Origin of the sequence: Labrys sedimenti, assembly GCF_034424805.1 — a bacterium.
GTDB classification, from domain to species: Bacteria; Pseudomonadota; Alphaproteobacteria; order Rhizobiales; family Labraceae; genus Labrys; species Labrys sedimenti.
The window spans coordinates 168609-225800 of the sequence record NZ_JAXOUF010000008.1 but is presented as its reverse complement, the minus strand read 5'-3'; the positions used below and the strand labels follow the sequence as shown (position 1 = coordinate 225800).

The following is a 57192-nucleotide window of genomic DNA, read 5'->3' as shown; positions in this document are numbered from 1 at the left end:
TCGACGGAGCGACCCAGGACGAGATCGCCGCCCAATTCGATATTTCGCGCCAGAGCGTGCAGCGCCTGGTCGCGCTGGCCGTTTCGGAACGCGTGATCGAGTTTCGCATCCAGAGCCCCGTCGCCGAATGCACGGCCCTGGCCAAGCAGTTGCGCGAACGCTACGGCCTGACCATCTGCGAGGTGGTGCCGAATGGCCTGCACGACCCCTTGGCAGCGGTCGGGCTGGCCGCCGCGCAGATCCTGGAAACCCAGTTCGGCCAGCGCGGCTCGGGCGTATTCGGCTTTTCGACCGGACGTACCTTGCTGCGTATGGTCCGCGAGATCTCGGCCAAGCCACGCCCCGACCTCAAGATGGTCTCGATCGTCGGCAATGCCGCGCGCGACGGCTGCGTCAGCCCCTTCGAGATTGCCATGCGCCTGGCCGACAAGCTCGACGCTAAATGTTACCCGCTGCAGATGCCGGTGCTTGCCGACACCATCGAGCATTGCCAGGCCCTGAGAAGCCAGCCGGTGCACACTTTGCTGCAGGATCTGGTGGAGACGGCGCGGGCCGTCTATGTCGGCGTCAGCGACGTCAGCTACGGTTCTCCGATCCACCAGGACGGCTTCGTGCTGGAATCGGAAATGCACTATCTGATCGAGAACGGTGCCATCGGCGAGATCGCCGCCTGGCCCTTCGACCGCAACGGCCGCATCCTGCGAAACGATTATACCGAGCGCCTGCCCGGCTTCCGTCCCGATCGGCTGGCGCGCCTCGTGCCGGTGGTCGGCGTCGCCGCCGGCCAGCGCAAGATCGCGCCCATCCGCGCCGCCCTGAAGGGCGACCTGCTTTCCGGCCTGATCACCGACGAACAGACTGCCACAGCTCTGCTCGAACAGACCTAGAGCAAAAACGCGTTCAGGTGTGAACGCTTGCTTGCTCTAGCTCTTTGGTTCGACGCGTCTTTGCGATTCTAGGCGATTCCCTGAGATTGCAAAACGCTTCGCCCCTGCCCAAAACCGAAAATCGACCGACGCGCGGTTCTTTTCCGCGCATGCTGGCGCCTGCCTGCCTCTCAGGCGCAATCCCGGCGCATGAGACAACTTGACATTAAGCCGCACCGCTGAGAATATGCTCTAGTATTGGGCGTCTGCCCACGCCCACAAGCCGTGACAAGCGGTGCGCATTTTTAACGGGAGGTTCTGGTGCAAACGGCAAAATCACTGATTTCGCTTGCAGGCGCGCTTGCCTGCGGCGTTTCTCTCGCCTGGTCCTCGATGGCCGGCGCTGCCGAGACGTTGACGATCGCCACGGTGAACAATGGCGACATGGTCCGGATGCAGAAGCTTTCGGAGGATTTCACCAAGGCCAATCCGGACATCACGCTGAACTGGGTCACCCTCGAGGAGAATGCCCTGCGCGAGAAGGTGACGACCGACATCGCCACCAAGGCCGGCCAGTTCGACATCCTCACCATCGGCACCTATGAAGTGCCGATCTGGGCCAAGAAGGGTTGGTTGGTTGCGCTCGACAAGCTCGGCGACAACTATGACACCAATGATCTGATCAAGCCGATCCGCGACGGTCTGACCTATGAAGGCAAGCTCTACGCCGCTCCGTTCTACGGCGAGTCCTCGATGATCATGTATCGCAAAGACCTGTTCGAGAAGGCCGGGCTGAAGATGCCCGACAGTCCGACCTGGGACTTCGTGGCCGATGCCGCCAAGAAGCTGAAGACCGCCGACACCTACGGCATCTGCCTGCGCGGCAAGGCCGGCTGGGGAGAGAACATGGCCTTCCTCACCGCCATGTCGAACTCCTTCGGTGCTCGCTGGTTCGACGAAAGCTGGAAGCCCCAGTTCGACCAGCCCGAATGGAAGGCGACCCTCACCTTCTATGTGAACCTGCTCAAGGAAGCCGGCCCGCCGGACGCTTCCTCCAACGGCTTCAACGAGAACCTCACCCTGTTCAACCAGGGCAAATGCGCGATGTGGATCGACGCCACGGTGGCCGCCGGCTTCGTGACCGATCCCAAGCAATCGACCGTGTCCGACAAGGTCGGCTTCGCCCTCGCCCCGAATACGGGCCTGGGCAAGAACGCCAATTGGCTGTGGGCCTGGTCGCTCGCCGTCCCCGCCGGCTCGCAGAAAGTGGAAGCCGCCGAGAAGTTCATCGCCTGGGCGACCAGCAAGGACTACTCGGCCTTGGTGGCCAAGACCGAAGGCAACTGGGCTGCGGCACCTCCCGGGACCCGCGCCTCGCTCTACAACAATCCCGACTACCAGAAGGCTGCACCCTTCGCCAAGCTGACGCTGGATTCGATCATGTCGGCCGATCCGACCCATCCCACCGTCAAGCCAGTGCCCTATGTCGGCGTGCAGTTTGTGGCCATTCCCGAGTTCCAGGGCATGGGCACCTCGGTGGGCCAGCAGTTCTCCTCGGCGCTGGCCGGTTCTGCCTCGATCGATGACGCCCTTGCGGCATCGCAGAAGCTGGTGACCCGGACCATGACCAAGGCCGGCTACATCAAATGACCCCTTCCTCCCGGGACGGGGCTCATCGCCCCTCCTGAAACTTGGCTGTCCCGGCCCTTCATCACCGGGACAGCCCCCTTTCAAAGACTTGAACGAAAGCGTTTTGCGCTTCGTGGAGATCGCCGGGACCGTGCGGGATCACCAGAAATGCCGGGACGCATCAAAGCAAAGAACCAGATCAAATAGGCGTTCGAGCCTGAACGCGCTTTGCTCGGGAACATTCAAGATTTGGTCTGTGGGGAGGACCTCAAGATGGCAACGCAGCAGACGCGTGTGCTCGCCAGGGTGGCCGTCGCGCCCTCGGTCATCATGCTCTTCATCTGGATGATCGTTCCGCTCGTCCTGACGATCTATTATTCTCTGAACAACTATACGCTCGACGATCCGACGAATTTCTACTGGAACAGCTTCGGGAACTACACTTACTTCCTGACGGACCCCACCTTCTTCAAATCGCTGGGCGTCTCGCTGCTGATCGTCGGCTCCGTGCTTGCCATCACCATTGTCGGCGGCATCCTGATCGCCCTCCTGATGGATCAGCCCTTCGCCGGCCAGGGCATCGTGCGCCTGATGGTGCTGGCGCCGTTCTTCGTGATGCCGACGGTGGCCGCGCTGATCTGGAAGAACCTGTTCATGAATGCCGACGGCGGCATGCTGACCTGGGTGTCGCAGGTGCTCCACCTGCCTGTCGTCATCTGGTTCACCAACTGGCCGCTCCTGTCGATCATCATCATCGTGGCCTGGCAGTGGTTGCCCTTCGCCACCCTGATCCTGCTCACCGCCATCCAGTCACTGGACGAGGAGCAGAAGGAAGCCTCACAGCTCGACGGCGCCAAGCCGCTTTCCTACTTCTTCTACATCGTGCTGCCGCATCTCTCGCGCGCGATCACGGTGGTGATCCTGATCGAGACCATCTTTCTCCTCAACATCTTCGCCGAGATCAAGGTCACGACCAATGGCAGCCTGAACACGGCCAACCTGCCCTTCCTGGTCTATCTCACCGAAGCGGGCGACCACGATATCGGAGCGGCCTCGGCCGGCGCATTGGTCGCCGTGGTCCTGGCCAATATCGTCGCCTTCTTCCTCGTCCGCATGATCGGCAAGAATCTGGAGGCCTGAGCCATGGCACGCGCAGTTTCCACCCGGCGCAAGGTCGTCGTGACAACCGCCGCCTGGATCGTCGGCTTCCTGATCTTCTTCCCGATCCTGTGGATGGTGATCACCAGCTTCAAGACGGAAGGCGAGGCCGGCATCCTGCCGCCCAAATTCCTGTTCTTCAGCTGGACGCTGGAGAATTACCAAAACATCTTCACCCAATCGAACTATGGCAGGGCCGCGCTCAACTCGATCTTCCTGTCGGTCGGCTCCACCCTGCTCGGCCTGATCTTCGCGGTCCCGGCCGCCTGGGCCATGGCCTTCGCACCCGGCAAGCGCACCAAGGACCTCTTGATGTGGATGCTCTCCACCAAGATGATGCCAGCCGTCGGCGCCCTGATGCCGCTCTTCCTGCTCTTCAACCGCTGGGGCCTGCTCGACAGCCGCTGGGCAGTCATGGTCGTCCTGTTCCTGATCAACCTGCCGATCGTGGTGTGGATGCTCTATACCTATTTCAAGGAGATTCCCGGCGAGATCCTGGAAGCGGCACGCATGGACGGCGCCTCGCTCTGGCGCGAAATCGTCTATGTGCTGACGCCGATGGCCGTCCCCGGCATCGCCTCCACGCTCTTGCTCAACACCATCCTGGCCTGGAACGAGGCGTTCTGGACCCTGAACCTGACCACTTTCGACGCCGCGCCGCTGCCGCAGTTCATCGCGGGCTACTCGGCCAAGATGGGGCTGTTCTGGGCCACGCTGTCGGCCGCCTCGACCCTCGCCATCCTGCCGATCGTGGTGCTCGGCTGGTTCTCGCAAAAACAACTCGTCCGCGGCCTCACCTTCGGCGCCGTGAAATGACGAACAACAACATGTCAGAATGGGGAGCTGCGTAAATGGGCCGCTTCAATCTTCGCAATGTGCGCAAGGCCTTCGGTGAAGTCGTGATCATTCCCGATCTCGACCTCGACATCGAGGATGGCGAGTTCGTGGTCTTCGTCGGTCCGTCCGGCTGCGGCAAGTCCACTTTGCTGCGGCTGATCGCCGGCCTGGAGGATACCACCTCGGGCGAGATCAAGATCGACGGCGTCGACATGGCGCAAGCCCCGCCCTCCAAGCGAGGGCTGGCCATGGTGTTCCAGTCCTACGCGCTCTACCCGCATATGAGCGTGCGCAACAACATCGCCTTCGCCTTGAAGATGGCGGGCGAGAGCAAGGACGTCATCGACCAGAAGGTCGCCAAGGCCGCCGCCTCACTCAACCTCACCAATTATCTCGACCGCAAGCCGCGCCAGCTCTCCGGCGGCCAGCGCCAGCGCGTCGCCATCGGCCGCGCCATCGTGCGCTCGCCCAAGGCTTTCCTGTTCGACGAGCCCTTGTCAAATCTCGACGCGGCGCTGCGCGTCAACATGCGCATCGAGATCTCTCAGCTTCACAAGGACCTGAAGACCACGATGATCTATGTCACCCACGACCAGGTCGAGGCCATGACCATGGCCGACAAGATCGTGGTGCTCAATGCCGGCAATGTCGAGCAGGTCGGCTCGCCGCTCCAGCTCTACAACAAGCCGAGGAACCTGTTCGTCGCCGGCTTCATCGGCTCGCCCAAGATGAACTTCCTCAAGGATGGTGCAGCGGCCAACTACAACGCCACCACCATCGGCATCCGCCCCGAGCATCTCAACCTGTCCCCGACCGAGGGGCAATGGAAAGGCAAGATCTCGATTTCCGAACATCTGGGCTCGGATACCTTCTTCTATATCGACCTCGACGAGGGCACCCGCGTCACTGCGCGGGCACCCGGCGAGTTCGGCCTTACCACTGGCGATACCATCTATCTCACGCCCCAGCCGGACCGCCTGCATCGCTTCGACGACAAGGGGCTCTCCCTGGCCTGAAAACGGGTTCGGCGAGGGGGAGAAGGCGACCAGACCAGCCATCCTCGGCTTCAGGCTCGCCTTCTCCTCATCCGTTCACCTGCCAGCACCGGCATCTCGGACGCTTTGGCACCCCAAGCGCAACTATGCCCGTACTATTGGGGCATCGAATGCGAATATCGCGCCGAGACCCTCGTTGCTGGACAGGTTGCCAATTAGTAACATGTTGGGATGGCGGTGTGCTGGGGAGATAGCAGGTGCTAGTCAGCAGCCTTTTCCGAGACGACCCGAACTTGCAGGCCTGCCTTGTCAACGACACCGCGCATTTGACGGTCGGCGCGCGCGGAAGACATGTGGCAAGAGTGCAGATGGCACTTCTCGCTCTTGATTGGCTTCGGATCGAGGATGGCGAGATCCGTTCGCAAAGCTACGGCCCCTCCACCGCCGCGGCCGTGCTGAGCTTCAAAACCCGACGCAGCATCATCAATTTCAGCTATCAGCGAACGGCGGACAACATCGTCGGCAAAATGACCATCGGCGCCTTGGATCGGGAAATGGCCGCATGGGAGCGATCCAGCCGGCGTTTGGACATTTGCTCGTGCTGTCCGCCCGGGCAACTTGGCGCCGAACCTCGCCCAGATCCTCGTTTTATTGCTTCCGAAGTTACACCTGTCTCGTCGGGAAATGTGGGTGGGGGAGGTACACCGCCAAAACAGTTCAACAAAACCCTCCACATATTCTGCACGATGACAAAGAAAACCCAGAAGGAGGGAGGCTTCAACTTTCAACCCCTGATTGACTTTGCAAATGTCAGGTTGAAAAGCTATGGAATGCAGATCTCTACCGATTTCTCTGCTGCCAATAGCCCTGCAATTATCGACTTTGTCGATTCCATTGTTCTGGAAGACGACGTCGCGGTTGCGCGGCAGGCCTGCGAGAACCTGCATTCGGGTGCACCGGGGGTGTTACGCGTCATGGCATGTCATCGCGGTATCAACGCTGCGACCGGCCAGACATTTCGAGGCATCACCGTCGCCGGCACGGTTTTCAAGCCTTTCATCATCTTGAATTCCAATCTGACGACCTCGACGACGCCCAAAGACGACAATGTGCTGATCCACGAGATGATACACGCATCACATGCGAGGGTTGAAATTCACGACCCGGAACTGGAGAGCGTATTCACCGAATATACGCGAACGCAGTCGAACGAAAAACAGCCGGCAAGGACGGTCCTGAAACCCAATCGGGCGCTCGAGCTATCGAGCAGTTTTTTTGCAACCTGAATTGTCCATCGTCAGCAGCCTGAAACGGGTAATGAGCGGGAGCAAAGGCTGCGATCGGTCCATTTCACTCCGCTCAGGCGTGACAAAATTGCGCTTAGCCCGCTGGGAACCACGTTCCCTCGACCGAGGTCCCCCTCTTCTCGATTCGTATGGCCAATGCAGGATTGGCTTCGTCGAATCAGCATGCGACATTAGATTGACTGCAGCTGCACGGGCATTTGTTCCGTTTGCAAAATCGATGCAGCAAACGGGAGCGACGCATGGAAAGGATCCGCGATGTATAAAAAGAAACTCGAGCTCACTGGCCGGCATGCCCTCGTCACGGGCGGCGGGCGTGGCATAGGCCTGGCCTGCGCCGAAGCCTTGGCCGAGTTCGGGGCCGAAGTGGTCATCGCCGATTTCGACATGAAGGTCGCGGCGGAGGGGCAGGCCGCCCTTGCAGCCAAGGGTTACAAGGTCGAGACGGTGAAGATGGACGTCACCAATTCGGCGGAAGTGACTGCCGTGGCCGACGACCTGGCCGCCAAGGGGCGCGCTATCGAGATCCTGGTCAACAATGCCGGCATTGCCCGCTCGATGACCCCCGCCGAGGACGTCGCCGACGAGCATTGGCTCAACGTGCTCGACGTCAATCTGAACGGCGTGTTCTGGTGCTGCCGCGCCTTCGGCAAGCACATGCTGGCGGCCAAGAAGGGCTCGATCATCAATATCGGCTCGATGTCCGGCATCATCGTCAACAAGCCGCAGGAACAGTCCTACTACAACGCCTCCAAGGCCGGCGTGCATCACCTCACCAAATCGCTGGCGGCGGAATGGGGCCTGCGCGGCGTACGCGTCAACTCGGTCGCTCCCACCTATATCAACACGCCGCTGACCGCCTATGCCGCGACCGACCCGGCCAATGCGGAGATGTTCAAGACCTGGCTGGAGATGACGCCGCAGGGGCGGATGGGCGAGCCGGAGGAAATCGCCTCCGCCGTGCAGTTCCTGGCGTCCGATGCCGCCAGCCTGATGACCGGCTCGATCGTCACCGTCGATGGCGGCTACACCTGCTGGTAAAAAGACAAGAAAAAGGGAGGGGCGAAATCCCCTCCCTCATATCGTCGCGACCTCATATCGAGCTTCGAAAAGATCGATCGATCCGTCATTGCGAGCGCAGCGAAGCAATCCAGTCTTCATCCGGCCTCAAGCGAATATCTCCTGGATTGCCGCGTCGCTCCGCTCCTCGCAATGACGCGACTTTGCAGGAACAAATAATTCCAATCGCGCCTCAGGACGCCGCGCGGTTGTAGATGTCCTCGATGCGGATGATGTCGTCCTCGCCGAGATAGGAGCCGGTCTGCACCTCGATCAGTTCGAGCTCGATCTTGCCGGGATTCTCCAGCCGGTGGGTGGAGCCGATCGGGATATAGATCGACTCGTTCTCATGCAGCGTCTTGATCTGGCCGTTGATGCTGACATTGGCGACGCCGCGCACCACGATCCAATGCTCGGAGCGATGATGGTGCTTCTGCAGCGAGAGCTGGCCGCCGGGCTTGACCACGATACGCTTGACCTGGTGCCGTGCACCGAGATCGAGCGACTTGTAGTGCCCCCAGGGGCGGTAGGACTGCAGGTGATCCTGGGTCAGGCCATTGTGGCTCTGCTTGAGCTTCTCGACCAGCGCCTTGATGCCGGCGGCATCGTCGCGGCGGGCCACCAGCACCGCATCGCCCGTGGTGATGACGGCGAGGTCGTCCAGGCCGACCACGCAGACGAGCTGGCGTTCCGAGGACACCAGATTGTTGCGGGCGTTGACGAACAGGGCTTCGCCCAGCTTGGCATTGCCGGCCTCGTCCTGCGGCGAGAGCTCGCGCACCGCGCCCCAGGAGCCGACATCCGACCAGTCGAAGCTCGCCGGGACCACGGCGGCGGCCTGGGTCTTTTCCATCACGGCATAGTCGACCGAGCGCTTGCCGCAGCGTCCGAAAGCCTCGGCGTCGAGACGCACGAAGCCGAGATCGACCGTGGCCTTCGCCACCGCCTCGTTCACCGCTTCCACCGTATCGGGCTCGCAGCGGGCATATTCGGAGAGGAAGAAGCCGGCCTCGAACAGGAAATTGCCGGAGTTCCACAGATAGCCTTCGCGCACATAGCGCGTGGCGGTCTCGGCATCGGGCTTCTCGACGAAGCGGCGCACCTTCAGGACGCCGTCGACCAGGGGCTCTCCGGCCTCGATATAGCCATAGCCGGTGGCCGGCTGGTTGGGCACCACGCCGAAGGTCACGATGTGTTTCTTGGCGGCGCCGCGCCGTGCCGCCACGCAGGCCGCGCGAAAGCCTTCGATGTCCCGCACGCGGTGGTCGGCGGCAAGGGTCAGGACCGGCGTCTTGGCGCCATCGCGCGCAGCGATGAAGGCCGCACCCGCAGCGATGGCCGGCCCGGAATCGCGCGCCTCGGGCTCGAGCACGATATCGGCCTCGACGCCGATCGACAGCAATTGGTCGGCCACCAGGAAGCGATGATCCTGGTTGGTGACGATGACCGGCCGGCCGAACAGCTCGGTGCCGCTGACGCGCCGCATCGTTTCCTGGAAGGTCGAGAGATCACCGAATAAAGGCAGGAACTGCTTGGGTCGGCTGGCCCGCGAGGCCGGCCACAACCGCGTTCCGGAGCCGCCGCAAACGATCAGGGGAACGATCTGGGTAGACATCATCCGCTCATATTTGAATTGGAGGAGCCATCAACCGATTAGCTCTATGCCACGATTATATCGACAGAGTCAGATGATTTTCAGGCCTGCTTTGGTTTATTGCGCTCATCCTAGGGGGTTTTTGGTCAGCGTCGCACTAATGCTTCCGGATAGTGCGAGGTCTCCTGCGGCTGATGCAGCGCCCGCCCTCACTCGGCGGCGGCCAGGCTGTCCCTGTCCAGCGCGGGACCATTGGGATCGCCGGGGGCGGTCTCCCAGCCAAGATCCGGAACTACCGCGATGCGGGCACCGCGCATGTCGACGCGCGTCATCACGAAGTCCGCATTCTGCAGATGGCGGATCTGGCTGCGGGCGCGGCCGGCCGAATGGCTGCCGCAACGCCTGGCGATCTCGGCGTCCGGCGGGCATGGCGCGCCCGTCATCGCCGCCGCCGCGAGAATCAGGAACACGGCCTGGAGATCGGCCGGCACCAGGCGGGCATGGTCGAGCGCACGCTGCCATTGCTCCTGGTCGATACCGTCGGGATCGAGACCCGCGCGGGCTGCGCTGAGCAGGAACTTGAACTCAGCCATGGCCGGCGGCGAGCCGCCGAGCCGTTCGATGCGGCAACGTACGATGAAATCCTGATAGAGCACGGCATCGGTGCGGAAGCTGGCATCCGGCTCCTGCATGATCGCAAAGGCGATACGGGCATGGGCCTGCTGCAACTCGGCCGGTGGCATGGCAGGCAGGGCTTCCTCGCCGGCGGCCTCCGCCGGTCGCTCGCGCACGAGTTGTTCGAGGATCTCGGTGGTCGACATCGGCGGCGGTGTCACCACGCGGCGCTCGGGGCGCGGACGCGGCGCCGCCATCGGCACGGGCGCTAGGATGAGATCGCGCGCCGCCTCGCCCCCTTCCGGCAGCGGCGTCAGCTTGGGCGTCGCCACCTTGGGGCGCGTCTCCACCGGGCCGACCTTGATGGGAAGCGGGCGGCGTGACAAGGCCGGGCCGAGCGCCACGAACTGGCCGCGCTGCAGTTCCCGGAAAGTCTCGGCCTGGCGCCGGTCGAGGCCGAGCAGGTCGGCGGCGCGCGCCATGTCGATGTCCAGGAAGGTCCGGCCCATAAGGAAGTTGGACGCCTCGGCGGCGACGTTCTTGGCAAGCTTTGCCAGGCGCTGGGTGGCGATGATGCCGGCAAGGCCGCGCTTGCGGCCGCGGCACATCAGGTTGGTCATGGCGCCGAGCGAGACCTTGCGCGCCTCCTCCCCGACATCGCCGGAAGCGGCGGGCGCAAAGAGCTGGGCCTCGTCGACGACCACCAGCATCGGGAACCAGAAGTCGCGCTCGGCGTCGAACAGGGCGTTGAGGAAGGCGGCGGCCGCCTTCATCTGCATCTCGGCGTCGAGGCTCTCCAAGACCAGCACCGCCGAGACCCGGTGCTGGCGCACCCGCTGGGCGATGTGCTCGAGTTCGGCCAGGCTGCGCTCGGCGTCGATGACGACATGGCCGTAGCGATCCGACAGGCTGGCGAACTCGCCCTCGGGGTCGATGATGACCTGCTGGACATGCGGAGCGCTCTGCTCGAGCAGCCGGCGCAGGAGATGCGATTTGCCGGAACCCGAATTGCCCTGCACGAGCAGGCGCGTGGCCAGCAATTCCTCGATGTCGAGCATTGCAGGCGCACTGCCGGCGGCAGACGCGACGCCCATCTCGATTTCGATCTTCATCTCAAGCAGCGATTCCGGTTTCGCCCCAGCCATAGCGCCCCTGAGGGGTGATCAACAACCCCCACCCGCGCATGGAAGGGGATTTCCACATGCGGGCAGCCAGCCCAGGCCTGTGGCCTTTCAACAACGCCGTGTCCACAAGGGGCGAAGGCCGGGCGGGGAGACTTGCTTTCGCTCTCGCCCTCGGAGAGGATGCCTTGGGGGAAGCTTCATCTAAATCGTGTGCACAATGAAGAAACTGGTGTTTGGTCTCGGCCTGCTCGTGATGACACCGCTACCGGCTCCCGCCAACAGCGCCGCGGCCAGTTGGAGACAGCCTCCTCCCAATCCCAGGATCGTTACCCAGCCTGCCACGATGGTACCCGTCACGCCGGCCCTTGCCGGCCGCAGCAAGCAAGTACCCCTGTCTTCTACGGCATCAGGGAAGGCTCCCTCTGTCGACCTCCAAGGACCATTGAACGAGAAATGGCGCCAGGCTTGCGGAACGGCCCTCGTCCCCCTTCCCTCGTCAGGCCTACATTTGACCGGAGAAGTTCACGTATCTCTATCCAGGATAGCGGCAACCAGGTTTCTTCATCGAGGAGAGAGATTTCTCGACGTCCCGGTCAATCCGAAATATTTCGCCTATGACCGGTTCGGCATACTCGTCCATGATGGAAGCTCGCTACAACGTTGGAGCGCGGTCGCGCCTCCCGGCATGAAGGTACAACCGGGCGACTCCGTGACGATTGTCACCCGCCATCAGGACGATTCACTGCCCTGCCATTTCGTGCCGAACCTTGTGATCGCTGTCCGGCACAAGAAAGCATAGTCCCCCCAGCCGGACTACTCGCCGATGCGGTATTCGGCGAGCTTGCGTTTCATCGCCTGGAAGCGTCGGACATGGGCCTCGTCGCGGCGCAGCGCCACCGCCGTCGACAGCACGTCGATCACCACCAGCGCCGCAATGCGCGAGGTGGTGGGGGTGTAGATGTTGGTGTTGTCGAGCGTCTCCACCAGCAGGGCCACGTCGCAATGGCTGGCGAGTGAAGTCTCGAATCCGGTCAGGCCGATGACCTTGGCCCCGTTCTCGCGCGCGGTACGGGCTACCTCGATGATCGAGCGCGAACGCCCGGTATGGGAGATCACCACCGCGACATCGCCCGGCTTCATCATCGAGGCGACCATGATCTGCTGGTGGGTGTCGTGCTGGGCACCGCAGGGCACGCCGAACAGCGGGAATTTCTGCTGGGCATCGCGCGCCACCACACCCGAAGCGCCCAGGCCGAAAAATTCGATGGCCTTCGCCTTCTCCAGAATGTCGATCGCCCGGGCCAAAGCCGCCTTGTCCAGATGATGGCGCGCCCAGTCGAGGCTGGTGATGGTGTAGTCGAAGATCTTCTCGACCACGGTTTCCGGCGTATCGGTGCCGAGCAGCACCGAATGGGTGGCCGGCGTGCCCAGCGCCAGGCTCTGGGCCAGGCGCAGCTTGAAATCCTGGAAGCCGTTGCAGCCGATGGCAGCGCAGAAACGGATGACCGTGGGCTCGCTCACCCCGGCGGCGAGCGCCGTCTCCGCCACCGTGGCGTTGAGAATGCGCTGGGGATCGGCCAGGATGAGGTCGGCGACCTTGCGGTCGGACTTGCGCAGTTCGCCCAAGGTCAGCCGGATCACCTCGAGCACGTTCTGGATCGTGGTCCGAGGCCCGGGCTGAGATGCGGTCTGATCCGGCAAGGTCATCAACGGCTTCCCCTTCTGGCTCTCTCTTCGGATCGGAGGGCTCAGCCCGCCACCTTGGACGGCCCTGTCAGCCTATACTCGATTCCCGTCCCAGCCCGAAGCAGCCGGGTCGGCCCGGTCATCGCGGCAGCCTTCGCGTCGATCCGCTCGGGTGCAAGCGTATTGAAGGCAAACATGCCGTAGTGATGGGCGAGCATGGCAGCGATGCCGCAGGACGAGGCCAGTCCGGCCGCCTCGTCCAAAGTGAGGTTACCGGCGATGCCGGCAGCGGCGAGTGCCGGCGAGCGGCCATTCACCGGCAGCAGTGCCAGATCGGCCGCCAGAGCCCGCACCTCTTCGACCTGTCCGGCGAAAGGAATGGTATCGCCGGAATGGAAGACGCGGATACCGTTCAGCTTGAGGCCATACCCCAGAAAGACATGATGGCCCTTCTCGTCCCGCTGCAGCTCCTCATGGGCAGCCCGTACGGCCTTCACTTCGATGTCCTCGCCAAGGATCAAGGTCTCGCCGGCATCCATGCCGATGAAGCGCTCCGCATCGAGCCCGGTCCTCTCCTGCGCCAGTTTCAGCGAGGCCTTGGGCACCACCAGAGCTAGCCCTGGAAAGCGCCGAGCGAGCGGGGTCAATGTCGCGGCGTCGAGGTGGTCGGTGTGGTGGTGCGTGCAGAGGACGAAATCGAGCGACGGCAGCTCGTCGATACCGATCGGCAGCGGCATCATGCGCTCATGCGAAGGGCCTCGATCACGATATTTCTCCGCCAGGGAGTCCGAGAGATAAGGATCGATCAGCAGGCGATGCCGACCGCTGTCGAGGAGAAAGCCGGCCTGTCCGAGCCAATAGAGCGAGAGGCCGGCCTCAGGCCGGTTCGCGAGCTTTCCAGCCAGCGGGCCGGCAAAGGGCAGGATTTCCAGCATTCCCTCACGCCCTCCCCTGCAGGGCATCCATCAGATTGGCGATGGCGACCTCGGTAGCCCTGTCGACGCTCTCCTGGGTGAAACCGCCGATATGGCTGGTGGCAATCACGCGGGCATGGCCGGCGAGAACGAGGTTCGCTGGCGGCTCTTCCTCGAAGACATCGGCGGCATAGCAGCCGAGGCGCCCGTCTTCGAGCGCTTGCAACAGAGCCGCCTCGTCCACCAGCGACGAGCGCGCGGTGTTGACCAATACCGCACCACGCCGCATGGCCGCGAATTCGGCCGTGCCCAGCAGCGGGCGGCCATCCGCCGGCGCCGGGCAGTGGAGGGTGACGATATCGGCCTCAGCCAGCATGTCCGATATCTCGACCCAGCGCAGGCTGCTCGCCTCGACATTCACGGCGGGGCTCTGCGGATCATAGGCGAGGATCTCGGCCCCCAGCGCGGCAGCCAGGCGGGCGACTTCGGCGCCAATGGCGCCGCAACCCACGACGCCGACCTTGCGCCCTCGGATTTCGGCGCCGATCCGGCGGGGCCAGGCCCCCTGCTTGATGCCGGCATCGCAAAGCGGGATCTGGCGGAGCGCCGCGAAGATCAGGCCGATGGCAAGCTCGGCCACACCCGCCGCATTGGCACCGGCGGCAATCCGCACGGCGATCTTGCGCGCGAGCAGCGTATCGATCGGCAGATTGTCGGTGCCGGTGCCATTGCGGCTGATCGCCCGCAGCGAGCCGGCCGCGGCGATGACGCGCGGCGAGATCCTCTCCACCCCTGCCAGCCAGCCGGTCACGCCGGGCACCAGAGCGAGAAGGTCCTCCTCGTCCGGCAATTTGCCGGGCGCCGGCATGACGATCTCATGGCCCTGTTTCCTGAGGCGTTCGACCAGGGGATGGGCCGCCGATGTCAGCGAGCGCGGCGTGACCAGGATGCGTTCCATGTCTTCAACTCTTCGTCTTCATCCCTTGGAAGCGGCGATGGCGATCTCGCCCAGCCGATCGAAGGACGGGCCGGAGGTCGGGATCTCGATGTCGAAAACCTCGGCGATCACCTGTGTCCAGCCATGCAGGAAATAGGTCCAGCCATCCTCGATCTGGAGATGGCGTGCCGCCTGCTGGCGCCTGGCCTGGTCGAGGAAGACGAGGTCGCCGCGATAGTTGAGATCCCACACGATCGCGCGTTCGGGAAAAACCACCGCATCGGTCAGCGGCGAGCCGGGCGCGTCCTTGCCGAGACCGGTGGCATTGATCACCACCGAGCCCGGCTTGAGGACGGCGGTGACCGCGTCATTGTCGGCAGGATCGGGGGCGAGCACATAATCAACCGGCACCGGCATGCCGATTTCCTGATGGATGCGCCGGATCTCGTCGAGGCGCGGCTGGCTACGATTGGACACCACGATGCGCGACGGCCGATCGGCGCCGCGTGCCTCGCGCACCATGTGCCAGGTCAGTGCAATGGTGGAGCCGCCCGCTCCCATCGAGAAGAGCTCGGCGCCGGTGCGCTCGAAATGTCCCCTGGGAATGAAATTGTCGAGGGCGAGCCCGGAGGAGATCGGGTCCTTGGCGTGGCAGATCAGGCGTCCGTTGCGCTTGGACAGGCAGCTCGTTTCCTCCATGCGCAGGGCGAAATCGTCGACCTCGTCGAACAGATCCCGGCAGGCCTTGTAGAGGTCGATCTTGTGGGTGGTGACCAGCGCCCCCAGCGAGAGGGGATCGGCCTTGATGAAGGCGACCGCTTCGCGATAGGCGGCCGGATCGGCATGGAGAGGAAAATCGATGCCCTTGATCACCGCATCCTTCAGGCCCAGATGCTCGGCCCAGGCCGGAAAGACCCGCATGATCGAGCTCTTGGTGGTGGTCACGCCGATGAAATAGAGAGTCGGCTGCGTCGCCGGCCGGTAGATGCTCATGCCGCGCCCGCCCGGATCGCCTTGACGCGCTCGACGGCGGCCTTCGCCTTGGCGGTGATCTCCGCAAATTTCCCGCCGCTGATGTCTTCGGGCTTGGCGATCCAGGTGCCGCCGACGGCCGCGACGAAGCGATGCTTGAGCCAATCGCCCATCGTCTCCAGCGTGACGCCGCCGGTCGGGATGAAGCGGACGCCCAGATGATTGAAGGGCGCGGCGATGCCTTCTAGCGCCTTCGGCCCGCCGGCGACACCGGCCGGGAAGAACTTGCACAGGCGGAGGCCGGCGCGGGTTGCCGCGGTGAGATCCGTCGGCGTCATGATGCCGGGCGCGAAGGGCAGGCCGATCGCCTTGGCGGCGGCGACGATCTCCGCATCGAAACCGGGGGACAGCGCAAAGCTCGCACCATTGTCCTTGCAGGCCTGGACCGATTCCAAATCCAGCACCGTGCCGGCGCCGGCCAGGAAGTCCGGCCTCTGGTCGCGCAGAATGGCCAGGACTTCTGCGGCCGCCTTGGTGCGGAAGGTGATCTCGGCGATCGGCAGGCCACCGGCGGTCAAGGCGTCGGCCAGTGCGACCGCATGCGCGGGATCGTCGATCGCGATGACCGGCACCACGCCGATCGCTTCGATCCGCTCGATGGGATTGACGGCCATGTCTGCGCTCTCCTCAGGGCTTGCCGATGGCATCGGCTTGGGTGTCAATTTTGTAGCAATGCTACATATTCCGGCCAGCCTCGGCAAGGTACTCGGTCAATTTTATTGCAATGCAGCATAGATATGTCGGAATTTTCAGTTGACCCGCCGGAAAACGTGTAGCATCACTCCAAAAAATGCACGGACGATGGTGGCGGTGTACCCCATCCATTTTTAAAGAGCGAGCCGAGGACACACCCATGACGCAGGATCTCATCCTGGCCATCGATGTCGGAACCGGCAGCGCCCGCGCGGCCCTGGTCGAGATCGGCGACGGCGCCATCCTGGAGATTGCCGCCAGCGAATACGATCAGATCGTACCGGCTTTCGGCTGGTCGGAACAGCGCCCCGCCGATTGGTGGGCGGGCACCGTCTCGGCCATTCGCACCGTGCTCGAACGCCATGAAGGCGCCGCAGCCCGGATCCAGGCCGTCGCCGCCTGCGGCCAGATGCATGGCACCGTGCTGGTCGACGGTCATGGCAATCCGACCCGCGATACCGCCCCCTTGTGGAACGACAAGCGCACGGCGGGCTTGGTGGCGGCCTTCGAGCGGGACAACCCGCCTGCCTCCTATCTTTCCGAAAGCGGCAATCCGCCGACGCCGGCCTGGCCCGGCTTCAAGCTCGCCTGGCTGCGCGACAACGATCCGCATGCCTATCGCGCCGCCGCGACGGTGCTGATGCCGAAGGACTACATCAATCTGCGGCTCACCGGCGAGATCGCCATGGATGAGGGCGATGCCTCCTGCAGCTTCCTGATGAATCCGGCAAGCGGAAGCTGGTCCACCGCGATGATCGATCGTCTTGGCCTCGACGCCGCCAAGCTGCCGCCGATCCGATCGCCGCTCGACATTCTCGGCCGCGTCACCGCCGGTGCCGCCCTGGAGAGCGGCCTTGCCGAGGGTACGCCCGTCCTGGTCGGCGGAGCCGACTACCCGGTGGCGGTGCTCGGTTCGGGCGTCGTCCATCCCGGCACGGCCTCGGATGTGATGGGCACCTCCTCCATCATTACCCTGGTGACGGGCGAACCGCTGCTCGATCCCGAGATCTGCAATGTCCGCACCGTCGAAGGCCATTGGGGCCCGTTCACCCTGCTGGAGACCGGGGGCGACGCCATGCGCTGGGCCCGCCGCGCCTTCCATGAGAAGGCCCTCTCCTATGGCGATATCGTCGCCAAGGCTGCCGAGGCCCCGGCCGGCGCCGAAGGCCTGTTCTTCCTGCCTTTCCTGGCCGGCGAGCGGCTCGGCGCGCATCGCAATGCCCGCGCCCAGTTCTTCGGCATCGGCGCCAAGCATGGCCTCGCCCATCTCCACCGCGCCACGCTGGAAGGGGTGGCCTTCGCGGTCAACCGCCATATCCGCGTGATGGAAGCCTCCACCGGCCAGAAGCTCGAGCGCGTGGTCGCTTCCGGCGGCGGCGCCAAGACCGAGCTCTGGCTCAAGATCAAGGCCAGCGCCTACAACGTGCCGATCCTGGTGCCCGAGGAAACGGAATGCGGCCTCGTCGGCTGCGCGGCGATGGCCGCGACCGCACTCGGACGTTTCGGCAAGGTCGAGGACGCCGTCGGCCGTTTCGTGCGCTACGGCGCCGAGATCCTGCCCGACCCGGCCTGGGCGGAGACCTATGCGCGCATGCAGCCAGTGTTCGACCGCCTCTACCGCCATTCCCAGGCGCTCTACGACGATCTCGACCGGCTGCAGCAACCCTGAACCGCCGATCATCCCTTTCTCGAAATTGAAGGAAACATGCATGCAGGACGTGCTCTCCGCCTTCCGTCCCGGCCTGTTCGAAGGCAAGACCGTCGTGGTCTCCGGCGGCTCCAGCGGCATCGGCCTCGCCATCGCGCAGGGCTTTGCCGGCCTCGGCGCCGATGTCATCGCGACGGGCTCCACGCAAGCGCGCCTTGCCGCGGCTAAGGCCGCCAATGGCGGCCGCTCCATTCGTTTCGAGCAGCTCGACGTTCGCGACAAGGCGGCGGTCGAGCGCTTCTTTGCGGCGCTGCCGGCGCTCGACGTGCTCGTCAACGCCCAGGGCATCGCCCGCCCCGATGCCGAATGGACCGAAGAGACCTATCTCGAAGTCGTCGACGTCAACATGAACAGCGCCATGCGCCTCGCCATGGCGGCCCACCCCCTGCTGGTGAAATCGCAGGGATCGATCATCAATTTCGCCTCGATGCTGAGCTATCTGGCCGATGACAGCGTGCCGGCCTATTGCGCCAGCAAGACCGGCATCATGGGGCTCACCCGCGCCCTCGCCCACAAATTCGGACCCGAAGGCATCCGCGTCAACGCCATCGCGCCCGGCTATCACCGCACCGACATGACCAAGCCCTTGTGGTCCGACCCGGTGCCGGCCGGGAAGATCGCCAACAAGGCAGCGCTCAAGCGCTGGGGCACGGTCGACGATCTCGTCGGCACTGCCTTGTTCTTTGCCTCGCCCGCCTCGATCTTCGTGACCGCCACCACGCTGCCCGTCGATGGCGGCTACGTCGTCAGCGGCTTCTGACCGAGGCCTGCTCCGGATCTGACGCGAGAGCAAGGCGCGCTCGCGACTGAACGCGTCCTTGCCCGCCAGGGTGCCCGGTCCCATCGCAATACCATGGCCTGAAGCAAAACCGCCCGGCGCGAGCCGGGCGGTTTCTTTCGTCAGCCTTCACTCACAAGGCGGCGCCCCTGGCGTGCCGCACCGGCGCTGGCGTCCGCCACCGGCGGGTGCCGGGCCGCGTTCGCCAGGCGGCGGCCGCATCTGCTGCATCGGCCGGGGAGCCTGCCCCCCGAATTCCGGCTGGGCGCGCTGTGCAGGCGGCTGCCGGTTCGTGCGAGGCTGCGCGTTCATGGCCGGCGCCATTTCAGGCGCGGGCGATGGGCTCAGGCGCTTCTGGCGCGGTGGCGGCGCACCATTATCTCCAGGTCCGCCATCCGGCTGGGCCTGGGGACGTGGACGGCGGCCGGCCGGCTGGACCGGCTCATCCGGCTGGCCGGGACCGGCATCGGGTTGCCGGTTCTGCGGACGCCGACGCCCCGGCAACGGCTGCATCTGTCCGCTGCCATCCGGCAAGGCCTGTCCAGCGGGCGGCAGCGGCTGGCCGAAACCCTGACCGTCCGGCGCCGGACGACGCTTACGGCCGGCCGGTTGCGGCGGCGCGCCGCCAGCATTGGGCAAGGCCTGCCCGTCGGGTACGGCACCAGGCAGCGGCACCGGTGCGCCTCCATCCTGGGGCTGGCGCCCTTGTGGCTTCTTGCGACCGGGGGTCTGCTGCGCCGGAGCTCCTGCCTTCGGCAAAGGCTTGCCCAGCTGGTTCTCATCGGCGGCAGGCGGCTGTCCCGTAGGCAGGACGGTGCCATCGGGCTGTTGCCGGTTGTTCGGACTCAAGCGCCCCTTCTTGCCGGGAAGAAGCTGGCCGGGCTGGGCCTGGTCAGGCTGTGCTTCGGGCTGGGCACCCGGCAATGGCTGCCCCAGCTGGCCGGGCTTGCCCGCCTTGCCGCCAGGCTGTTGGCGGCCCGGCAGCGGCTTGCCGGCGAGCGGCGGTTTGCCGTTGTCGAGCGGCAGGGCTTCGCCGTTCATGCCGGGCAGCGCCTTTCCGGGCTGGGTCTGCCCCGGCTTGAGGCCGGGCTGCGCCTGACCCGGCAGGAATTGTCCGGGCTGGCCTTTTCCGGGAAGAGCCTGGCCTGGCTGAGCCTGACCGGGCTGCCCCCGCCCTGGCTGGACCTGACCCGGCAGGAACTGGCCGGGCTGGCCCTTGCCGGGAAGTGCCTGTCCAGGCAGCGCCTGCCCCGGCTGTGCCTGGTTTGGCAGAGCTTGGCCTGGCAGGGCTTGCCCCGGCAGGAGGCGTCCCGGGTTTTGCGGCTGGCCAGGAACGGGCGGAACGCCGGTCGCGCCCGGCTGCGGCGCCACGGCGGGTTGCGGCATCATGCCGGGCTGGCCACCCCGTCCGCCGCGATTGCGCAGGAAGGGTGGCAGGGCCACGCGAGCGGCTGCGGCAGCAGCACCGATGGCGATCGCCGCGCCAGCCGCCTTCTCCCCGGTCGTCAATCCGCCCTCGCCCTCTCCGGGGCGTACGCGCTCCGGCGGAGCCTCCAGCGTCTCGTTGATGATGGTGGCGTTATGGATATTGTTGAAGATGAAATTCTGCGGCGGCGGCTGGACGTAGCGCGGCGGCCGCACCCATTCGGGCACCGCCACATAGCGCGGCGACGGCAGCACATACTCATCGACCGGCGGCGGAGGCGGCGGCAGCTCCACGAAATCGCGGGGCGGCGGCGGCAGGAAGATCACCGGCGGCGGCGGAGGCGGCGGCAGGTCGAATTCGGGATCGGAGAAGACGATCACCGGGCGTTCGACATAAACGACCTCGACTTCCGGCGGCGGCGGCACGTCATACTCGATCACGTCGAAACGCGCCGGCGGCTCGATCTCGGCCGACAGATATCTCAGGCGGCGGCGGGCGTCCCAGGCATGGGGGCCGCGCGGATAGCGCTTGAGATAGGACCAGTAGGCATTGGGCGTATCGCGCTTCCAGGTCTCGTGCCAGGTGATGGCCTCGCGCCGGGCGGCCACGATGGCGCGCACGCGCTTGGCCATGGGATCGCGCGGAAAAGCGGTCAGGAAGTCCTGATAGCCCTGCATGGTATCGCGATCCACGGCTGCGACATAGGCATCACGCGCGTCGAAATCGGCGATGCGCTTGGACTGCATCGCCTTGTCCTCTTCCACGGAAACCTGGGGAGCAGGCGCATCGGCCGCACGGTCGAAGAAGGCGAAGGGTTCGCCGAGCTTCGACGCGCTCCAGGGCAGCACAGCACCATTGGTCCTCTCGCTCACCCGCAACCGGGTACGGTCGAACACATCGGCGATCGGCAGCCCGCCCGTCCGCATCATTTCGGCGAGGGCCTGGGCATAGGCGCCATAAGGCCCCTGCTCAGCCGGCCCCACCGTGCCGGGTGCCGCATTGAAGGCGATCAGTGAATTGGGCTCGGCATCGACGAGCGCCAAGCCGCCGGCGAGGGGCTGGTCGCCGCGCGCGAACTGGTTGGCACGCGCGCCATCGATCACCACGATGCTGGCCTTCAGCTGCAAGGCGCCGAGCGGCCGAATGAAATCGGAGAGCCGTACCGCCTCTGCCGGCACGGAAGCTGGCGTCTGGATGGCAGCGTCGACGGGCACGAAATAATTCTGCCCTTCCGACTGCAGGCCATAACCGGCCAGATAGACGAAAGCCACCGTGTCGGGTCCCGATGCGGAGGCCTTGTCGAGGAATTCACGGAACGCCTTGCGCAGCGAATCCTGGTCCAGGTCGCGGGCGCCGGTCACGTCAAAACCGGCTGCTTGCAGGGTCTGGGCGATAAGGCCCGCATCATTGGCGCTGGTCGCCAATGGTCCGGCCTTGTAGTCGGCATTGCCGATGACGAGGGCAATGCGCTTTTCGCCCTGGCTCTGTGCCCGGGCAGGTTGCAGCGGCAAACTTGCCGCGAGCAGGATGAACAGGAGCGCAAAAGCGCTGCGGAATGTCGCGGACATTGATCTGGCCCTCTTGGTTTCCACCCGGCGTGGGCCGAGCTCGAACGGCTCATGGCCTGTGAGTACAACCTAAGCGATAGCTTGGCTGACTTGTATGGCGTGTGAACCAAAAGGGGCTGTTTTGGGGCGTTGTAGCGGCAATAGAGAGGCCGCCGCCTCGAAAGCGGGCGGCAAGCGCCAATGCTGGCGCTAATTCTGGTCCTGGCAGAGAATGACCGGCGACGCCAGGGCGGCGACGTAGCCGGCCCCCTGATAGACCTGGGCGTTGTTGGCGCCTGGCGGCAGCAGGAAGGAGCCGCTCACCACCTGCGGGACATTGCTGACCTGCAGGAGGCTCCAGCTGAAATTGCACAGCTGCGCCGGTTTGGTCGGTGCCAGGTGCGAGCAATTGAGCAGCGCGGCTCCAAGCATGGCGGCGCCGCCGCAGCTGACGAAGCGCGGCGCGGCGGCCGCCGGATGCGTGCCGAGCGTCAGGACAAACCAAGTCGCGCACAGCAAGCCGGCCCCCGTCAGGGCCGGACCCCGATCAAATCTCGCGTGATCAGCAGCCATTTTGCGGTCCGCACCATCTGGGCGATTGCATTTGAGGCATCCTTGTTATAATCGTGCATAAATATAAGCAAGCTTATAATTAGAACGGCATGTTCTAGATATGCTCAATCCACCCACTCTCGGTTTCATCCTGCATGACGTCGCCCGCCTGATGCGAAAGCGCTTCGAACAGCGGGCTGGCGATATCGGCTTGACGCGTTCGCAATGGCAGGCGCTCGCCTTCCTCTCCCGCAGCGAAGGGATCCACCAGAGCGGGCTGGCCGAACTGCTCGAAATCGAACCGATCACTTTGGTACGCATCCTCGACAAGCTCGAAGCGCGCGGGCTGATCGAACGGCGCCAGCATGCGAGCGACCGTCGGGTCTGGCTGCTCTTCCTGACGCCGGCCGCCCATCCCATTCTCGCCGAGATGCGCGCTCTCGGCGACCGGACCCGGGCGGAGGCCCTGGCTGGTATCCCGGACGAAGACCGCGTGAAACTACTCGACACCCTGACGCAGATGAAGGCCAACCTTCTCGAAGCCTGCCGCCAGCCGGTCGACGACAAGGAGGCAAAACATGGCTGATGGCAGCAACCAAGCCCAGAAACTCGAAAACCCCATCGAGATCGAGCGGCTTTCCAACGACAAGGCCGGTCAGGATGCGGTCACGCCGCAGCCGGCCAAGATGCGCAAGCGCTCGCTGACCCGCCCCCTGCTCTTTGCCCTGCTTCCCGTCGCCCTCGTCGCCGGCGGCTATTTCTACGTCACCGGCGGGCAGGTGATGGAGACGGACAACGCCTATGTGCAGGCGGCGATGGTCGGCATATCCACCGATGTCGCCGGTACGGTGGTGGAGATCGACGTCGTCGAGAACCAGGCCGTCAAGAAGGGAGACGTGCTCTACCGCATCCGTCCCGGCAGCTACCGCACGGCCCTGGAAGGGGCGGAGGCGCAGCTCGGCACCGTACGCAACCAGGTTCTGACCCTGCAGGCGAGTTACGCCCAGGCCGAAGCCCAGATCGAACAGGCCAAGGCGGATATTCCCTATTACGAGGCCCAGTTCAAGCGCCAGCAGGACCTGCAATCCTCCAGCGCCGCCTCCAAGCAGAGCTTCGATCAGGCCAAGCATGATCTCGATGCGGCGCGCCAGAAGGTCATCGTGGCCCAGGCCAACGCCCAGGCCATGCTGGCCCAGCTTGGCGGCGACGCCTCTCTGCCGGTGGAAAAGAATCCCTTCTACCTTCAGGCCCAATCGGCCGTCGACAATGCCAAGCGCGACCTCGGCGACACCGAGGTGCGGGCGCCCTTCGACGGCATTGTCACCAATGTCGATTCCCTGCAGCGCGGCGCCTATCTCAACGCCTCCCAGCGCGCCTTCAACCTGGTTTCCACTACCAATATGTGGGTGGACGCGACCCCGAAGGAAACCGAGCTCACCTATGTCAAGCCCGGCCAGCCGGTCGAGATCTCGGTCGACACCTATCCGGGCGTGACCTGGACCGGCAAGGTCGAGACTATCAGCCCGGCCTCCGCCTCGAGCTTCTCCCTGCTCCCGGCGCAGAACAGCTCGGGCAATTGGGTGAAGGTGGTCCAGCGCATTCCCATGCGCGTCAGCATCGATCCCGCGCCCGACAAGCCGAGCCTGCGTATGGGCATGAGCGCGGTGGTCGGTGTCGACACCGGCCATGCCCGCGGCCTGCCCAGCTTCGTGACGAACTGGTTCGGCCAAGCCAAGCCCCACGGCAGCCATCAGGCCGGCTGACGACAACGCCGTCGCGCGTTGCCGCGTGCCGGCCCGCTTTTTGAGCACCTGATTATTTCATCACCTATCGTTGCGAACGAGGCCTGCCATGAGCGCATCCGCCACCGCGAGCGCCGGCCAAATCTCCAGCCCCGCCTTGCCTGCCCCCAAGGTCGCCAATCGCGGCGCCATCACCGCCTGCGTCATCCTGGCCGTGATCATGCAGGCACTGGACACCACCATCGCCAATATCGCGCTGCCCCACATCCAGGGTAGCGTCGCCGCCAGCCAGGACCAGATCAACTGGGTGCTGACCTCCTATATCGTGGCGGCGGCGATCATGACGCCGCCCTCGGGCTTCCTGGCGGCCCGTTTCGGCCGCAAGAGGCTGCTGCTCGTCTCCATCATCGGCTTCGTGATCGCCTCCATGCTGTGCGGCATGGCGCAATCCCTGGTGCAGATCGTCGGCTTCCGCCTGATGCAAGGCGTGTTCGGCGCCGCTTTGGTGCCGCTCGCCCAGGCGATCATGCTGGACATCTACACGCCCGAGGAACGCGGCGGAGCGATGGCCGTGTTCGGTGTCGCCGTGATGGTGGGCCCCGTGCTCGGCCCCGTCATCGGCGGCTGGCTCACCGACCACATTTCCTGGCGCTGGATCTTCTACATCAACCTGCCGATCGGTCTCGTCGCGATGCTCGGCGTGATGGCCTTCGTCACCGAGACCCGCAGCAGCACGGCCGTGAAGCTCGACTGGCTCGGCTTCGGCATGCTCTCCATCGCCATCGGCGCCCTGCAGGTGCTGCTCGACCGCGGCGAACAGCTCGACTGGTTCTCCTCCGGCGAGATCCAGCTCGAGGCGCTGATCTGCGCCGCTGCCTTCTACATCTTCCTGGTCCATACCTTCACGGGCAAGGATACCTTCGTGAAGCCGCGCCTGTTCGTAGACCGCAATTTCGCGGTCGGGGTGGTGCTCATATCAGCCGTCGGCCTGACCTATTACGCCGCCATGGCGCTGATGACGCCCTATCTGCAATCGCTGATGGGCTATCCCGTGGTGACCGCCGGCCTGGTGATGGGGCCGCGCGGCATCGGCACCATGGTCTGCATGTTCATCGTCGGCCGCCTGGTCGGAAAGCTCGACACCCGCCTGCTCCTGCTGATCGGCTTCGGCTTGACGGCCTGGTCGCTCTACGACATGACGGGCTGGACCCCCGACATCTCGCAATGGCAGATCATCGTCACCGGCTTCGTGCAGGGGGCAGGCCTGGGCTTCCTGTTCGTGCCGCTGACCACCGTGACCTTCCAGACCCTCGATGCCAGCCTGCGCGGCGACGGCACCGGCCTCTACAACCTGTCGCGCAATATCGGCTCCAGCGTCGGCATCTCCATGACCTCGGCCCTGCTGATCGAAAGCACCCAGGCCAACCACGCCGATCTCGTCACCCACCTCACGCCCTACAACCAGGCCCTGCAGGACATGGCCCGGGCCAAGCTGATCGACCCGCTGAGCGCGGCGGGGCAGACCATGCTCGACGGCATGGTCGGCCAGCAGGCGACCATCATCGCCTATATCAATGATTTCAAGCTGATGATGCTGCTGACGTTGGCCGCGATGCCGCTGGTTTTCTTCCTGCGAAAGGCGGCCAAGCCTCCGGAAATGGACCACAGCATGGCGATGGAGTGAGAGCCTGATGCGGTTCGCTTGAGGGCAAAAGCTCCGATTTGAGCCTCCGGGACTTTATGCCATGTTGTCCGGAAGCGGCACCTGCCGCGCTCGAACCACAGGCGATGGCCGTGCCATGGAACCAGGGCTCCCTCTGTCCCGCTTTGCGCAGTGGAATCGCGGCCTCGCCGAGGCATTCGCCGCGACCTCCCCGGCGCAGTTGGCGGTTCGCTTCGCACCGGGCGCACGCAACCTCCTGGCGGCGGACAGCTGCCATGTCGGCCTCTATTTGCGGGAAGGCGCCTGCGTCACCATCGACGGCGACCGGCCCGATCGCTGGAACCGCCAATATGACAGGGGCCTCTTTCGCCAGGATCCCTTCTTCCAGAAATTCGCTGCCACGCGGCACGATTTCCTGCTGCCCCTGTCCAGCTTCGACAGCTTCCATTTCGAGAAGACGCCCTATTATCGGGACTTCTACCGGCCGTCGCAGACCATCGACGAGATCACCGGCGTGTTCAATCTTTCACCCGTCGCCGCGGGCTATGTGACCTTCTTCCGCCATCGGGGAAGCCCGGGCTTCATCCCTGCCGACCTCGTCCTGGCCGAAGGGGCCGGCGATACCATCCGGTTGGTGCTGGAACGGCTGTGGCGGCTATGGCAGGCGGGCGGCCGGACTGGCCGTATCGGCGGCGAGACCGGGCTGAGCGCCCGGGAACGGCAGATCCTTGACCTCTTGCTGGAAGGCGGCTGCGCCAAATCCATCGCCCGCAGGCTTGCCATATCGCCCGGCACCGTCCGCAACCACATCAAGAGCATCTATGCCAAGCTGGGTGTGCACTCCCAGGTCGAATTGCTTGCCGGCGGAGGCGACGGGCACTCGCTCTGAGGCGTCTTCTCACGACAGCTTCACTGCCCCGTCAGGATCCGCGTCCAAGCCCTGGTCTGGCGGCGCAGCACCGCCACGTCGGAATTGGTCACCACGAACAGCCGCTCCTTCACGTCGTCCGGCGGATAGATGCCGGGGTCCTTGGCAATCGCCTCGGTGAGTAATGGCCGCGCCTCCGGCACCGCATTGGCATAGGAAATGAAATTGGAATTGGCCGCCGCGATGTCCGGCCGAAGATTGAAGTCGATCCAGCGCATGGCATTGTCGGGATGCGGCGCATCCTTGGGCACGGCCATGGTGTCGAAATTCACCAGCGTGCCCTCCCGCGGAATGGCATAGGCCACCTCGACCGGCTTGGCCGCCGCCGCTCCGCGCGTCTTGGCCTGCAGGATATCGCCTGACCAGCCCAGCGCCAGGCAAATGTCGCCATTGGCCAAATCGTTGATGTAGCGCGAGGAATGGAAATAGCGGATGAAGGGCCGCACCTTCTTCAGCAGGGTCTCGGCCTTGGCGAGATCGTCCGGAGCGGTCGAATGCGGATCGAGCTTGAGATAGGCCAGCGCCATCGGAATCACCTCGGTCGGCGCATCGATCATGGCAACGCCGCAATCGGCGAAGCGCTGGACGATCGCCGGGTCGAAGATCATAGCGAAGGAATCGACGGGCGCATCCGGCAGGCGGCGCTTGATGGCCTCGACATTGTAACCGATGCCGTCGGTCACGCCCATGTAAGGCATGGCGTGCTGGTTGCCGGGGTCTGCCTTTGCAATCAGAGCCAGCACCTGAGGGTCGACCTTGGCGGCATTGGGCATGGCATCGCGCCGCAAGGGCTGCAGGGTCTCGGCCTTGATCTGGTTCCTGAGGAAGGGAAAGGCGGAGGGATATACCACGTCATAGCCGGAACGACCGGCCAGCAGTTTGGTCTCCAGCATCTCGTTGCCGTCGTAATTGTCGTAGACGACCTTGATGCCGGTCTCCTTCTGGAATTTCTCCACCGTGTCGGGCGCGATGTAGTCCGTCCAATTGTAGACGTTGACTACCTTCTCGTCCTCGGCCTGGACCGGCGCGAAGCCGATAATGGCAAGACCTGCAGCAAGGGCAATCGAACGAAGCAGTGAGCGCATGTGAACCTCCTTGGCAGCTTCCAGGGCACTTCCGATCGGATCGGAACAGAGATGGCCGGTTTGAAGCTCGCTAGCCGTGACGGCCGGCATAGACGGGCAGCGTGATGCAGGCGACATTGCCGCCGCCGAGCAGGATCTCGCGGGAATTCTCGATTCCGACGATGGCGTGGTCCGGGAAGAGCCCGGCCAGGACGGCCTTGGCGGGACGATCCAGGGCGCAGTCGAATTCGGGCACCACCACCACGCTGTTGCCGGGATAGTAGTTGACGTAGCTCGCCGCGATGCGGTTGCCCGCCGGCCGCGCCCAGCTCGTCTCGACCTGGTCCACGCCCTCGCTTTCCTCGGCCGTGGCCTCGATCGGCAGGGGATGGGGCAGCTTGTGCACTTTCAGCGCCCTGCCCCGGGCGTCGCGTGCCGAGCGCAGCACGTCCTCGGCCTCGCGCACGATCTCATATTGCGGGTCGTCTCTCTCGTCGGTCCAGCTCAGCACCACCTCGCCGGGGCGCACGAAGCAGCAGATGTCGTCGACATGGCCGTCGGTCTCGTCGAAGGCGAAGCCTCGGGGCAGCCAGACGATGGTGTCGATGCCGAGATAGTCGGCGAGTTGCCGCTCCACCGCCGCAAGGCCGAGATGGCCGTTGCGGTTTGCATTGAGCAGGCATTGCGCGGTGGTGATCAGCGTGCCCTGCCCGTCGCATTGCAGGCCGCCGCCCTCGGCGATCAGGCTGGAGCGATAGCGGTGCATTCCCTCCATTTCGAGGATCTTGTGGGCAAGCTGGTCGTCGAGGTCCCAGGGGAAATAGAGCCCGCCATTCAGCCCGCCATAGGCGTTGAAGCTCCAGTCGACGCCGCGCACCTCGCCCTGGTCGTTGACGACGAAATTAGGGCCGCTGTCGCGCAGCCAGGAATCGTTGCTCGACATTTCGACGAGCCGCACCGTGTCGGGCAGGCAGGCCCGGGCATGACGCCACTGCCGCGCCGAGACGATCACCGTGACCGGCTCGCTCGCAGCGATCGCGGCGGCGACACGGGCAAACAGCTTCTGTGCCGGCTTGGCCCCCAGCCGCCAGGTATCGGGCCGCTCGGGCCAGATCAGCCAGCAACCGGCTTTCGGCTCGAACTCGCCGGGCGCGCGGAAACCATCCTGCCGCGGCGTGGTGGTGAGCGTCTTCGACAAGGCCTTCCCCTCAGATCCGGTACCGCCTCAGCGGCTTGCCCGTCATCGTAGGAGCCTTGTCGGGGCCGACGCCATGTCCCATTTGGGATAGAGCGTCTTCCGGAGAAGTCGTCGAAATCGGGCTTGCGCCGGACGGCTCACCCCGCCTTTCGCCGCGCCTCCACCGCCGTGATGAAACCGGCATAGCTCCAGGCCAGATGCTTGGCGGAAGTATGCTCGCCGGTCACCCGGTCGAACTGCTCGGACATTTCCCCGTCATCGGGCGTGAAGGCGCGGATGGTCTCGAGATAGGCGTCCCCGCGCGCCTTCAGGCGATCGACAGCGGCAGGATCCGCCGCACGCAGGGCCGCCGCGCGCAGATAGCAGAATTCGGCCGCCGCCTGCGTCGAGAAGTAATAGGCCCCGCCGGAGTAATATTCGTCGCCCCGGTAGCGGCCGAGGGCGATGCCGCGTCCCTCCGGCCGGCCCCGGTTGATCGCATAGTCCTCTTCGAAGATCGCATCGAGGCGATCCAGCGTCGCTTCCATCCGGGTATCGTGGGGCGAATGCGTGGGCAGGGCACCGCCGGCATGGATCGCGGCGAGGATGACGGCGATGTCGAGGTCCTTCGGCGTCGGCTTGCCATCCTCGGTCAGGCGGGAGCGGTAGAAGCCCGCCTCGGGCTGCCAGAAATGATGGAGACGGCCCTGGATCTCGGCCGCATCCGCCCGGGCGCGCTGGGCGGTCGCGGCATCTCCCTGCGCCGCCAGCCAGGAGGCCCCCGCCTCCAGCGCCGCCGCCTCGATGCGCAGCGTATAGTAGTGATGCGCCTTTTCTTCCTCCCAGATGTCGTAGCTCGGCTCGCGCCAATGGGCGAGGACGAAGCGGATGTCCTCGTCCAGCAGGGTCGCGATGGCATCGTCATGCCTGACACCGAAGGATCGGCCCGAGGCCCAGCGCAGCACCGTCAGCACGCGGGCCGCGATACCGTCATATTGCGGGCGATTCCAGCGCGAGATGTCGAGGGATCCGTCCGGGTTGACCCGCGTTTCGCCGCGGACCACCACGCTGGCCAGATCCGCATCCTCGCGCACGAATTGCCGATAGTCCTCGGCGACCCTGGCCCGCCAATCCGGGTGCTCGACCCAATCGGCGCCCCTGAGGGCGTTGAGCGACAGGCTGAAATCGACGAAATCGCAGAAATGCGCCGCTGCCATGTCGCTGTCGAGCCAGCGGGGATCGATCTGCCGGAGGGCGTCGATCACCACGGCCGAGTCGCGGTACCAGTGAAAGAAATAGTCGGGATCCGGATCGTAGGAGGCCGGCACGGGCGACGCCACCACCGAGCCCCGTACTGGAGTTACGGTCTGGCCGAAGCCCGGCCGCTCCTTCACCGTGGCCGTGGCGGAGATGGCAAGCTGCATGTTCCGGACGGCAATGGGGTATTGCCGCTCGATCCAGCGATCCAGATCCGTGATCACGCTCATCTTCTCTCTCCGATTCCCAGAGCAAAACACGTTAGCGGGAAACGTCATTCTTGCTCTAACTCTTTGTTCCGACGTGTCTTTACGCTCTTGGCGATTCCGCCCAACCCCAGAACGTTCCGGTGATGCTACCCAAGGTGGGGGTTGAACAGAAGCGGCGAGGCGTTAAGCAGGAAAGAGAGGCTGATTTGCGCATCGGCCCCGCCGATCCGGCGATCGGCGAAAGTCTGCCGAACGAGGAGTTGTGATGAGCCGCATCGAGACCCTGCTGTCCAAGATGACGCTGCGAGAAAAACTCGGTCAGCTCAATATGGTTGCCTCGGGCTATGCGGTGACCGGTCCCCTGCTTGGCGGGGACTCGCCCGACGCCATCCGTTCCGGCGATATCGGCAATCTGCTCAACATGGTCGGCGTCGATCACGTCAACGAGGTCCAGCGCATCGCCGTGGAGGAATCGCGCCTCGGCATCCCGCTGCTGCTCGGCTTCGACGTCATCCATGGCCACAAGACGGCCTTCCCGGTGCCGCTGGCCGAAGCCGCCATGTTCGATCGCGCCGCCTGGGCCCGCACGGCGCGCATCGCGGCAGTCGAAGCCTGGAACGACGGCCTCGCCTTGACCTTTGCCCCGATGGTCGATGTCTCCAGGGACCTTCGCTGGGGCCGTATCGTCGAAAGCGCAGGCGAGGATTCCTGGCTCAACGCCGAGATGGCGATCGCCAAGGTCAAGGGATTCCAGGGCTCGGATCTCTCCGCCATCGGCTCGATCGCCGCCACCGCCAAGCATTTCTGTGCCTATGGCGCGCCGGTCGCCGGGCGCGAATATGCCTCGGTCGACATTTCGGACCGGGCTCTGCACGAGATCTATCTGCCGCCCTTCGAGGCGGCGGTGAAGGCGGGGGTGGCCGCGATCATGCCCGCCTTCAACAGCCTGGCCGGCATGCCGATGACGGCGCATGAGCCGTTGCTCAAGGGCTGGCTGCGCGACAAGCTCGGCTTCGACGGCGTCATCATCAGCGACTACAACGCGGTGGCCGAACTGTTGAACCACGGTGTCGCCGGCGACCTGGCCGAAGCCGCGGCCCTCTCCCTGCGGGCGGGCGTCGACATCGACATGGTCTCCAACGCCTATCGCAAGCATCTGCCGGAGGCGCTCTCGCGTGGCCTCATCACCATGGCGGAGATCGACGCCTGCGTAGGACGCGTCCTCGCCCTCAAGGAGCGGCTCGGCCTGTTCGACCAGCCCTATCGGCGCGGCACGGCACCCTTGGCCGCCATGGCCGGCAAGATCGACCATCACGAGGTCGCCCGCGACGCGGCACGCAAATCCTGCGTCCTGCTCACCAATTACGACGAGGCCCTGCCGCTCACGCGCACCGAGCGTATCGCCCTGATCGGCCCGCTCGCCGACGCCCAGGCCGACATGCGCGGCCCCTGGGGCGGCGCCTCGGTCGCCGAGGACAGCATCACCCTGCACACCAGCCTCGGCAAGGTCGCCACCGTCGTGGCGCAGGCCGAGGGCGTGAAGATCAGTTCGGACGACATGTCCGGCATCGCCACCGCGGTGGAAGCGGCACGCGTTGCCGACACCGTGGTGCTCTGCCTGGGCGAGACGGCACCGATGAGCGGGGAAGCCGCCAGCCGCGCCCATCCCGAATTGCCGGGCAAGCAACGCGAACTTGCCGAGGCGATCCTGGCGCTCGGCAAGAAGGTGGTCGTGGTGCTCTTCGCCGGCCGGCCGCTCACCTTGCCCTGGCTCTTCCACAAGGCTTCGGCCGTGCTGATGGCCTGGTGGCCCGGCGAACAAGCCGGCCCCGCCATCGGCGATCTCCTGATGGGAGAGGAATCGCCGTCCGGCCGCCTGCCGGTGAGCTGGCCGGATGCGGTCGGGCAGGCCCCCCTCTATTACGAACAATACCCGACGGGCCGCCCCTTCAACCCGAACGACCACTACACCTCCAAATATATCGACGCTCCCAATGCGCCGGCCTTTCCCTTCGGCCATGGCCTGACCTATGGCGCCTTCAGCCTGTCCGGCCTGAAGGTGAGCAAGACCGTGTTCGGCCCCGACGACACCATCGAGGTCAGCGCCACGGTTGTTAACACCGGCAAGCGGGCCGCCCAGGAGACCGTGTTCCTGTTCACGCATGACCTGGTGGCGAGCCTGTCCCGGCCGCTGCTGGAACTGCGGGGTTTTGCCAAGATCAGCCTCGATCCCGGCCAAAGCGGCACCATCACCATCGCTTTGGCGGCGAGGGACCTGGCTTTCCCCGGCCGGGACCTGCAGCCGGTGCTGGAAGCCGGCGATTTCGAGATCAAGCTGGGCTCGAGCGCCAGGCGCAGCCAGCTCCTGAACACCCGGGTGACGCTCAAGCTGTGAGAGCTGCGACGGCTTTGATGGGTACGCGGTGAATCGGGAAGAAGCGCTTGTTCTTCGGCGCTTCGTCAGGAACGCAAACGAATGTTCTGGCGTGTGAGCTGGGCGATGGATGTGCAGCCAATCAACTTCATGCCGCGTTCGATCTCGATCCGCATCAAGTCCAGGGCGCGCTCAACGGCGGGCTGCCCGCCGGCGGCAAGCGGGAAAAGGTAATAACGGCCCAGCCCGACGGCCTTCGCTCCCAGGGACAGAGCCTTGAGGACATGCGTCCCGCGCTGGATACCGCCATCCATCATGACGTCGATCCGGTCTCCCACCGCATCGACGATCTCAGCCAGCTGGTCGAAGGCGCTGCGCGAGCCGTCGAGCTGGCGGCCGCCATGATTGGAAAGCACGATCGCGCTGCAACCGATTTCGGCCGCGCGCCGTGCATCCTCGACCGACATGATGCCCTTCAGGCAGAACGGCCCATCCCAAAGCCGCACCATCTCCGCCACCTCGTGCCAAGACATGGAGGGGTCGAGCATCTCGGTGAAATAACGGCTGATCGACAAGGCCCCACCGTCGAGCTTGAGATGGAAGAGGCGCTGCAGCGCCGTCGGCGAACAATAGACCGGCATCGCCAGCTTCTGGCCCATCACCGTGACGGACATGTCGACTTCCGCCACACCGCGGAGCACGTTCGGCACCAGGTCGCAGGCCTCGAAGGCAGCGGTGTTGCGCCGACAGCTCACCTCGTCGTCAGCACCGCCATCGATATAGTCGAAGATCGGTCCCGGCAGGCGCTGCCTGGCCATGCAACGGAAATCGTGAAAATTGTAGCACTGCCCGAGGCGCATCTGGTTGCTCTATTGGTTCGGCCCGCGCGTACTCCAGGATAGGGTTCGCATCATTGCCCAGACGCCGCGGCGCAACCCACGACACGAAGCCGAGGACGACGGCGTGCGCCATCCGGTCGCTGGCATTCCATCGATCCTAGGCCGGCATGGAAGGCAGGCTGAGGCACTGCTCGAAACTGAAGGGACGCACCGTCAGCGGCGCGATCGAGCCCGCCCTGGGATGTCTCGGATTCATCAGGATGAGCCGGGCTTCCGGCAGGACGGCGGAGGGCACCGAGGCGAGCAAGGAGCGGTTTGAGGATAGCCATGCATCTCCCCTCGCCCGCTTCTCGACCGGATCTGGCGTGAAGGGAATGTCCTCCGGTTCTTCCTCGGTCTCCGTCCAGCCCAGCAGGTAGTCCTGGTCGATCCCTTCCAGATCCCGCGGCAAATAACGCAGGACGATGAGGACGGAGAGGGCCGCTTCCGAGGCGAAGTTGACGACGGGCCGGCCCGGCGACGTCCAACGGGCGCCATGGCGCTCCGCGCCGCTGCCGTCGAGAGCCAGGAAGGGGCGCCGCGCCAATCGCCATAGCCGCATGTCGGTCCCGCTTCTCTCATTGCCTGCAGTAGGTCGGCGCCGAGAGATAGTCCGGCCGCCGGCTTTTACAATGGAAAAGCGAGCGATCCTGCCGGCACGCCGATCTTCAGCCACCTCCTTCTCGGTGTCTATCTCGGCGTGCTGATGGGGCGCGGGCCATCCTGCCCTTGCTGGACTGAGGCGGGGGCTGGTTCAGCCCCGCACCATCACCGGGCCGCCAGCCGCCTTTTCGGCCTCGCTGAACTTGGCAGCGGCACACAGGAAGGCGATGCCGCCGCAGACGAGGGCGATCTGGATCCAAAGCGCGTCATGGCCCGTCATCAGCACCACCTGGCCGGCTCCGGCCAGCAGCGAGAGCAGGAAGAACACCAGCAGGCTGTGGCGACCGAGCATGATCAGCGGCTGCATCACCCGCAGCGACGCCAGCTTGGGCGAAATGCCCAGCCCGTAGATAAAGGCGGCCATGCCGAGGAAATGCAGGAGGCGACCAAGGCCGAGATTGGTCTTGTCGAGGTCGAGCCAGCCATAGACGGCCTCACGCACCCCGAAGGACAGGCCGAAGCCATTGGTGACGACGAAGGCACCCGCGAAGACAACCAGGCCGGCAAGGGCGAACAGGGGCTTGGAGATCGCGAGGCGGCCCTGCTGCAGCAACAGGCCGACGGCGATGCCGATCGCCATCATGAACTGCCAGGTGAAGGGATTGAAGAACCAGCCGCCGGCAACCGGCCAGGATGGCAGGTTCCAGCCGTAATAGCGGGCGAGGGCGTAAAGCAGCGCCGAGGCGGTCAACATCACGCCGATATGCAGCCGCGCCAGGTAGAACAGAGCAGGGACCAGGGCGATCAGGGCGATATAGAGCGGCAGGATGTTGAAATAGCCGATCTGATGGCCGAGCGAGAGCGTGCCGAGCAGGAAGGTGCCGGCATCCTGAACGTAGAGATCGCGGCCATGCATCGCCATCAGATCGGGCATCCGCCAATGCAACGCACCGGCCGCGAAGATGGCGATGCCGGCCAGCGTCATCAGCACATGCACGCCATAGAGCTTCACGGCCCGCTTGCCGAGTGCCAGGGAGACGTCGGCCTCCTTGCCGGCATTGAACTTGCGGCCATAGGCGAGTGCCATGGCGACGCCGGACATGAACACAAAGGCCTCGGCCGAATCGGACAGGCCGAAATTGCGCGAAGTGATCACCTCGAAAAGGTTGCCGGGCATGTGGTTGATGAAGATCGTGCACAACACGAAGCCGCGCCACATGTCGACGGAAACGGCGCGCTGATTGGGCTTAACCGCCGGGCTGGCTGCGACGGGCTTTGGAGGGTTCTGCCGGCGATCGGTGACATAGTCGATCAGCAGGCGCACCGCCTCGCAAGCGCCGAAGATCAGGATCGCCGTGAGGGCGAACAGAGCCAGCGCCGGAAGCTGGGCAGGGGCCAGCCACAGCGTATAGAAGGGCTGGATGAACAGGAACGTGACGACGGTGGCCGTCAGCAGGATGGCAAACAGGCCGATGCCGAAGCCGAACAGAACCTCTGCAAGTACAACGGCAGGCAAAAAGACAAAATATGAATAGCTATGCCAGCCCAGATAGGCCTGCAGAAAATAGCATGGCACGAACAAAAGCGCCGTGAGCAGATAGGGGCGCATCGAAAGTGACAGCTTTAAGAAGCTGAATTGATTTTCCATAATACGCGCCTTCCACTTCCATCACTGCTGTCGCCGCGGCGCGCTTGAATTGCCACGACGGGATGCCAGCATTTCGGCATCCTTCCTTCAGCACCTCGCTCAACTAAGTTCAGAAGCGATTCTTGGAGCCTGACGACATAGTGGCGGCCTCATCCTGTACGGGGGATGAACGAAGTTACGGCCAAAAAGTTGCATGCCCTGTTGCATCATCGCCACGCTGTTCGACAAAAAGACGCTCCTGCAACGCTACGGCCGGAAATTGTCGTTGTTTTCCAAATTTGTGACACAGCTTGCCGTCATAAGCGGCTGGTCAAACGGCCTCAGCGCGGCAACCATGCGATGGATGCGGGCAGCGATCGCCGGCTTTCGACGAATTCGCTTGTCGCACGGCACAATACGAGCTTGAAATGCGCATGGTCCGCACCGAACCCGCAGGAATTCCTACCGTTGCCCGCAGGGCCGTGGCGCTTTGTCTCGGCCTCCTCACCGGCTTGACCATGCTCGCCGGGGCCAGTGCAAGCACGCTCGAGGAAATGTCCTTTCCCAGCAAGGCCCTGGGCCGGCCCTTGACCGTGTCGGTCTATCGCCCGGACCTGCCTGCGCCGGAAACCGGCTGGCCGGTGCTCTATCTCCTGCATGGCCGCGACGCCAATAATCGCGACTGGTCGTCGCTTGCCACCATCAAGGTGACGCTCGACCGACTGATCAAGAGCGGGCGCATCAACCCGATGCTGGTAGTGATGCCCTCCGCCGGCAACAGCTGGTATGTCGATTCCGCCGATGTGAAGGGGCCGGGCAATTACGAAACCGCGCTCCTCAACGAGCTGCCGACCGCTTTCGAGAAGCGCTTCGCCCCCCATTGCACCCGCAAGTCCCGCGCCATCGCCGGCATTTCCATGGGTGGCTTCGGGGCGCTGCGCTTTGCCTTCAAGCGGCCGGACCGCTTTGTCGCGGTCGCCAGCCTGTCTGGCGCCCTGTGGCAGAACATTCCGACCTCCCAGGCCATGACGGCGTGGGCAGGCGCCAGCGGCAGCTATTTCAAGCGCATCGATCAGGCCACGGTGGTCGGCGGCCCCGATCTGCCGCCGGAGGGTGCCCATTTCGGCGGTGCCTTCGGTACGCCCTTCGACGCCCGGCGCTTCAATGACGCCAATGTGTTTACCCTGCTCGCCCGGCAGATCGAAGCCGGCAGCGAATTGCCGGCGATCTATCTCACCGTCGGCGACCATGACGGCCTCAATTTCTGGCGCGGCTCCATGGCCCTCTACGAGACGCTGATGGCCGACAGGATCAACATCGAATTCCGCGTCACCGACGGCGACCACACCTGGTCGCTGTGGCGCAAGACCATCGAGGATGCCCTCGAATTCGTGGATTCGAAATTCACGCCGGTGACCGCTCCACCCCTGGTGGCGGTGAGCCCCGCCATGCCGAGCGCCGCCAGCGGCGAGCCGGCGCCCAAGATGGCCGGCGGCGAGACCGTGGTGAAATAAACCGGTTCGGCTCTCCCCCGCTTCGCTTGCTCCAAGAGGCCGGCGCGCTGATCGGGACGACTTCAGTGCGCCTCGGAAAACCTCATTCCGGCAGCACGATGCCGAGCTTGGCCATCACGCCGCCGTCGATCTTGAAGTCGCTGCCGGTGATGAAGCGCGCCTTGTCGCCGGCCAGGAACGCGACGGCCTCGGCGATCTCCCAGGGCTGGCCGATGCGCCCGATCGGGTGGCCCTTGCCCCAGGCGGCAAGGGTGGCTTCCGCGGTCGAATCGCCCTTGTAGAGATCGGCGGCCCAGCGCAGCATCGGCGTATCGACGGAAGCCGGGCACACGCTGTTGACGGTGATGTTCTCGCCGGCATGGTCGAGCGCCATTGCCCGCACCAGCGCGTTGATGCCGCCCTTGCTGGCGGTATAGGCGGCAACCGAGGTCTGCGACGCGAAGGCCTGCACGGACGAGATCGCCACGATCGCACCGCCGCCGCGCTTGCGCATCTCGGGAATGGCGTATTTGGCCGCCAGATAGATGCCCTTCAGATTGACGTCGAGCACGTCGTCCCAGACCTCTTCCGGCGTCTCGACCACCGTGCCATAGCGCTGGATGCCGGCGCAGCATACCAGGATGTCGACGCCGCCGAAGGCGCTCGCCGCCTCGGCTGCGGCTGCCTGCATGTCTGCCGCCTTTCGCACATCGCCCACCAGGCCGCGCACCTGCGGGCCGAGGCTGGCAAGCGCAGTCTCGATGGAGACCTTGTCATTGGCCACGATCAGCACATCCGCGCCGCCTTGTACGAAGCGCGTGGCGCAGGCCAGCCCCATGCCAAGGCTGCCGCCGGTCACGATCACGGACTTGCCGGCAAAATCACTCATGACTTCCCCCTTGCGCCGACGGTCCTTGCCAGACCCGGCGCTTCACCTTTTCTTGCAGAGTTTCTGTAGAAAGATTCTGCCGCCCTGTCCCGTCTTTTGAAAGTCATGTCCAGGTCGGATGGCATCGGTGCTGTTGCAAAAATGTCCCATTTAGGGCAGGAGCGACGCTGGCTTGCCGGTTTGTGCCGCGGAAGCCATTGATCTGCCACAATGGAGCTTCCAAAAGGGCAGTTCATTCTACTAAATTGTTTTTGTTTTTTATTTTGATCCAGTTTGTCTCGTGGCGCCGCATCACTGCGATGGGGATGCCAAGCGCCGCAGCAGCTGGCATCTTGCGACAGGGCGCGTGATGATAGCAGCAATCCTACGGCGTTTTCTTCCCTCCAATTCCTACGCCCAGCCCCGCCCGCTACCAATGCTCGCCCTCGCGGCATTGCTCGGCTCGACCGCGATGGTGCCGGTTTTCGTCTCGCCGGCCGCCGCTCAGATGCCCAATGCCGGCCCTCCGGCCGTCGGCTTCATCGTCGCCGCCAAGATGCCGATCACCCAGACCCAGCAATTCATCGGCCGCATCGAGGCGATCAATCGGGTCAGCATCGTAGCCCGCGTCACCGCCCAGCTCGAGGAAACCCCGTTCACCGAAGGGCGCGAGGTCAAGAAGGGCGAAGTGCTCTTCCGGCTGGAACAGCCGCCCTACCAGGCCGCCCTCGACGTCAACAAGGCCCTGATCGCCCAGTATGAAGCGCAGCTTCGCAACGCGAAGCTGACGACCGAGCGTGCCCAGGCCCTGCTCAAGACGCCTGCCGGCCAGCAGTCGACGGTCGACACCGCAATCGCCTCGCAGCAGGCCCTCGAAGCCCAGATCCTGGGAGCGAATGCCCAGCTGCGCACCTCGCAGATCAATCTCGACTACACCACGATCACCTCGCCGATCGACGGCAAGATCGGGCGCTACGCCGTCACCACCGGCAACATTGTCGGGCCGACCTCGGGAACGCTCGCCACTATCGTCAGCCAGGATCCGATGTATGTCACCTTCCCGGTGCCGTCGCCGCAATTCCTGGAAATGTCGAAATATTACGGCAGCCGCGGCGGCTTTGCCGCCGTGCGCATCAAGCTGAAGCTGCCCGACGGCTCGACCTATGAGCAGGACGGCAAGCTCAACTATGTCGATCCGACCATCGCCAACGGCACCGACACGGTGACGCTACGCGGCGAAATCGCCAACCCCACCGTCTCCGGCGCCACGCCTGGCGAGATCAACCGCCGCCCGCTGATCGACGGTGAGTTCGTCACCGTGCTGCTGGAGGGCGTCGAGCCGATCCAGGTTCTGGGCATTCCGCGCGGTGCCGTGCTGACCGACCAGCAGGGCAGCTACGTCTATGTCGTCGGTCCCGACAACGCCGTCGAGCAGCGGCGCGTCCAGCTCGGCCAGACGACGCCGGCGACCGCCATGGTCTCGGCCGGTCTCAACGAAGGCGAGAAAGTGATCGTGGACGGCATCCAGAAGGTCCGTCCAGGCATCAAGGTCGCCCCCTCGCCGGTCCCCGCCTCCAACAATGGGGCGGCCAAGTAAGATGTTTTCATCCGTCTTCATCGACCGGCCGCGCCTTGCCGTCGTCATCGCCATCGTCATCACGCTGGCCGGCGCGCTGGCGATGGGCTTCCTGCCCGTCGCCCAATATCCCGACCTGGTGCCGCCTCAGGTCCAGGTCAGCGCCAGCTATCCGGGCGCCTCGGCTTCCGTGGTCGAGTCTTCCGTGGCCCAGCCACTGGAAGCCCAGATCATCGGCGTCGACAAGATGCTGTACATGCAGTCGAACAGCGGCAATGACGGCAGCTACGGCCTCACCGTCTCCTTCGCGCTCGGCTCCGATCCCGACATCGACACGGTGAACGTCAACAACCGCGTGCAGGCCGCGCTCGCCAAGCTGCCGGACACGGTGCGAACCCAGGGCGTGACAGTGCAGAAGCGCTCGTCGTCGATCCTGCAATTCGTGCTGTTCTCGTCGGACGATCCCAAGCTCGATCCGCTGTTCATCACCAACTACCTGGCGATCAACGTGCTCGACCGGCTGTCGCGCACGCCCGGCGTCGGCCAGGCCAGCTTGTTCAGCAAGCAGAACTATTCCATGCGGATCTGGTTCGATACCCAGCGCATGACCAATCTGGGCCTGCAGCCCTCCGATATTGCCACCGCGATCCAGTCCCAGAACGTACAGGCGCCGGTCGGGCGCATCGGCGCCCAGCCTGCGGCCGCAGACCAGCAATTGCAGCTCAACCTGCAGACCCAGGGTCGCCTGGCCACGCCGGAGCAATTCGGCAATATCGTGGTGCGCGCCAATCCCGATGGCTCCGTGCTGCGCGTGCGCGACGTCGCCCGCGTCGAAATGGGAGCCCAGAATCTCGACCAGACCTCTCGCCTGAATGGCAAGCCGGCCGTCGCCGTCGCCATCTATCTGTCGCCCGGCGCCAATGCCGTCGCGACATCCAAGGAAATTCAGAAGACCCTCGCGGAAGTTCAGAAGAATTTCCCCAAGGGGCTGTCCTCCACCATCGTCTATGACACCTCGACCTTCGTCTCCGACACCATCGGCGAGGTGATCCGGACGCTGATCGAGGCCTTCATCCTGGTGGTGATCGTCGTCTTCCTGTTCCTGGGCAGCCTGCGCGCCACCATCATTCCGGCCATTGCCGTGCCCGTCAGTCTGGTCGGCACCTTCGCCGTGATGCTGGCGCTCGGCTATTCGGCCAATACGGTGTCGCTGCTGGCCCTGGTGCTCGCCATCGGCATCGTCGTCGACGACGCCATCGTCGTGGTCGAGAACGTCGAACGCGTGATGGAGGAAGAGCCGGAGCTGTCGCCGGTCGCCGCCACGAAGAAGGCGATGAGCCAGATCACCGCGCCGATCATCGCCATCACCCTGGTGCTGCTGTCGGTGTTCGTGCCGATCGCCTTCATCCCGGGCCTGACGGGCGAGCTCTTCCGCCAGTTCGCCGTCACCATTTCAGCCGCCATGCTGATCTCGGCCCTCAACGCCCTGACGCTGTCGCCCGCTTTGTGCGCCGTCTTCCTGCGCCACAGCAAGAAGCGCGGCATCATGGCCTGGGTGATGCGGCGGATCGACAATGTCCGCGACGGCTACGCCGCCGTGGTGACGAGGCTGGTGCGTGTCTCCGTTCTCAGCGTGGTCGCCGTCGCGGCCTTTGCTGCCGGTACTTACTATCTCGCTGGAAAGACGCCGACCGGCTTCGTGCCGGAGGAAGACCAGGGCGCCTTCTTCATCGTCCTGCAATTGCCGGACGGCGCCTCGGTCAACCGAACCACCGCTGTGGTGGAACAGGTCGAAGGCATTCTCAAGCAGATGCCGCAGATCCAGGACAATTTGGCGATCGTCGGCTTCTCGTTCCTCGATGGCGGTGCCCAGTCGAACAGCGCCTTCATGGTGGCGCGCCTGAAGCCGTTCGAGGACCGCAAGAAGGCGGCAGACTCGGCCCAGACTTTGATCGGCAGGGTCTTCGGCGCGACGCAGTCGATCAACACCGCCCAGGTGCTCGCGCTCAACGTGCCGCCGATCATCGGCCTGTCCACCACGGGCGGCTTCCAGTACATGCTGGAGAATCTGGAAGGCGCCGAACCGGTCGCCATGGCCGGCGTCGCGCAGGGTCTGATCGCGGCCGCGAACCAGGATCCGAAATTGTCGCGCGTGTTCACCACCTTCAGCGCGAACAATCCCTCGATCTTCCTCGATATCGATCGCGACAAGGCCCAGGCCCTGGGCCTGCAGATGTCGGACGTATTCGCCACGCTGCAGGCGACACTGGGCTCGGCCTATATCAACGATTTCAACCTCTATGGCCGTACCTGGCAGGTCAATATCCAGGGCGAGATCGGCGATCGCAACGATACCGAGGCGTTGTGGAAGATCTATATCCGCAACAACAAGAACGAGATGGTGCCGCTGCGCTCCATCACCTCGATCTCGACCCAGCTCGGGCCGCAGACAATCGCGCGCTACAACAATTATCGCGCCGTGAGCGTCAACGGTTCGCCCAAGCCCGGCATCTCCTCGGGCGATGCCATGACGGCGATGGCCGATGTCTCGGCCAAGACCCTGCCACCTGGCTATGGCTTCGAGTGGACCGGCACCTCCTATCAGGAAAGCCAGGCCTCCGGCCAGACGGGCATCATCCTCGGCCTTGCCGTGCTGTTCGCCTTCCTCTTCCTGGTGGCGCTCTATGAGAGCTGGGTGATTCCCATTCCCGTGCTGCTCTCGGTAGTGGTGGCGGTGTTCACCTCCTTCCTCGGCATCCTGTTCGTTCCACAGTTCCTGGCGTGGGTCGGCTCGATGACGGGCATGCCCATCGCGACGCTCTCCCTCGACGTCTACGCCCAGATCGGTCTGGTGGTGCTGATTGCACTCGCCGCCAAGAACGGCATTCTGATCGTCGAGTTCGCCAAGGAACAGCGCGAAGCCGGCCTGCCGATCCGGGATGCCGCCATTCTCGGTGCCAAGATGCGGTTCCGAGCGGTGATGATGACGTCCATCGCCTTCATCCTCGGCCTGGTGCCGCTGGTGATCGCCACCGGCGCCGCCATGGTCAGCCGCCGCGCCGTGGGCACGGCCGTGTTCGGCGGCATGGTGGGCGCCTCCGTTCTCGGCATCTTCCTAATTCCGATGCTCTATGTCTTCTTCCAGGGCTTGCGCGAATGGGTGAAGCAGCGTTTCGGGGGCAAACCCCACGCAGGAGATACAGCCGCCCATTAGATTGGGCCTCCTTCCGTAACGCACAATTCCCCCGCCACGGCAACGTGGCGGGTTTTTCATGTGTGGGCTGGCAATGGAAAGAACTGAAATGGTAATTTGGTGGGCGCATTACCCTGCTGCAGACCCAATCTAATACTTTTGGTTTAATTAAATATTTTTAATGTGCGAAAAAGGATAATGCTCCAGGAATTATTATTGGAAGTTGGGTGTCAACTCGAAGCCACAATCTTGACCACCGCCTGAATCATTCTGTAAACGACCAAGGAGCCGCGATTATTCGATAATTATTTCAATCATACTGGGTCACCGGCAGCGTGTTGGAAAAAGCGACATCAGGCATCCTTGTCGACCCCCTGATCCCGACCGTCTTCCATGAAGATTGGTGGCTGAACGCGGCTACGCGGGGGAAAGTCGAATTCGTGGAACATGAGGAAGGAGGGCGTACCGTCGGACGCCTGCCCTATGTCCTGGAATCGCGCCTTGGCCTCCAGAGCGCCAACATGCCGCCGATGACGCATTTCCTTGGCCCTGGTGTTGTCGAATCCCAGGGATCGAAGCCGAACCGCTTCCTGAAGACACAAGGGATCATCCGCGAGCTGCTGCGCAAACTCCCGGCAATCGCCTCCTTCCGCCAGAAAATGCATGCGGGCATTTCAGATGCCCTCGCCTTCCAGGCCGAAAATTACGAGGTCTCGGTACAATTCACCTTCGAGATCCAGCCGGCAGAACAACAACAGCTCTGGCGCTGCATGCGTGACAAGACGCGCAACGTGATCCGCCGGGCCGAGGAGCATTACCTCGTCTCGCAGGACATGGATCCGGAGGACTTCTTCCGCTTTGCGAGCGCCAATCTGGAAGCGCGCAACGAAAGCGCCAATGTCGATTTCGCGGCCTGCCAGGCGGTTACGACAGCCAGCCTTGAACGTAGACGCGGCCACTTCCTGGTGGCCCGGGATGGCGGCGTGGCCAAGGCGGCCATCTTCTGTGCCTGGGACAGCAAGGCCTATTACTACCTGCTGTCGACCCGGTCGGCCGACAGTACGAATGGCGTCATCCCCATGCTGCTCTGGCATGGTATCCGGGAGGCGGTCGCCCGGGGCCTGACCTTCGACTTCGATGGTGTGGTCAATTCAGGCTCGATGCTGCTGTTCTCCGGCTTCGGCGGCACCGTGAGTCCGCGCTACATCGTCTCCAAGTCGACGCCGCTCTATCGCACCCTGCGCGAGATCCGCCGGTTCAACCCGGAAGTCTACAACGCGTTTTGCTGATGTCTGCGTGCCACGTGCCATAACGCCGAGAGGCCGGAAGAATGCCGGCGTGAACAATTGCGTGCCGTTCGGATGGAAAAGCGATCGTAGCGGGCGATAAAAGGGCCGACCGCGGCCGGTGCATCGAACAACCGGCAGACTTGTCGGGAGAGGGACCCGCAACAGAAAACGGAGGAATGAGCCTGCAACTCAATTCCTCCGGTCCTGAATTCATCAACGTCGAGTTCTCACAGGTGAGATCTACACTTGGATGCTATGTGAAGCACCGCCTGGCAGAAGAACACCCACAACCCCACAACGTAGTCGCTAGCCTTGGCGCTCCTGCTAGCTTGGGTAGGATCTTACGGCAAGGAGCTCACAAGTCTACCCGTCAAAAATGCCGGGGTCTTTCCGGGAACATTCGTTCCGCTCGCTTGCGTTCCAATATTCCTGTTGAAATTCAACGGGATAAGCTTCCGAGGCAGTCCCGTCCCGGCAATCATCATCGATCTTCGCAACCATTCTGAGTAGCGACGGCACACACAAACGAGATCACAAGCACAGCCCCCCGATTTCATGGGAAAGGATGCGCATTTCTTCATTTCTCCTTTGCACAAACTGAACAACCATGTAGAGAATATGTCCAAAATGGGGCTTTCCGAGATAGAGTTGGCCAAACACGATCCAGATGGAAACAATGACGGATAATTCTGCGATTGCTTATATCGATACGGAATACAAAAATCCGCTGCGTGATAGAATTACCCAGATCGAAGGGTGGGTGTCATCGCATCGCCCGATCGATTCACTTTCCGTTTTTGTCAATCGACAGCCGCTTGGTTATGTCGATACCTGTGAGCGACCCGATGTTCCCGTCGCGACCAACCGGCCTTACGCGCGCGGCTGGAACGTCTATTTCGAACCCCGCAAACATCTGATCGGCGAGCTCGGCACCGTCCTGATCGAGGTCGCAGTCAATGGCAGTGTGGTTCAGCGCCGCTATCACCGTTATGAGCCGCGGCCCCATTCGACGCGACCGGCCGTCTATTTCATGCATATTCCCAAGACGGCCGGAACCAGCACCCGGCGAGCCCTGCAAAGCGATCCGGATATCCAGTTGCTGCAGGTCTATCATCAATATCCCTGCCTGCATGAAGAGCAGTTCGACACCTTCAGCAACAGCGCCCTCGATGACGTCGACATCGTATTCGGTCACTACATGTACGGGCTTCACCGGCATTCCGGCAGGCCCCACCAATATGTCTCGATCGTGAGGGACCCGATCGACCATGCCATCTCATGTTACCTCTACATGAAATATGTCGTGAAGGACCCGAGGATCGTCGCCCGCTCATCGATCTTCGATGCGTTCGACAATGTCGATGACGTGACATTCGATAATTACAGCACGCGATATCTGGCTGGATACCCTGACCAGCAGAAAGTCGGCCCGGCACAATTCGAGACGGCGCTGAAAAATGTCGATAACGACTTTGCCTATATCGGCACGGTCGAAAACTACAAGCAGAGCCTGGAGGCGATCAGCTTCTACCTCGGCAAGGAGCTGCCCCATCATGTCGACAACGTCACGCCGGCATCGGACGAGATGGCCGCGCTCGACAGGAACGAGGTGAACGAACGCCTCAGTCCCCGGCTGGGCCATGACCTGAAGCTCTATCAGGCGATACGAGAGAGATTTCCAGGCGATTATTTCTTCGACATGCGTGCGCGATCCCACGCGGGATAGGCCAATCGCGAACAACGGCCACGCCATGGGCGTGGAGCGACTTGACGACCCCTGGCGTCCGGTTCAGGTTCACCGGCACGTCGCGAAAGTGAGGGAATGTTCATGCGCACGAAACTGATTCTGGCCGCGATGGCCGCCAGCCTGGCAATCGGACTGAGTGCCTGCGCGACGGAACGCGGCATTCCCTACAGCGCCACCGATTGCGCCCGCGCCGGCCGCCTGCCCAAGCATTGGACGCCGAGTGCCGGCAATTGGTGCCAGCACTTCAAGCCGAGATGGCAGTCGAATCGCCATTGGCGCCAGCCAGCCTGAACCTGGCCGCTTCCGCCGGAGAGCCGCAATCACCCGATACGGCTGGTTCCACAAGCCGTACCGGGACGTTTTCTCGATGACATGTTCCATCCACCTTTCTTGAAATGTCCTAGCCGCTCTTCTCGAAATCCCGTGGTCCGCGTCCCGAGAAATAGCGCGCCGGCGATTCGCCGAAGGCACGCCGGAACATCGCAATGAAATTGCTGGGAGAGGCATAGTTCAGCGCGTCCGCAATGGTGGCGACCGGCTCCCCGCAGGCAAGCATTTCGAGGGCATGGGTCAGTCGGACCTGCTGGCGCCACGCCGCGAAACCGAGGCCGGTTTCGGCCTGCATCAGCCGGCGCAGCGTCCGCGCGGAGACCGCTCCCCAGGTCGCCCATTGCTCCAATGTGCGGGTGCTGCCCGGCTCACTTAGGACAGCCCGAGCGATACGCGCCAGCCGCGGGTCGGATGGCATGGGCAGGTGGAGCGGCTCATGCGGCGCGCGCGCGATCTCATCGAGCAGAACCTGCAAGATGCGCTGCTGCTCGGGGGACAGCGATGGCAGCATCGTCCAGGCGACGGCGCGCCGAACCAATGCCCGCATCAACTCGCTGATGCCGAAGACGCAGGGCCGGTCCGGCAATTGCCGGGCCTGCTCCGGAGCCACGACGACGCTCCAACCGCTGGTGGCACCGCTGACGCTGGCCCAATGTTCCTCTCCCGGCGGTATCCACCCGGCGCGGTGAGGCGGCAGCAGCCATGACCCCTGCGACGTGCGTACATGGACGAGCCCGCTCTCGACACAAAAGACCTGGCCGCGCACATGGCTGTGCCAATCATATTCGCGGGTACCCAGGCGGTATCGGCTTTCCGGCTCCTCGCCACCCCATAGCGCGACCAGCGGCGGTCCATCTGCCCGCTCGATGAAGTCCATTCTCTGAAGATCAGACTGCATCTTGGCCACTTCTCACTATTATTTGGCCAGATGTCGTTATCAGGATTTTCCGCGCCGCTCTAGCCTGGTCACCTACACGCAGGAGCGTCTCCCGGCCGAGCGGCATTGCCACGAACCGCAAGGACGCATCGAAACAGGAATGAGGGCAGGCACGTGGCCATGGCCGCGGACGCCCTGCTCCGGAACAGGCTTTGCATGACCGGTCGGCCCTTTCATGTCGCTATCATCGGTGCAGGGCTGGGCGGTCTCTGCCTCGCCCAGGGACTGAGACAGCACGGCATCTCGTTCGACGTCTTTGAAAGGGACGAGGCGGCGGACAGCAGGAAGCAGGGCTACAGGATCAGGATCGACGAGACGGGCCGACAGGCGCTCGCAGCCTGCCTGACACCCGAGTTGAACCAGCTCTTTCGCCAGACCTGTGCCGTCTCCCACTCGAACGGACGTTTTCTCGATCCCCGACTCGGGCCGGTCGAAGGTCGCCCTTCCGGCAACTGGCGCCCCTCAGCGGTGGGTGCAGACCCATCAAGCGACGGCGATCTCAGCGCCAACCGTCTCACCCTCCGGGAAATTCTCCTGTGCGGCATTGAGGACCGCATCCACTTCGGCAAGGCCTTTCGCCGCTTCGACACGCGGAATGAGGGCGCGGTTACAATAGGATTCGAAGACGGCACGGCGTGCGAAGCCGACATCCTCGTCGCCGCCGACGGCGTGAATTCCACCGTATGTCGGCAACGCTGGCCGCTGCTGGCGCCGAAGGATACCGGCGCCGTTTGCATCTACGGCAAATCCCATCTCTCCTTCGACGGTCGGGTTGCCGACACGCTCTTGGACGGTACGTCCGTGATCTTCGCCGATGACTTCGCGGTGATCGTCGATGCCATGACCTTTCGCCTCCCGCTGGATACGGCGGGGCTCACGCCGATCGCGGACTATCTCTATTGGGCCGTCATTGGCCGGCGGACGAGCCTGGGACTGGACGAGGCGACCTTGCGCGAGGCGGATGGGGAGGCACTGGCGGCTCGGGTCCAGTACCTCGCCCGCTCCTGGGCCGGTGGTTTGCGCGCCCTGTTTGCCAAAGCAGATCGATCGACCATTGCTGCACTTGCGATACGTAGTGCCGGCCCCCTGCCCGCATGGGCGCCGAGTCGCGTGACCGTGCTGGGCGATGCGATCCACGCGATGAGCCCGGCCGGTGGCGTCGGTGCCAACACGGCGCTCGATGATGCGGCGCATCTCGCCACCTGGTTGAGCCTAGCCGCTACCGGCAAGTCGCCACTTCCGACAGCGATTGCCGCCTATGAAGACGATCTGCGCCAGCGGGCCAATACGGCGATCGCGGCCTCCCTGCAGGGTGCACAACGCCTTTTCGGCGAACGCACCGCCATCTGACTACGAAACCGAGGATCGACTATGCCACTCGACCATCAGGCCTTCATCGTCCACGACGTTTCCGGCTTTCCGATCATTCGGTCTCGGCCCGAGGCAATCGTTCCGGGCTATGCCGGGCGCTGGATGAGCGAGATGGAGGCACTTCTTGCGCAAGGCCAGCCCTTCGTCGTGGTCTTTCCTGCCGGCCATGCGGAGGAAAAACATGAGGATCGCAAGCGCAGGGGTATCTGGCTCAAGGCGAACAAGCAGGCTCTCGGCAGGCTTTGCCTGTCCCTGATCGCCATCGAGCCCGATCGCCTGAAGCGCGTAGCGCTCCGGGCCCAGACAGCGATGGCCACCAAGGCCTTCGGGATCGCCATGGAAATTGCCGCCTCTTCCGAGGAAGCCACGGCCCTCGCCGCGCGGCTGATCGTGACTGAACGGGGAACCGCGTGAGCCGCCAGCCCTGCATTATGACGGGGGGAGCAGCACCTCCCCGCGGTCAGTGCAACCCATGGCCGCCATGATCTGAGGACGCGCTACGCGCAGCCCCTCAATTCCTACTTCGCCAGCCTTATCGCCAGCAAGGCACTGAACAATTGCTGCTTGTCCGATTCCTTCAGATTGGGCTCGTGTACTGCCTTGAAGAAGCTGGAACGCTCATCCGAGGTGAACCGTCCGCTTTTGAGGTCTTGCGCCATCTGCCGCAGAATGTCCTGGCTCAACCGGGCGATGTCCTGCCGTACCTTGTCGAGCGGGCGCGGTTGCCAGCCCGCCTCGGGCTGCGCCAGCCAATCGGCCAGATAGCGATATTCGACGGCCTTGGCAGCATTGATCTGGGCGATGATGAAGGGCTCCACCGTGGCGGGATCCAGCCCCAGTTTCTCCGCATCGGACTTGGCACTGGCCAAGACTTTGGCTTCCTGGGCCAGATCTTCGATCGGCAGGTGATTTTGCGCCTTATACCCAGCGACATCCTTCATATAGGATAGGCGATGGCCGACCTTTTCCGCCAAGGGCGTGATTCCGGCGGCAAAAGAACTCGTCTGAGCCGCCAAGAACAGGCTCGCAAACAGCAATGGCAACAGCCATGCCGCTGCCTGATTCGATCCGATACGCGACATGTTCAATCCAGGATCCTCATTGATGATTGAAGCTGATCGTGCAAATGGCGCTGCACCCTATTCCACGATCGCGGAAGCGAATTCGCCCGCCGTCGGCGCGAGATGCCATGATCCTTCTTGCTCCATGGGCATCGAGCCGACACTATTTCTGCTTTCATGCCATGATTGAGGGAATCGGAAAACCGCGATGAATGAACTCTGGCGCTTGGACGCGATGAAAATCGCCACTCTCGTCAAATCCAGGCAGGTGTCTGCACGCGATGTCGCAGTGGCAGCACTCGACCGGCTGTCTGCCGTCAACCCGTCGATCAACGCCGTGGTCGACATGCGGCCCGACGACGTCCTGGCACGGGCGGGCCGGATCGATGCCGCCATTGCCCGCGGCGAAGAAGGCGGCGCGCTGGCAGGGGTCCCCGTTACCGTCAAGGTCAATGTGGACCAAAAGGGATATGCCACCACCAACGGCGTGACCTCGCAGAAGGATCTGCTGGCCGCGGACAACAGCCCCGTCGTCGACAGCCTGCTCGCGGCCGGGGCGATCCTGCTGGGCAGGACCAACACACCGGCTTTTTCCTATCGCTGGTTCACCAGCAACCGCCTGCACGGCCATACGAAGAACCCCCATGATCCCACGCTGACGCCCGGTGGATCGTCCGGCGGCGCAGCCGCGGCGGTCGCGAGCGGCATCGGCTCCATCGCGCATGGCACCGATATAGCCGGCTCGATCCGCTATCCCGCCTATGCTTGCGGCGTCCACGGCCTGCGCCCCTCGCCCGGACGGGTGGCGGCCTACAACGCCTCGTCTCCCGAGCGCGATATCGGCGGCCAGATCACGGCGGTATCCGGCCCCTTGGCCCGCTCGATCGACGACCTCGGACTTGCGCTCAAGGCACTGTCGCGCCGGGACGCGCGCGATCCGTGGTGGGCGCCCGTGCCGCTGACGGGGCCGGACATCACCAGACGCGTCGCTCTTTGCCTCGATCCGGGCAGGATCGGCACTTGCGAGGCCATTCGCGCCAAGTTAAGCGCAGCCGCCCGGCATTTGGAGGCCGCCGGCTGGATCGTCGAGGAGGTCGAGGATCTGCCGCCGCTGCGTGAAGCAGCCGAGCTGCAGATCCGGCTCTGGATCGGCGAAGGCTACGAGGCCAAGCTTGCCGCGGCCGAGAAGGAAGGCGATCCGGGCGCGCTCACCGTTTTGCGGGGTCACCAGGCGCTTGGGCGCTCCACCACCCTCGCCTCCTATTCCCAGGCGCTGACCCGGCGAGCCACCCTGATCCGGCAGTGGCAGCTCTTCATGGAGACCTATCCGGTCGTGTTGCTGCCGGTATCAGCCGATCTGCCGTTCGAGGATGATCTGGACCTCAGGGGCCATGCGGCATTCGAGCGGGTCTGGAGCGCCCAGATCCCGCAAATCGGCGTGCCCTTCCTCGGTCTGCCGGGGCTCTCGGTCTTTACCGGATTGAGCGGGCGAATCCCGACGGGGGTTCAATTGCTCGCGCCGCGCTTCCGCGAGGACCTCTGCCTTGCGGCAGGTGCCGTCATCGAAGCCGCCTTCGGATCACCCTGCGTCGTGGATCCTGCCGGCGACTGAGGCCTTTGCCGCACGCAGCCATCTCGTCGAAGCACTCGTACCCAGGGGTCCCTGGCGAGGGCCGACGGTTCGGCAGGTGATCTTTCGGTTATCGATGTCGAGATCATTTCACCCTCTCCCGGTGATCTTGAACGGGACGATCGCTGGCTGCACGAGATGGACAGGTCGCCACCGGCCGCGATCCTGCGGATCCCTGATCAGGACATGCGAGAGTTCAGGCCATCGCCTTGCCGATAGGCGTGCTTGCCTCGCAACTTTTTCGGAGGAAGTCCTAACGGCGCTGAAACTCGCGGCGCTGGCGCAGGCATTCCATCCAGTCCGGTCCGATGACGAAGCGAACGATGCCCGCCCCCGCCACGAGCCCGGCAAGGGGTAGAACCAGAAAGGGCCAAAGTTCGATGGTCATCGCGTCGCTCTCCTCACACGCGCGGCCTTCTGCCCTTCCGTCATGACAGGCCGATGACGTACGAGCCTGCAATCGCAGTCGAGCGTGTGTGAAGCCAGCAACCGCCTTGCGTCAGGAATTGGCCTGCGGGCCCCTGCTCTTCTCGGTGGCATAGAGGGCGACCGCCATGGCCCGATTGCGCACCTCGAGCTTGTCGTAGAGATTCTTGAGGTGATATTTGACCGTGTTTTCCGAGATTCCGGTGCGGGCGGCGATCTGCAGATTGGTCCAGCCGTCGGCGAGCACGGCAAGCAGTTCGCGCTCGCGGGTCGTCAGGCGTGAAAGCGGGGTGTCGTTGATCTTTGACACGTCCAGGTAAGGGATGCAGATCCGGCCATGGGCGACCGCCACCAGCGTGTCGAACAGAATGGCCGGGTCGTCGAACTGGTAGCAATAGCCTTGCACGCCCAGGCGCACGCACTGCTTGAGAATGGCGATGTCATGATCGTTCGAGAAGATGACGATGCGTGTATGCAGGCCACGCTGTCGCATTTCCTCCAGCACTTCGGCGCCGTTCATGTCGGACAGTTTCCAGCCGAGAACGGCCAGGTCGAACTTTGGTTCGGCCACAGCCGTAAGAAAGGCCCCGCCGGACTGAACACTGGCAACCAGCTCGAAACGGGCATCATTCTTGATCATGTCGCCAAGAGCAGCCACAACCAAGGGGTTGCGCTCGGCGATCAGCACCCTGAACCGGCCTTCCGGAGCTCCCCGCATCCTATCGACCTCGATGCCTTGACGCTGGCTTTTCCCCTCGGCGTTCATATGCCCCTCGATTTGCGGCGCGCGCCACCTCTGATCCGACGTCTTCTGTTTTGGGCCTTCTCTGTTTCGGGGCGCTTCAAGCCACGACAACGATCCGGTACCTGCCTGAGCCCATATTCATACTGTGAAACATTTTTTCATTCCAGTGCGTTGTTTGATTTCACGGTGCTGGAGCGGCTTCATTCCCCTGTGGGTTGTGCGCAGTGAATCAATCTTTGTCCGCAAATCACAACATAGTTTGTCCTTAGGCAGGAAAAATCCGCTCCAGGCCCCTCTTGCGGCGCTCGGAGCATGGTCGCGTCCCGGATGCCGACGTTCGTGAGAGCCGCCGCCGGATCGCATCCGTAGCTCACACCTCTTGGCACCTCGACGGCATGGGTCTCGGTCTAAGTGATCGGTTGCGCGCCATTCCGGATGATTTCGGCAAATCCCTGCCGCCACGAAGGATGGCGCGGCGACCAGCCGAGTTCCCGCTTGGCCTTGACGTTCGATCCCGCACGCGATTGCGTCAACATGACGACGATATGCTGCCCGACGGCAAGGCGGCCAAGCCATGCCGGCACGCCGAATGGCTGTTTTGCGCCGAGCATTGCAGCGATCTCGGTGAGCCAAGCGTGCACCGGCGCCGGATCGTCGTCGACAATGTTGTAGATGCCCTCGCCCCGCTCGACCGCCAGCGCGGTTGCCTCCGCTGCATCATCGACATGCAGGAATGACCACCACGCGGTGCCGCCACCGATCAGCGGCATACGACGCCTGCGAATCCGTTCGATCGTGGCTGGATCGAAGACGCCGGTGTCGGGGCCATAGAATCCACCATAGCGAAGCGCGACACCAACCAGGCCGGGCGTTGTCGTGACGGCGTGCTCGAGATAACGGATCGCATCGAGCGTTTCGCGGAGCTCTTGCGGCGGATCCTGGTCGAGCGGATCGTCCTCGACTTTCACATCACCGCCAACCCGCGCATAAGGCCAGCCGCAAAAGCTCTGCGCGACGAACCGCTTCACGCCGCAGTCGCGCGCGGCTGCAAGTAGATGGTCAATCCCGGTGGTGCGCAGCCGATTGCTGCTCGCGAAAACGCGGTCGAATTTGCGCAGGTCCGAAGCCCCCTTCAAATCCGTCAGCTGATGCACGATCACGTCCGGCTCCGCAGCGGCGACCAATGCGCGAATGGCCGTCTCATCGAGCGCGTCGGCAACAACCGGCTCCGCGCCGAGTTCCCGCAGGAGGCCGGTCTTCGCCGGGGTTCGCGTCAATCCGACCACGCTATGGCCGTTGCCGATCAGGCGCGGAACCAGGCGGCGTCCGACCGCGCCCGTCGCGCCCGCAACGAAAATGCGCATCGTATCACCTCGCGGCTTGATAACCTACTTTGAAGTAGGTTAGTATCGATCGCGATGAAGTCAAGGGTGCGCAAACGTCTGAGTGCGGAAGAACGGCGGGCCCGGATCATCGAAGCCGCTGTGAGCGCATTTGCGCGCGACGGATATGACGGCACGAAAATGGACGACATCGCGGCCCGTGCGGAGATCACCAAACCGGTTCTCTACGATCATTTTCCTTCCAAACAGGCGCTGTTCCTGGCCGTGCTCGAGTCAATCCGCGACAGCTTGATCGGCAAGGGCAAGGTGATCGCGCAGGATGACATCGGCCCCGAGCAAAAATTCCGGCGTTCGATCGACGCCTTCCTGGCATTCGTCGAGCAATCGCCTGAGGCCGCGCGGGTGCTGCTGACGGTTCCGGCGGGTGATCGGGTCGCAGCGAAAGTTTCGCGCGAGGTCCAGGCCGGCGCGTCCGCCGGCATCGCCGCGCTGCTGACCGACTTCGCGCCAAGTCAACCGTCATGGCAGCGACACGGCACGGCGGCGTTTCTGAAGGAAGGTCTCCATGCGGTCGCCGTGTGGTGGCTCGATCATCCGGGACCGAGGCGCGAGGAGATCCTCGAACTCGTGCTGAATGTCGCCTGGCTGGGCTTTCGAACACAGGTGGACCCCGACGGAACGGCGAAAAGCCGGGGTTCCATCGATCGAAACGCATAGGTGGAGACCGGTTCCTCGCGCGATTGCGTGAAGCCGGCATTCTCCCTGCAGGGATAGTTCATGCTCTCTGCCGGCGACGATCGATACAATTATAACTTGCATCCCTTGCCAGCGAGCAGAAGCCGTTCGGCCGATCGGCGATTTGGCTGACGTAAAATCGATTCCCGTCCAAGCCGAGATATAGGATAGTCGGGACGGAATTGGGCATGCTCGCAATGTGTGCGGCAATGAGCCAGGACGTTCGTTTCACTGAATGGATATGCATTCTTTCGGGGGAAGCCGGTATGCACGACGAAGGTCTTGCCATCACACAGTTGTTTCTGGGCGTGCCCTTTGTCGTCCGGGGAATGCTGAAACTGCAAGGCGGCGAGACCAAGCTCGTCGCGGGTCTGAAGGTACTCCCGAAGCAAGGAACCAACCCACATCCAAAAAATTGCGCGACTGCCCAACCGAACCGCAAATAGCCCAGACAAGTCAGGTCGCTGGATCGAGAGGAGATATCGATGGCAAAGGTTCTCGTACTCTACTACTCCGCCTATGGTCATATCGAGGCGATGGCCAACGCAGTTGCGGCGGGCGCACGTGAGGCTGGGGCTATCGTCGACGTCAAGCGCGTGCCTGAACTGGTGCCGGAGGCGACCGCCAAGGCATCGCACTACAAGCTTGATCAGGCCGCACCGATCGCCAAGATCGAGGAGCTCGCCGATTATGATGCCATCGTCGTCGGCACCGGCACCCGCTTCGGCCGGATGTCCTCGCAAATGGCGAACTTCCTCGACCAGGCGGGCGGCCTCTGGGCCAAGGGCGCGCTGAACGGCAAGGTTGGTGGCGCCTTCACCTCGAGTGCGACCCAGCATGGAGGCCAGGAGACCACCCTGTTCTCGATCATCACCAATCTCCTGCATTTCGGCATGACGATCGTCGGTCTCAACTATGGCTTTGCCGGGCAGATGAGGCTCGACGAGGTCACCGGCGGCGCCCCCTACGGCGCCACCACCATCACCGGTGGCGACGGCAGCCGCCAGCCGAGCGAGAACGAACTGGCGGGCGCGGGCTATCAGGGCCGCGCGATCGCGGAAACCGCAATCAAGCTGCACGGTTGATGAACTGAGGCCGTTTGACGGCAGGGCCAACGTCCCAGCCTACACAGGAAGCCCGCAAAAAATCCCGGCCCACGGGGACCGGGATTAACATCGCTGCAAGCCGCTATAGCCACATCGCTCCTGCCGATTCCGGCAGATCGCCCGATACGTCACGCAACCTTGTCGGGCACGGACCGTCCCTCGAAGAAGGCGGTGAGGTTGTCGACCGCCCGCATGCCCATCGCCACGCGGGTTTCTTCCGTGGCACTGCCGAGATGCGGCAACAGGACCACATTCTCCAGGCGCAGGAGCGCCGCAGGCACCGCCGGTTCGCCGTCATAGACGTCGAGCCCCGCGCCGGCGATCGTTCCGCTTTCGAGCGCCTCGACCAGGGCCTGCTGGTCGACAACGTCGCCTCGGGCGGTGTTGATCAGGAAGGCACCCGGCTTCATCGCCCGCAACCTCGCGGCATTGATGAGATGCCGATTCTCTGCGCCACCCGGGCAATGCAGGGAGACGAAGTCCGCCTCGGCCAGCACCTCCTCCACGCTTGCCAGCTGTCGCGCGCCCATGGCGCGGGTCGTCTCGTCGTCGACCTTCGAGCGGTTGTAGAACACGACCTTCATGTCGAAGCCGAAATGGGCCCGTCTGGCCGTTGCCTTGCCGATCCGCCCCATGCCGATGATGCCGATGGTCTTGCCGCTCACCTTGGCGCCGATCATGTGGGTGGGGCACCAGCCCGCCCACTCTCCGGCCCGCAATTGGCGCTCCCCCTCCCCTGCACGTCGCGCCACGGCAAGGAGCAGGCTGAGGGCGATATCGGCGGTACAGTCGGTGAGGACGCCCGGTGTATTAGTCACCGTCATGCCGCGGGCACGCGCCGCGTCAATGTCGATATGGCTGAAGCCAACGCCGAAATTGGCGAGGAGCTTGGTCCGCACATCCGCCTCGGGAAAGACCGAGGCCGGCAGCTTGTCGCTGACCGTTGGCAAGACTGCATCGAACTGCCTGAACGCATCGCTCAGCTGCGATGCGGTCAGCGGCGTGTCGTCCTGATTGAATGTCGTGTCGAACCTGTCGGCAAGGATGCGTTCGACCGCTTCAGGCCAGCGCCGCGTCACGAGAATCCGAGGTTTCATGATCACTCCTTGCAATCGGCGGGACAGCAGGGCCGCGCGCCCCCTCACCTCACCTCTCCCCGTGAGAACGAGGCGAGGAGACACAGACGTGGTAATCGACCCTCTCGCCTTTGATCTCGCCCAACCGTCGAGCGGGATGCCGGGCATTTCGGCATGAAATGCCCGGTGGAAGTCTTCCCACGCCGCTCTTACGGGGAGAGGCCCGCACTTTGCTTTGCAAGTGCGGAGGGGTGGAGGGACGGCGTGACCTTGCCGATCAGGCCGCCTTC

General features: G+C 63.9%; 51 protein-coding genes (2 of these 51 running past the window's edge). 27 read left to right on the top strand and 24 right to left on the bottom strand.

Annotation, left to right across the window (positions count from 1 at the left end; all coding sequences use genetic code 11):
- The 7 genes from U1R88_RS22550 to U1R88_RS22520 all read left to right on the top strand — a co-directional run.
- Positions 1-887, top strand: partial view of a sugar-binding transcriptional regulator gene (locus U1R88_RS22550; RefSeq protein ID WP_322433266.1) — the 3' portion only. The gene continues 70 nt to the left of window position 1, outside the view; 887 of the gene's 957 nt are visible here — the last part of the coding sequence; the start codon falls outside the window, past its left edge; the stop codon is at positions 885-887.
- A gap of 372 nt (positions 888-1259) precedes the next feature.
- The gene (locus U1R88_RS22545; protein WP_322433297.1) at positions 1260-2516 is read left to right on the top strand and encodes an ABC transporter substrate-binding protein; all 1257 of its coding nucleotides are present in this window, start codon (positions 1260-1262) and stop codon (positions 2514-2516) included.
- A 252-nt stretch (positions 2517-2768) separates the two neighbouring features.
- Positions 2769-3635 carry a carbohydrate ABC transporter permease gene (locus U1R88_RS22540; RefSeq protein WP_068289345.1) on the top strand — a complete coding sequence of 289 codons (867 nt, stop codon included), beginning with the start codon at positions 2769-2771 and terminating at the stop codon, positions 3633-3635.
- Between the two features lie 3 nt (positions 3636-3638).
- The gene (locus tag U1R88_RS22535; protein WP_068289343.1) at positions 3639-4469 is read left to right on the top strand and encodes a carbohydrate ABC transporter permease; all 831 of its coding nucleotides are present in this window, start codon (positions 3639-3641) and stop codon (positions 4467-4469) included.
- A 35-nt stretch (positions 4470-4504) separates the two neighbouring features.
- Positions 4505-5506, top strand: coding sequence for an ABC transporter ATP-binding protein (locus U1R88_RS22530; protein ID WP_322433265.1), 1002 nt, complete (start codon positions 4505-4507; stop codon positions 5504-5506).
- Positions 5507-5742: 236 nt separating this feature from the next.
- Positions 5743-6771, top strand: a complete 1029-nt coding sequence (locus U1R88_RS22525; RefSeq protein ID WP_322433264.1) for a peptidoglycan-binding domain-containing protein — start codon at positions 5743-5745, stop codon at positions 6769-6771.
- Between the two features lie 276 nt (positions 6772-7047).
- The gene (locus U1R88_RS22520; protein ID WP_322433263.1) at positions 7048-7830 is read left to right on the top strand and encodes an SDR family NAD(P)-dependent oxidoreductase; all 783 of its coding nucleotides are present in this window, start codon (positions 7048-7050) and stop codon (positions 7828-7830) included.
- 211 nt (positions 7831-8041) lie between these two features.
- Here the strand turns inward: U1R88_RS22520 and U1R88_RS22515 are convergent, their stop codons facing one another.
- The 7 genes from U1R88_RS22515 to U1R88_RS22485 all read right to left on the bottom strand — a co-directional run bounded on the left by U1R88_RS22515 (position 8042) and on the right by U1R88_RS22485 (position 16364).
- Positions 8042-9463: a mannose-1-phosphate guanylyltransferase/mannose-6-phosphate isomerase gene (locus U1R88_RS22515; protein WP_068289536.1), complete on the bottom strand. Its 1422-nt coding sequence runs from the start codon at positions 9461-9463 to the stop codon at positions 8042-8044.
- 188 nt (positions 9464-9651) lie between these two features.
- Positions 9652-11169 (bottom strand): helicase HerA domain-containing protein, encoded by a 1518-nt coding sequence (locus U1R88_RS22510; protein WP_322433262.1) that lies wholly within the window; start codon positions 11167-11169, stop codon positions 9652-9654.
- Between the two features lie 825 nt (positions 11170-11994).
- The gene (hexR, locus tag U1R88_RS22505) at positions 11995-12888 is read right to left on the bottom strand and encodes a transcriptional regulator HexR (protein ID WP_322433261.1); all 894 of its coding nucleotides are present in this window, start codon (positions 12886-12888) and stop codon (positions 11995-11997) included.
- Between the two features lie 41 nt (positions 12889-12929).
- Positions 12930-13802: an MBL fold metallo-hydrolase gene (locus tag U1R88_RS22500; RefSeq protein ID WP_322433260.1), complete on the bottom strand. Its 873-nt coding sequence runs from the start codon at positions 13800-13802 to the stop codon at positions 12930-12932.
- A gap of 4 nt (positions 13803-13806) precedes the next feature.
- Complete coding sequence (locus U1R88_RS22495) at positions 13807-14739, bottom strand: NAD(P)-dependent oxidoreductase (protein WP_322433259.1); 933 nt, start codon at positions 14737-14739, stop codon at positions 13807-13809.
- An 18-nt stretch (positions 14740-14757) separates the two neighbouring features.
- Entirely contained in the window at positions 14758-15711 is a 954-nt protein-coding gene (locus tag U1R88_RS22490) for a shikimate dehydrogenase family protein (RefSeq protein ID WP_322433258.1), read from the bottom strand.
- The gene (locus U1R88_RS22485; protein WP_322433257.1) at positions 15708-16364 is read right to left on the bottom strand and encodes a bifunctional 4-hydroxy-2-oxoglutarate aldolase/2-dehydro-3-deoxy-phosphogluconate aldolase; all 657 of its coding nucleotides are present in this window, start codon (positions 16362-16364) and stop codon (positions 15708-15710) included. Before U1R88_RS22485 ends, U1R88_RS22490 begins: the two co-directional genes overlap by 4 nt.
- Here U1R88_RS22485 and U1R88_RS22480 point away from each other — a divergent pair.
- The 3 genes from U1R88_RS22480 to U1R88_RS22470 all read left to right on the top strand — a co-directional run bounded on the left by U1R88_RS22480 (position 16363) and on the right by U1R88_RS22470 (position 18911).
- Complete coding sequence (locus U1R88_RS22480) at positions 16363-16485, top strand: hypothetical protein (protein ID WP_322433256.1); 123 nt, start codon at positions 16363-16365, stop codon at positions 16483-16485. The genes U1R88_RS22485 and U1R88_RS22480 overlap by 2 nt on opposite strands.
- A 118-nt stretch (positions 16486-16603) precedes the next feature.
- Positions 16604-18112 carry a xylulokinase gene (locus U1R88_RS22475; protein ID WP_322433255.1) on the top strand — a complete coding sequence of 503 codons (1509 nt, stop codon included), beginning with the start codon at positions 16604-16606 and terminating at the stop codon, positions 18110-18112.
- A gap of 40 nt (positions 18113-18152) precedes the next feature.
- Positions 18153-18911: an SDR family NAD(P)-dependent oxidoreductase gene (locus U1R88_RS22470; protein ID WP_322433254.1), complete on the top strand. Its 759-nt coding sequence runs from the start codon at positions 18153-18155 to the stop codon at positions 18909-18911.
- Between the two features lie 147 nt (positions 18912-19058).
- Here the strand turns inward: U1R88_RS22470 and U1R88_RS22465 are convergent, their stop codons facing one another.
- Positions 19059-21923 carry a caspase family protein gene (locus U1R88_RS22465; protein WP_322433252.1) on the bottom strand — a complete coding sequence of 955 codons (2865 nt, stop codon included), beginning with the start codon at positions 21921-21923 and terminating at the stop codon, positions 19059-19061.
- Between the two features lie 189 nt (positions 21924-22112).
- Positions 22113-22475 carry a hypothetical protein gene (locus U1R88_RS22460; RefSeq protein WP_322433251.1) on the bottom strand — a complete coding sequence of 121 codons (363 nt, stop codon included), beginning with the start codon at positions 22473-22475 and terminating at the stop codon, positions 22113-22115.
- 100 nt (positions 22476-22575) lie between these two features.
- Here U1R88_RS22460 and U1R88_RS22455 point away from each other — a divergent pair, with 100 nt between their 5' ends.
- From U1R88_RS22455 to U1R88_RS22440, 4 genes are all read left to right on the top strand, one after another.
- Positions 22576-23040 carry a MarR family winged helix-turn-helix transcriptional regulator gene (locus U1R88_RS22455; RefSeq protein ID WP_322433250.1) on the top strand — a complete coding sequence of 155 codons (465 nt, stop codon included), beginning with the start codon at positions 22576-22578 and terminating at the stop codon, positions 23038-23040.
- Positions 23033-24217: an HlyD family secretion protein gene (locus U1R88_RS22450; RefSeq protein ID WP_322433249.1), complete on the top strand. Its 1185-nt coding sequence runs from the start codon at positions 23033-23035 to the stop codon at positions 24215-24217. Before U1R88_RS22455 ends, U1R88_RS22450 begins: the two co-directional genes overlap by 8 nt.
- A gap of 88 nt (positions 24218-24305) precedes the next feature.
- Complete coding sequence (locus tag U1R88_RS22445) at positions 24306-25880, top strand: DHA2 family efflux MFS transporter permease subunit (protein ID WP_068289304.1); 1575 nt, start codon at positions 24306-24308, stop codon at positions 25878-25880.
- A 115-nt stretch (positions 25881-25995) separates the two neighbouring features.
- Positions 25996-26748: a helix-turn-helix transcriptional regulator gene (locus U1R88_RS22440; protein ID WP_322433248.1), complete on the top strand. Its 753-nt coding sequence runs from the start codon at positions 25996-25998 to the stop codon at positions 26746-26748.
- A gap of 20 nt (positions 26749-26768) precedes the next feature.
- Here the strand turns inward: U1R88_RS22440 and U1R88_RS22435 are convergent, their stop codons facing one another.
- From U1R88_RS22435 to U1R88_RS22425, 3 genes are all read right to left on the bottom strand, one after another.
- The gene (locus tag U1R88_RS22435; RefSeq protein ID WP_322433247.1) at positions 26769-27872 is read right to left on the bottom strand and encodes a polyamine ABC transporter substrate-binding protein; all 1104 of its coding nucleotides are present in this window, start codon (positions 27870-27872) and stop codon (positions 26769-26771) included.
- Between the two features lie 70 nt (positions 27873-27942).
- On the bottom strand, positions 27943-29049 hold the full coding sequence (gene aguA / locus U1R88_RS22430; protein ID WP_322433246.1) for an agmatine deiminase: 1107 nt from the start codon (positions 29047-29049) through the stop codon (positions 27943-27945).
- A gap of 137 nt (positions 29050-29186) precedes the next feature.
- On the bottom strand, positions 29187-30515 hold the full coding sequence (locus U1R88_RS22425; protein WP_322433245.1) for a glycoside hydrolase family 15 protein: 1329 nt from the start codon (positions 30513-30515) through the stop codon (positions 29187-29189).
- 244 nt (positions 30516-30759) lie between these two features.
- On the opposite strand from U1R88_RS22425, the gene U1R88_RS22420 reads away from it, so the two are divergent.
- Positions 30760-32889, top strand: a complete 2130-nt coding sequence (locus U1R88_RS22420) for a glycoside hydrolase family 3 N-terminal domain-containing protein (RefSeq protein WP_322433244.1) — start codon at positions 30760-30762, stop codon at positions 32887-32889.
- A gap of 65 nt (positions 32890-32954) precedes the next feature.
- Here the strand turns inward: U1R88_RS22420 and U1R88_RS22415 are convergent, their stop codons facing one another.
- The 4 genes from U1R88_RS22415 to U1R88_RS22400 form a co-directional block, all read right to left on the bottom strand.
- Positions 32955-33728, bottom strand: coding sequence for an alpha-hydroxy-acid oxidizing protein (locus tag U1R88_RS22415; RefSeq protein WP_322433243.1), 774 nt, complete (start codon positions 33726-33728; stop codon positions 32955-32957).
- 136 nt (positions 33729-33864) lie between these two features.
- Positions 33865-34308 carry an RES family NAD+ phosphorylase gene (locus tag U1R88_RS22410; protein WP_322433242.1) on the bottom strand — a complete coding sequence of 148 codons (444 nt, stop codon included), beginning with the start codon at positions 34306-34308 and terminating at the stop codon, positions 33865-33867.
- Positions 34309-34500: 192 nt separating this feature from the next.
- The gene (opgC, locus tag U1R88_RS22405) at positions 34501-35958 is read right to left on the bottom strand and encodes an OpgC domain-containing protein (protein WP_322433296.1); all 1458 of its coding nucleotides are present in this window, start codon (positions 35956-35958) and stop codon (positions 34501-34503) included.
- Positions 35885-36100 carry a hypothetical protein gene (locus U1R88_RS22400; RefSeq protein WP_322433298.1) on the bottom strand — a complete coding sequence of 72 codons (216 nt, stop codon included), beginning with the start codon at positions 36098-36100 and terminating at the stop codon, positions 35885-35887. Before U1R88_RS22400 ends, opgC begins: the two co-directional genes overlap by 74 nt.
- Before the next feature lie 310 nt (positions 36101-36410).
- Here U1R88_RS22400 and U1R88_RS22395 point away from each other — a divergent pair, with 310 nt between their 5' ends.
- Positions 36411-37490 carry an alpha/beta hydrolase-fold protein gene (locus U1R88_RS22395; protein ID WP_322433241.1) on the top strand — a complete coding sequence of 360 codons (1080 nt, stop codon included), beginning with the start codon at positions 36411-36413 and terminating at the stop codon, positions 37488-37490.
- Positions 37491-37572: 82 nt separating this feature from the next.
- On the opposite strand, the gene U1R88_RS22390 is transcribed toward U1R88_RS22395, so the two are convergent.
- Positions 37573-38358, bottom strand: coding sequence for an SDR family NAD(P)-dependent oxidoreductase (locus tag U1R88_RS22390; RefSeq protein ID WP_322433240.1), 786 nt, complete (start codon positions 38356-38358; stop codon positions 37573-37575).
- 349 nt (positions 38359-38707) lie between these two features.
- Here U1R88_RS22390 and U1R88_RS22385 point away from each other — a divergent pair, with 349 nt between their 5' ends.
- The 5 genes from U1R88_RS22385 to U1R88_RS22365 all read left to right on the top strand — a co-directional run bounded on the left by U1R88_RS22385 (position 38708) and on the right by U1R88_RS22365 (position 46433).
- The gene (locus U1R88_RS22385) at positions 38708-39934 is read left to right on the top strand and encodes an efflux RND transporter periplasmic adaptor subunit (RefSeq protein WP_322433239.1); all 1227 of its coding nucleotides are present in this window, start codon (positions 38708-38710) and stop codon (positions 39932-39934) included.
- A 1-nt stretch (position 39935) separates the two neighbouring features.
- A complete protein-coding gene (locus U1R88_RS22380) occupies positions 39936-43127 on the top strand; it encodes an efflux RND transporter permease subunit (RefSeq protein WP_322433238.1) in 3192 nt (1063 codons plus the stop codon).
- 419 nt (positions 43128-43546) lie between these two features.
- Positions 43547-44395, top strand: a complete 849-nt coding sequence (locus tag U1R88_RS22375; RefSeq protein ID WP_322433237.1) for a GNAT family N-acetyltransferase — start codon at positions 43547-43549, stop codon at positions 44393-44395.
- Positions 44396-45155: 760 nt separating this feature from the next.
- The gene (locus tag U1R88_RS22370; RefSeq protein ID WP_322433236.1) at positions 45156-46121 is read left to right on the top strand and encodes a sulfotransferase family protein; all 966 of its coding nucleotides are present in this window, start codon (positions 45156-45158) and stop codon (positions 46119-46121) included.
- A 102-nt stretch (positions 46122-46223) separates the two neighbouring features.
- Positions 46224-46433, top strand: coding sequence for a hypothetical protein (locus tag U1R88_RS22365; RefSeq protein ID WP_156771536.1), 210 nt, complete (start codon positions 46224-46226; stop codon positions 46431-46433).
- A gap of 109 nt (positions 46434-46542) precedes the next feature.
- Here the strand turns inward: U1R88_RS22365 and U1R88_RS22360 are convergent, their stop codons facing one another.
- Complete coding sequence (locus U1R88_RS22360) at positions 46543-47370, bottom strand: AraC family transcriptional regulator (protein ID WP_322433235.1); 828 nt, start codon at positions 47368-47370, stop codon at positions 46543-46545.
- A 195-nt stretch (positions 47371-47565) separates the two neighbouring features.
- Between U1R88_RS22360 and U1R88_RS22355 the strand changes: the two genes are divergently transcribed.
- On the top strand, positions 47566-48759 hold the full coding sequence (locus U1R88_RS22355; RefSeq protein WP_322433234.1) for an FAD-dependent oxidoreductase: 1194 nt from the start codon (positions 47566-47568) through the stop codon (positions 48757-48759).
- Between the two features lie 21 nt (positions 48760-48780).
- Positions 48781-49194 (top strand): hypothetical protein, encoded by a 414-nt coding sequence (locus U1R88_RS22350; protein ID WP_322433233.1) that lies wholly within the window; start codon positions 48781-48783, stop codon positions 49192-49194.
- A 104-nt stretch (positions 49195-49298) separates the two neighbouring features.
- Here U1R88_RS22350 and U1R88_RS22345 read toward each other — a convergent pair whose 3' ends face one another.
- Positions 49299-49862 carry a chorismate mutase gene (locus tag U1R88_RS22345; RefSeq protein ID WP_322433232.1) on the bottom strand — a complete coding sequence of 188 codons (564 nt, stop codon included), beginning with the start codon at positions 49860-49862 and terminating at the stop codon, positions 49299-49301.
- 187 nt (positions 49863-50049) lie between these two features.
- On the opposite strand from U1R88_RS22345, the gene U1R88_RS22340 reads away from it, so the two are divergent.
- Positions 50050-51453, top strand: coding sequence for an amidase family protein (locus tag U1R88_RS22340; RefSeq protein ID WP_322433231.1), 1404 nt, complete (start codon positions 50050-50052; stop codon positions 51451-51453).
- 271 nt (positions 51454-51724) lie between these two features.
- On the opposite strand, the gene U1R88_RS22335 is transcribed toward U1R88_RS22340, so the two are convergent.
- From U1R88_RS22335 to U1R88_RS22325, 3 genes are all read right to left on the bottom strand, one after another.
- Positions 51725-51859: a hypothetical protein gene (locus tag U1R88_RS22335; RefSeq protein WP_256390531.1), complete on the bottom strand. Its 135-nt coding sequence runs from the start codon at positions 51857-51859 to the stop codon at positions 51725-51727.
- Positions 51860-51970: 111 nt separating this feature from the next.
- Positions 51971-52615 carry a response regulator transcription factor gene (locus U1R88_RS22330; RefSeq protein ID WP_322433295.1) on the bottom strand — a complete coding sequence of 215 codons (645 nt, stop codon included), beginning with the start codon at positions 52613-52615 and terminating at the stop codon, positions 51971-51973.
- A 434-nt stretch (positions 52616-53049) separates the two neighbouring features.
- Entirely contained in the window at positions 53050-54006 is a 957-nt protein-coding gene (locus U1R88_RS22325) for an NAD-dependent epimerase/dehydratase family protein (protein WP_322433230.1), read from the bottom strand.
- A 66-nt stretch (positions 54007-54072) separates the two neighbouring features.
- Here U1R88_RS22325 and U1R88_RS22320 point away from each other — a divergent pair, with 66 nt between their 5' ends.
- From U1R88_RS22320 to wrbA, 3 genes are all read left to right on the top strand, one after another.
- Positions 54073-54702 (top strand): TetR/AcrR family transcriptional regulator, encoded by a 630-nt coding sequence (locus U1R88_RS22320; protein ID WP_322433229.1) that lies wholly within the window; start codon positions 54073-54075, stop codon positions 54700-54702.
- Positions 54703-54929: 227 nt separating this feature from the next.
- Positions 54930-55166: a hypothetical protein gene (locus U1R88_RS22315; protein WP_322433228.1), complete on the top strand. Its 237-nt coding sequence runs from the start codon at positions 54930-54932 to the stop codon at positions 55164-55166.
- A gap of 39 nt (positions 55167-55205) precedes the next feature.
- Positions 55206-55805 carry an NAD(P)H:quinone oxidoreductase gene (gene wrbA / locus U1R88_RS22310; RefSeq protein ID WP_322433227.1) on the top strand — a complete coding sequence of 200 codons (600 nt, stop codon included), beginning with the start codon at positions 55206-55208 and terminating at the stop codon, positions 55803-55805.
- 149 nt (positions 55806-55954) lie between these two features.
- Here the strand turns inward: wrbA and U1R88_RS22305 are convergent, their stop codons facing one another.
- Together U1R88_RS22305 and sucD are read right to left on the bottom strand one after the other, a co-directional pair.
- Positions 55955-56926, bottom strand: a complete 972-nt coding sequence (locus U1R88_RS22305) for a 2-hydroxyacid dehydrogenase (RefSeq protein WP_068289492.1) — start codon at positions 56924-56926, stop codon at positions 55955-55957.
- A 253-nt stretch (positions 56927-57179) separates the two neighbouring features.
- Positions 57180-57192 carry the final stretch of a succinate--CoA ligase subunit alpha gene (gene sucD, locus U1R88_RS22300; protein ID WP_322433226.1) on the bottom strand. Its footprint extends 884 nt past the window's final position, so 13 of the gene's 897 nt are visible here — the last part of the coding sequence; its start codon lies beyond the right edge, outside the window; its stop codon occupies positions 57180-57182.

Bases quoted from the DNA above. Each gene is read 5' to 3' on its own strand.
- U1R88_RS22465 (WP_322433252.1), bottom strand. From the start codon at position 21,923: ATGTCCGCGACATTCCGCAGCGCTTTTGCGCTCCTGTTCATCCTGCTC.
- U1R88_RS22410 (WP_322433242.1), bottom strand. From the start codon at position 34,308: ATGCGGCTATGGCGATTGGCGCGGCGCCCCTTCCTGGCTCTCGACGGC.
- U1R88_RS22480 (WP_322433256.1), top strand. From the start codon at position 16,363: ATGTCTGCGCTCTCCTCAGGGCTTGCCGATGGCATCGGCTTGGGTGTC.
- U1R88_RS22355 (WP_322433234.1), top strand. From the start codon at position 47,566: ATGACCGGTCGGCCCTTTCATGTCGCTATCATCGGTGCAGGGCTGGGC.
- hexR (WP_322433261.1), bottom strand. From the start codon at position 12,888: ATGACCTTGCCGGATCAGACCGCATCTCAGCCCGGGCCTCGGACCACG.
- U1R88_RS22450 (WP_322433249.1), top strand. From the start codon at position 23,033: ATGGCTGATGGCAGCAACCAAGCCCAGAAACTCGAAAACCCCATCGAG.
- U1R88_RS22500 (WP_322433260.1), bottom strand. From the start codon at position 13,802: ATGCTGGAAATCCTGCCCTTTGCCGGCCCGCTGGCTGGAAAGCTCGCG.
- U1R88_RS22530 (WP_322433265.1), top strand. From the start codon at position 4,505: ATGGGCCGCTTCAATCTTCGCAATGTGCGCAAGGCCTTCGGTGAAGTC.
- U1R88_RS22315 (WP_322433228.1), top strand. From the start codon at position 54,930: ATGAGCCAGGACGTTCGTTTCACTGAATGGATATGCATTCTTTCGGGG.
- U1R88_RS22395 (WP_322433241.1), top strand. From the start codon at position 36,411: ATGGTCCGCACCGAACCCGCAGGAATTCCTACCGTTGCCCGCAGGGCC.
- U1R88_RS22485 (WP_322433257.1), bottom strand. From the start codon at position 16,364: ATGGCCGTCAATCCCATCGAGCGGATCGAAGCGATCGGCGTGGTGCCG.
- U1R88_RS22510 (WP_322433262.1), bottom strand. From the start codon at position 11,169: ATGAAGATCGAAATCGAGATGGGCGTCGCGTCTGCCGCCGGCAGTGCG.
- U1R88_RS22365 (WP_156771536.1), top strand. From the start codon at position 46,224: ATGCGCACGAAACTGATTCTGGCCGCGATGGCCGCCAGCCTGGCAATC.
- U1R88_RS22535 (WP_068289343.1), top strand. From the start codon at position 3,639: ATGGCACGCGCAGTTTCCACCCGGCGCAAGGTCGTCGTGACAACCGCC.
- U1R88_RS22325 (WP_322433230.1), bottom strand. From the start codon at position 54,006: ATGCGCATTTTCGTTGCGGGCGCGACGGGCGCGGTCGGACGCCGCCTG.
- U1R88_RS22445 (WP_068289304.1), top strand. From the start codon at position 24,306: ATGAGCGCATCCGCCACCGCGAGCGCCGGCCAAATCTCCAGCCCCGCC.
- U1R88_RS22515 (WP_068289536.1), bottom strand. From the start codon at position 9,463: ATGTCTACCCAGATCGTTCCCCTGATCGTTTGCGGCGGCTCCGGAACG.
- U1R88_RS22345 (WP_322433232.1), bottom strand. From the start codon at position 49,862: ATGTCGCGTATCGGATCGAATCAGGCAGCGGCATGGCTGTTGCCATTG.
- U1R88_RS22335 (WP_256390531.1), bottom strand. From the start codon at position 51,859: ATGACCATCGAACTTTGGCCCTTTCTGGTTCTACCCCTTGCCGGGCTC.
- U1R88_RS22350 (WP_322433233.1), top strand. From the start codon at position 48,781: ATGCCACTCGACCATCAGGCCTTCATCGTCCACGACGTTTCCGGCTTT.
- U1R88_RS22415 (WP_322433243.1), bottom strand. From the start codon at position 33,728: ATGCGCCTCGGGCAGTGCTACAATTTTCACGATTTCCGTTGCATGGCC.
- U1R88_RS22420 (WP_322433244.1), top strand. From the start codon at position 30,760: ATGAGCCGCATCGAGACCCTGCTGTCCAAGATGACGCTGCGAGAAAAA.
- U1R88_RS22470 (WP_322433254.1), top strand. From the start codon at position 18,153: ATGCAGGACGTGCTCTCCGCCTTCCGTCCCGGCCTGTTCGAAGGCAAG.
- U1R88_RS22475 (WP_322433255.1), top strand. From the start codon at position 16,604: ATGACGCAGGATCTCATCCTGGCCATCGATGTCGGAACCGGCAGCGCC.
- U1R88_RS22460 (WP_322433251.1), bottom strand. From the start codon at position 22,475: ATGGCTGCTGATCACGCGAGATTTGATCGGGGTCCGGCCCTGACGGGG.
- U1R88_RS22520 (WP_322433263.1), top strand. From the start codon at position 7,048: ATGTATAAAAAGAAACTCGAGCTCACTGGCCGGCATGCCCTCGTCACG.
- U1R88_RS22545 (WP_322433297.1), top strand. From the start codon at position 1,260: ATGGCCGGCGCTGCCGAGACGTTGACGATCGCCACGGTGAACAATGGC.
- U1R88_RS22360 (WP_322433235.1), bottom strand. From the start codon at position 47,370: ATGCAGTCTGATCTTCAGAGAATGGACTTCATCGAGCGGGCAGATGGA.
- U1R88_RS22435 (WP_322433247.1), bottom strand. From the start codon at position 27,872: ATGCGCTCACTGCTTCGTTCGATTGCCCTTGCTGCAGGTCTTGCCATT.
- U1R88_RS22455 (WP_322433250.1), top strand. From the start codon at position 22,576: ATGCTCAATCCACCCACTCTCGGTTTCATCCTGCATGACGTCGCCCGC.
- U1R88_RS22425 (WP_322433245.1), bottom strand. From the start codon at position 30,515: ATGAGCGTGATCACGGATCTGGATCGCTGGATCGAGCGGCAATACCCC.
- U1R88_RS22490 (WP_322433258.1), bottom strand. From the start codon at position 15,711: ATGAGCATCTACCGGCCGGCGACGCAGCCGACTCTCTATTTCATCGGC.
- U1R88_RS22380 (WP_322433238.1), top strand. From the start codon at position 39,936: ATGTTTTCATCCGTCTTCATCGACCGGCCGCGCCTTGCCGTCGTCATC.
- opgC (WP_322433296.1), bottom strand. From the start codon at position 35,958: ATGCGCCCCTATCTGCTCACGGCGCTTTTGTTCGTGCCATGCTATTTT.
- U1R88_RS22340 (WP_322433231.1), top strand. From the start codon at position 50,050: ATGAATGAACTCTGGCGCTTGGACGCGATGAAAATCGCCACTCTCGTC.
- U1R88_RS22495 (WP_322433259.1), bottom strand. From the start codon at position 14,739: ATGGAACGCATCCTGGTCACGCCGCGCTCGCTGACATCGGCGGCCCAT.
- U1R88_RS22440 (WP_322433248.1), top strand. From the start codon at position 25,996: ATGGAACCAGGGCTCCCTCTGTCCCGCTTTGCGCAGTGGAATCGCGGC.
- U1R88_RS22540 (WP_068289345.1), top strand. From the start codon at position 2,769: ATGGCAACGCAGCAGACGCGTGTGCTCGCCAGGGTGGCCGTCGCGCCC.
- wrbA (WP_322433227.1), top strand. From the start codon at position 55,206: ATGGCAAAGGTTCTCGTACTCTACTACTCCGCCTATGGTCATATCGAG.
- U1R88_RS22390 (WP_322433240.1), bottom strand. From the start codon at position 38,358: ATGAGTGATTTTGCCGGCAAGTCCGTGATCGTGACCGGCGGCAGCCTT.
- U1R88_RS22385 (WP_322433239.1), top strand. From the start codon at position 38,708: ATGATAGCAGCAATCCTACGGCGTTTTCTTCCCTCCAATTCCTACGCC.
- U1R88_RS22330 (WP_322433295.1), bottom strand. From the start codon at position 52,615: ATGCGGGGAGCTCCGGAAGGCCGGTTCAGGGTGCTGATCGCCGAGCGC.